This window comes from Paenibacillus tritici (genome assembly GCF_018207515.1).
Lineage (GTDB): Bacteria > Bacillota > Bacilli > Paenibacillales > Paenibacillaceae > Paenibacillus_AQ > Paenibacillus_AQ tritici.
Genome location: NZ_CP073365.1, coordinates 403379 through 461049 on the forward strand (window position 1 = coordinate 403379; position 57671 = coordinate 461049).

Genomic DNA, 57671 nt, shown 5'->3' on the forward strand with positions numbered 1-57671 from the left:
GGAACACCGTTCTGTCATGTGGGCCGTCTGCTATCCGGGATGGCCAGCGGCTGTCCGCTGCATAACCTCATTCCGGAATGGAATGACATGGTATACCGCGGCAACTGGCAGGTAGCGCTGAAGCGCCTGCATAAGACGAATAACTTCCCCGAATTCACGGGACGCGTCTGCCCTGCGCCCTGTGAAGGTGCTTGTACCGTGGGGAAGACTGGTGATCCGGTAACGATTAAGTCTATTGAGAAGGCGATTGTAGATAGAGGTTTTGCTGAAGGCTGGATCGTACCGGAGCCGCCGCTTACCCGTACGGGCAAAAAGGTGGCCGTCGTAGGCTCCGGCCCTGCCGGGCTTGCCTGCGCTGCCCAGTTGAACAAGGCAGGACACAGTGTAACAGTGTATGAGCGGGCTGACCGGATTGGCGGTCTGCTGACCTACGGTATCCCGAATATGAAGCTGGATAAGAAGAAGGTGCAGCGCCGGGTGGATCTGCTGGCGGCAGAAGGAATTACCTTCGTCACCCGGACCGAGATCGGAAGAGATATTTCTGCAGCCCGGCTTCAGGAGGAGCATGATGCGGTGGTGCTCTGTGGCGGATCTACCAAGGCGCGGGAGCTTCCGCTAGAAGGCCGGGAGCTGCGCGGCATCCATCAGGCGATGGAGTTCCTGACGCTGAACACGAAGAGTCTGCTGGATTCCGGGCTCTCTGACGGGGAATATCTGTCGGCGGCAGGCAAGGATGTTGTCGTGATCGGCGGCGGAGACACGGGGACGGACTGTGTAGCCACTTCTATCCGCCATGGCTGCCGCAGCGTCATTCAGCTTGAGATTATGCCGCGCTCTCCACTCACCCGTCAGCCGGGCAACCCTTGGCCGGAGTGGCCGAAGGTGCTGAAGGTGGACTACGGACAGCAGGAGGCGGCTTCTCTGTATGAAGAAGATCCGCGCCGCTATCTGGTCAATACCAAGCGCTTTGTCGGCGACGCCGGCGGACAGGTGCAGGAGCTGCATACCGTTCGCATTGAATGGAAGCGCACGGAAGACGGGCGGATGGTACCGGTAGAGGTGCAGGGCAGTGAAGAGGTTATCCGGGCCCAGCTGGTGCTGCTGGCCCTGGGCTTCACCGGACCGGAAGATACGGTGCCGGGGCAGCTCGGCGTAGAGCGCGATGAGCGCTCCAACGTCAAGGCTGAATTCGGTGCGCAGGCAACGAATGTGGAAGGTGTCTTCACCGCCGGTGACATGCGGCGCGGCCAGAGCCTTGTGGTCTGGGCGATTGACGAAGGCCGCCAGGCGGCCCGTGAAGTGGACCGCTTCCTGATGGGCTCGTCCAATCTGCCCTGAGCCTGCTGCGTAAGTGAGGATAACAGCCGGACGCCCGCCAGGGCGTCTTGCTTTGCGTTAAGCCTGCTGAGGCATTTACAATGGATGCAGGTCGGCAGCATTCGATTGCTGCATATAATGCAGCTTTGGTTCAACGACGCCCGGGAGGCTAGGGGAAAGTTGCACAGAATGCAGGAATTTGTCCCGTGAATCCGCTTGGAGGGGATGAGAAGCTGTCTTTTATGCAACAATTTTGGATTAGGGGCAGAATTATGAACGGAATGTTGTATTTCGGGCATGAAGCAGAGAGGAAGTATGAAGATGAAACTGATGTTTATTTCCGATATTCACGGGTCCTTATACTGGCTGGAACAGGCTCTGGCGAAGGCGGAGGAGGAACAGCCGCACACGCTGGTGATTCTGGGGGACTTCCTGTATCACGGGCCGAGAAACCCGCTGCCGGAGGGGTATAATCCTCAAGGAGTCGCCGACATGCTGAATGCTTACGGCAAATCCCTGGTTGCTGTGAGAGGGAATTGTGATGCCGAGGTAGATCAGATGCTGTTGCAGTTCCCGATGATGGGCGACTACGTGCTGATTCTGCATGAGGGCCGCAAGATCTATGCTACGCACGGGCATGGGTTCAGCATCGACCGCTTGCCGGCGTTATCCCCGCAGGATGTGTTCATCCAGGGGCATACGCATGTACCGGTGGCGGATCTGAAGGAGGGCATTTATGTGCTTAACCCCGGATCAATCGCCCTGCCCAAAGACAACCACCCGAACTCCTACGGCATTCTGGAGAACGGTGAGTTCCGCATCAAGGATTTCGGCGGCAACATCATCAAGCAGATCCGCCTGTAGAATTGCCGCCCAACTCAGTTCCTCTGATTGTAATCCCTCTGGATATTTCCAGAGGGATTATTGCTCTCTGCAATTGAGCACCCCGGCATATTATTGTATGATGGGTGAGGAGCTTGAGGGTGTCTGCCCGGCTTCAAATATAAACAGCAGAGGTAACCAACCAAATGATGTATCCACGAGATTTAAACTATACAATGCCGGCAGAGTGGGCGAAGCATGAACGGACCTTCATTTCCTGGCCGGTGCAGGACTCCATGGTACATCCGGACAATCATGCCGCAGTAAGTGCAGGTTATGCCGGGATTATCCGGGCGATTGCGGAATTCGAGCCGGTGACTGTTATCGTCAATCCTGATGATAAGGAAGCGGTTGAGAAGCTGGCGCTTGGAAGCAATGTGACGCTGCTCCCGATCCGGCATAACGATGCCTGGCTGCGAGATAATGGCCCCACCTTTGTTGCCGGTCCCGAAGGCAAGCTGGCCGGGGTGAACTGGAAATTCAATGCCTGGGGCGGCAAATACTCGCCTTGGGATCTTGATGATGAGGTAGCTCCGCAGATCCTGAAGCATATGGATGTCAGCGTCTTCGATGCTCCGCTGGTGATGGAGGGCGGCTCCATTCATACCGACGGTGAAGGCACGCTGCTGACCACCGAGGAATGTCTGCTGAATACGAACCGCAATCCTGGGCTGAACCGCGAAGAGATTGCCGGTTATGTCAAGCAATATACCGGGACCGAGTCGATCATCTGGCTGAAGCGCGGCCTCAGCGGTGACGAGACGGACGGGCATGTCGATAACATTGCCTGCTTTGCTGCTCCGGGGAAGGTGATTATCCAGGTCTGCGAGGACCCGCAGGATGAGAACTATGCGATTTCGGAAGAGAACCTGCGCATTCTGGAGCAGGCTGTCGATGCCAAGGGCCGGAAGCTGGAGATTATCCGCATTCAGCAGCCGCCCCGTGTAGATTATGAGGGCAACCGCCTGACCCTGAGTTATCTGAATTTCTATTTCGTGAACGGCGGTATTATCCTGCCCGTCTTCGGCGGTACGGCGGCTGAGACGGACAAGCTTGCCGAAGAGACTCTGGCCGGGCTGTTCCCGGATCGCAGAATCCGCACGGTAGACGGAATGGCCGTGATCGGTGAAGGCGGGAACGTCCACTGCACCACCCAGCAGATGCCAGCGGTGAATTAGAGCCGCAGCTTCAAGTTCAAATCTTGAGTTCATAAGGAGGAACAACCATGAGACAAGTAAAAGTAGCCGCAACGCAAATGAGCTGTTCCGGCGACATTGATGAGAATATCCGCAAGGCCGAGACACTGGTGAGAGAAGCGGCAGCCCAAGGCGCGCAGATTATTCTGTTGCAGGAGCTGTTCGAGACACCTTACTTCTGCCAGAAGGAGAAGTCTGATTATTACGCCTATGCCACCGAGCTGGAGCAGAACAAGGCGGTGAACCACTTCAAGGCGATAGCCAAGGAGCTTGCGGTAGTGCTGCCGATCAGCTTTTATGAGAAAAAGAATTATGCGCGCTACAACTCGCTGGCTGTAATTGATGCCGACGGAACCGTGATGGGCAAGTACCGCAAGAGTCATATTCCTGACGGTCCCGGCTACGAGGAGAAGTTCTACTTCAACCCGGGCGATACCGGCTTCAAGGTGTGGAATACCCGTTATGCCAAAATCGGAGTCGGCGTATGCTGGGACCAATGGTATCCGGAAGCTGCCCGGGTGATGAGCCTGATGGGTGCAGAAATTCTGTTCTATCCGACAGCCATTGGCTCGGAACCGCAGGATGGCTCGATTGATTCCAAGGATCACTGGCAGACCTGTATGCTGGGGCATGCAGCCGCTAACCTGATCCCTGTCGTAGCCTCCAACCGGATCGGCAAGGAGATTGACGAGGATTCCAGCATTAACTTCTACGGTTCTTCGTTCATTGCCGGACCGCAGGGCAACAAGATTGTGGAAGCCGGGCGTGAGGAGCAGACGGTGCTGGTTAGCGAATTTGACCTTGATGCCCTTGAGGTAGGGCGGATTGAATGGGGGATTTTCCGTGACCGCCGTCCAGAGCTGTACCGGATGATTGCTTCCTATGACGGCGATCTGACCTTCTAACGATTCACCAATTGCAATCACTAGCAGCCGGAATGCTGCCGGGAGAGATTTCCCGGGGCATTCCGGCTATTTTTTTGGGAAAATAATAGGCCCCGGCTACAGGCGATGCGCTTCATTATCCTGCCCCAGGCCATCAAGCGGATGGTTCCGGCGTTCGGGAATGAATTCATCGTTCTTGTGAAGGATTCCTCGCTGCTGGCGCTGATTGCCGCACCGTAGATTATGTACTGGAGCAACACCATGAAAGGCCAGTATCTGCGGATTTGGGAGCCATATCTGACCGCTGCGCTGATCTATTTCATCCTGACCTACTCCCTCAGCAAGCTGCTTAATTATATCGAACGGAAGGTGTAGCCCAATATGGAGCCTATGATCTCAGTGGTGCACATGAGACGGGCTTCGCCCGTGAAGTGGGGCCGCCTGGGCAATTGTTCGGAAGTCCGTCACATGAACGTATGCGGGAGCTCCTGTCCAAGGTGCTGCGAGATTCGGCCAAAGTAGAATATTGTTATTTAATCGGTTATATTAGAAGAGTAAGAATTAGACATTAGGACCATGAATGAATAGCTGCCAGAGATGGCGGGGAGGAGGCTCTGGGATATCTTTTTTTAAAGTATAAGGATTAGGGAAGGTTCTGCATAATGATTTATCCTTATATTTCCGGCAGACAAGGTTAGGGTGCTTAGTAGAATGGCATACTATTACTGCTGGTCATAATTCAGAATGATAGAAGGAGAATACGATGAGCACATTCAAAAATTGGCTGAATACGACAAAAGCCGGACTGACAGAACAGGTTAAGAAATTTAAAAATAAAGACTTCATGAATGCTGTAGTGGCAGGCTGCGCACTGGTTGCGGCGGCTGACGGTAAGATTGAGGAATCCGAGAAGAACAAGATGGCGGGATACATGAATCTCAGCAATGAACTGAAGGTATTTGATATGAGAGATGTCATCGCCCAGTTCAATTTCTATGTGAGCAACTTCGAATTCTCGCCCGAAATCGGCAAGCAGGAAGCGCTCAAAGCGATTGCAAAATTCAGCAGCAAACCGGAAATTGGCCGCGTTATTGTAGGCGTATGCTCCGCGATTGGTGCGGCTGATGGTGACTTCGATGAGCATGAGAAAGCGGTTGTGCGGAATATCTGCAACGTGCTGTCACTTAGCCCTAGCGAATTCAGCCTGTAACCACAGGCTGAATTCGGCTGCCAAATAGGTGAAACTTAGGCGAATGATCGCCGTATGACTGATGTAGCACCATACGCAAACTTCTATTTGGAAACGGAGGTACTTCAAGTTGGCTGGAATCAATCTGGTAAAAGGACAAAAGATCGACTTAACCAAAGGAAATGCCGGTCTGTCTAACGTAATCGTAGGACTGGGCTGGGACCCTGCCGAACCGGCAAGAGGATTCTTTGGCGTCAAGAAACAGGCGAACGTGGACTGCGATGCCTCAGCGCTGCTGCTGAATGAGAACGGCAAGCTGACCAATAAGCTGAACCTTGTCTGCTTTCACAACAAACAGAATACGAACAACTCCGTGGTTCACTCGGGAGATAATCTGACGGGTGAGGGAGACGGGGACGACGAGCAGATTAATGTGAATCTGAAGTCGATTCCTGCCGATGTCCATAAGGTTCTGGTTGTAGTCAACATCTACGACGCTGTGAACCGCAAGCAGGACTTCGGGATGATCAAATCTGCGTATATCCGGATTATTAATGCGGCAGGCAACGCTGAATTGGTTAAATTTAATCTGACAGACAATTATACCGGCTTCACGGCACTGATCTGCGGTGAGTTGTACCGTCATGGCGAAGAGTGGAAATTCGCCGCCATCGGTGAAGGCGCCCACGCAGCGCATATCAATCAGCTGGCAGAACGGTATCTCTAAATCCAATTTGAGAAAAGAGGGCTCTATTCATGGCTATTAACTTATCCAAGGGACAAAAAATTGATCTGACCAAAACCAACCCGGGCTTGTCCAAAATCACAGTCGGCCTCGGATGGGATACGAATAAATACGATGGCGGCAAGGACTTTGACCTTGACGTATCCGTGTTCCTGACCAATGCGAGCGGTAAAGTCGATAAAGAAACCAACTTCATCTTCTTCAACAACAAACAGAACGAGAACGCTTCGGTTGTTCACACCGGCGACAACCGTACCGGTGAAGGCGACGGAGACGATGAGCAGATTCAGGTGGACCTGCTGAATGTCCCTGCGGATGTTGACAAAATTGCATTCACTATTACGATTTATGAAGCTGAAGCCAGAAGCCAGAACTTCGGACAAGTCTCCCGCTCCTATGTGCGTATCGTCAATGATGCGAACAGTGAAGAGCTGATCCGCTTTGACCTGGGTGAAGATTTCTCCGTTGAAACCGGCGTAGTTGTCGGCGAATTGTACCGTAATGGCGCAGAGTGGAAATTCAATGCGATCGGCAGTGGCTACAAGGACGGTCTCTCCGGACTGACCCGCGATTACGGTCTGCAATAAGACCAGGTTGATCTATGAATTAAATTTTTCAGGAAAGAGGGTTTTTGAACGTGACGATCAGTCTTTCCAAAGGTCAGCGGATTGATCTTACCAAAACTAATCCGGGCCTGACGAAGGTAGTTGTAGGACTGGGCTGGGATACGAACAAGTACAGCGGCGGCAAGGATTTCGACCTCGATGCTTCTGCATTTCTGCTGCATGAGGACGGCAAAGCCAAAGGTGAAAACGACTTTGTATTCTATAACAACCCAAGCGGCGGTACAGGCTCTGTAACCCATACAGGCGACAACCGTACCGGTGAAGGCGACGGGGACGATGAGCAGATCCTCGTAGACTTCAGCCTGGTGCCGGCGAATATTCAGCGTATCGGGATTACAGTTACCATCTATGATTATGAGACGCGGGCGCAGAACTTCGGACAAGTCTCCAACGCCTTCGTCCGTGTGGTCGATGCTTCGAGTGACCGCGAGATTCTGCGGTTCGATCTTGGTGAAGACTTCTCCACCGAGACTGCCGTTGTCTTCTGTGAATTCTACCGCCACGGGGCGGACTGGAAGTTCCAGGCGATCGGCAGCGGGTTTGCCGGCGGGCTAAGCGCCTTATGCAAGAATTATGGACTGGATGCACAGTAAGAGCTTCAAAGGCGGGATCATCATTCGATCCTGCCCTTTTTATACACAAAATCTAGTAATTTGCGCTCTTATCCATTTATAAAGGTGGCGTAAGAATGAATACAGAAGTAGTCAAAGGGCAGAAAGCCGACCTGACCAAAGGGAACCCGGGAATCCGCAGTGTGACTGTAGAGATCGGGTGGAAGGCCCCGTCTTCCATGGATATTGATGCCTCTGCCTTCCTGCTTGGGGCGCAAGGCAAAGTAAATAGTGACGATGATCTGATCTTCTATAATAACCCGTCCACCCCTTATATCAGATATAAGGATGTGCCGGGTACGGCTTCTGGAGGACTGAAGCAGTTTGAAGTCTCGCTGGATAAGATTCCTGCCAATATCATGAAGATTGCCTTCACGCTTACCCTGTATGATGGCGAGAACCGCAAGCAAATGTTCGGACAAATGAGCGAGGCGGAATGCCGGGTCCTGGATCAGGCGACAGGGTCGCAAATTCTGCGGTGTAACCTCGGAAATCAGTTCTCTGTAGAAACGGCTGTTGTGGTTGGAGAATTATATAGATACGGTGAAGAATGGAAATTCAGTGCGATTGTTGCAGGCTTCTCAGGCGGACTTAAGGCGCTGTGCGGCAACTATGGCATAGAAGTGGAGGACGAGCCTGCCCCCTCTTCCGCAGCGAAGCAGCCTGAGAAGGCGGCTCCGCCGCCGGAACGTACGCCGCTTCAAGTGCCGCCGCCCCGGGTGGAGCCATCCAGGCCGGCGCTTGTGATTCCTCCCCCGCCAGCACCTGCGCCTAAGCAGGAGACGCCGCCGCCGGGACTGAATCTCAATCTGAAGAAGATTGAGCTGAAGAAGAAGGGCGATTCCATCAACCTGAAGAAATCCGCTTCCGGCCTTGGTGAGCTCTTGATTAACCTGAACTGGAACCAGAAGCAGGGCGGAGGGCTGTTCAGCCGGAACAAGGGCGGGGTGGACCTGGATCTTGCCTGTCTGTATGAACTGAAGGACGGCAGTAAGGGAGTGGTGCAGGCACTCGGCAATGCGTTCGGCAACCTGCAGCAGCAGCCTTACATCATGCTCGATGGAGATGACCGGACCGGCTCCGTAACATCCGGCGAGAATCTGCGTATAAACGGAAGTAAGGTTGCACAGATTGAGCGAATTTTGGTGTTTGCCTTTATTTACAAAGGAGTTACCCATTGGTCTGAGGCGGATGGAGTGGTTACCCTGAAGCAGGATGGAGGACCGGATATTATCGTTAATCTGGACGAGCATAACAACCGTAAGGGCATGTGCGCCATCGCGCTGATCCGGAATGTGGACAATGAGACCTTCAGTATTGAACGGCTCGTGCAATATTTCAGCGGTCATAGGGAGATGGATGAGGCTTATGGCTGGGGGCTCCGCTGGGTAGCGGGCAGTAAATAATCTTATTTTACCGGAGGCGCAAGTGGAATGGACTGGTTCAGTGATTTTTTTAGGAGTATCGGTGAGAATTACGGGCATTTCTTCTCATGGAGTGATATTGCAGGAACGCTCTCCGACCCTGTAAGCTGGGGGATTATCGGAAGCCTGATTCTGCTGGAGGGTCTGCTGTCCGCTGATAACGCGCTTGTACTGGCGGTAATGGTTAAGCACCTGCCGAAGGAGCAGCAGCGTAAGGCGTTGTTCTACGGTATTATCGGTGCTTACGTATTCAGATTCCTGGCCATTGGTCTGGGGACCTATCTCGTCAAGTTCACGCTGGTTAAGGTGCTTGGAGCCTTGTATCTCTTCTACATTGCCTACAAAGGGCTGTTCAAGGGCAGCGGAGAAGAGGGAGAGATTAAGAATAAAGGCGCCTCATTCTGGAAGACGGTACTCCTGGTTGAATTAATGGATATTGCCTTCAGTATTGACAGCGTGGTAGCTGCATTCGGTCTTAGCAGTGAAGTATGGGTGCTCTTCCTGGGCGGTATCCTCGGCGTATTGATGATGCGCGGAGTGGCACAGGTGTTCCTCAAGCTGATTGCCAGATATCCTGAACTGGAACAGACGGCATTTCTGCTTATTGCACTGATTGCCGGTAAAATGCTTGCCGGAGCCTTCGGCTATGAATTGCCGCATGTCATTTTCTTCGGGATTCTGATTGCGGTGTTTGCGGGTACTATTCTATACAGCGCAAGCAAACGCAAAAAAGAGGAAAACCGCAAAGCCTGAACCATCTAAAAACCTGATTCATAAGTTCATATGTATAGCTGTACAGGAAGGCGGGGAGTTCACGGGAAGGGTGGACTCCGGCGTGCTTCCGGGTAATCGTTATATGTTGTAGCATGGCCTTTGCCTGGGTCTTGAGCAAGCCGGATGCCGTCCCCGAGAGGACGGCATCGCTGGTTCTGCTTGCTTGCAAATGGCTATTCGTTAGGTGCTTGGCACATCATTAAGGGGGAAGGGCCTTGAGATATTTCGATTACCTCACGCAAGAACAGGAGTCTTCATTATTCCATGTTCCGCCGGTTTCATTTGATCATACTACCCGCAAGGATTTACTGGCTTATGCCGTCGGAGCTGCCCTTTATATGCCTGCCACCCGCTCCAGTGTCGCTGAAGATATCATTAAGCTGAGAGCTTCGGGGCTTGTTACGGTAATTATAGATTTGGAGGATGCCATAGGTGACGGTGAAGTGGATTATGCCGAAGAATCTGTCGTAAGACATCTGGCCTTTCTCTCCGCTTATACCGAGAATGAACCGGAGCCGCACGGCAGCCTTCCGCTGTTATTCATCCGTGTCCGTAACCCGGCGCAGCTGCGGGAGCTGATATTTCGGCTGGGCTCTTTAATAACCATGCTGACCGGCTTCGTATTCCCCAAGTTCTCCGTAGAGAATGGTACAGAATACTTCGAGGCCATTGCCGATTACAATCACACGCGGAGTTATTCGGCTCCGGTGCTATACGGGATGCCGATTCTGGAGAATGCTCCGATCATCTACCGGGAGAGCCGGATGGACAGTCTGCTGGCGATCCGGGATCTGCTCGGGCAATACCGCGAATATGTGCTTAATGTCCGGATCGGAGCGACGGATTTCTCCAGCCTGTTCGGACTGCGGCGCAGCCCGGATATCAGTATCTATGACCTGACGCCGATCCGTGACTGTATGTCGGATATCATTAATGTGTTTGGCCGCGTGGAGGAGGGTTATGTCATCTCGGGACCCGTGTGGGAATACTTCGCCAGCAAAGGGCACCGGGTACTCCGCCCGCAGCTTCGTGAGACCCCCTTCGAGGATACCTATGGCAAGCATGGCCGCGAGATGCGCAATAATTTTATCTCCAGCTCAATGGACGGGCTGATCCGGGAAGTGATTTTGGACAAGGAGAACGGGATTGTGGGTAAAACCATTATTCATCCCTCCCATCTCAGACCCGTCCAGGCGATGTATACCGTGATGCACGAGGAATATGTGGACGCCTTAAGTATTGTAGACAGCAACGATGGCAGCCGCGGAGTGTTCAAGAGCGAATATTACAACAAAATGAACGAGATCAAGCCTCATTTGAACTGGGCCAGACGAATCTTATTACGATCTCAAATATACGGGGTGTTACATGAACAACAGCATTTTGTCGGATTACTACCCGAGAACGAATATACACACGTTTAATATCGTCGAGAATCTGCAGGTTACGGTAACCGAGACCTCCAACCCCTTTCATATGCCCGTGGACTCCTTATTCTCCATGGCCGCACGTATTAACAAGAAACGCTCTTTTCTGTTCGTCAGCAAAGTGCTGGGGAAGCATATTCCCGTAGGGCCTTATACACCGCTGCTTGGCGGCGCGGCGCTTGCCCTGCTGCTGTATCTGGAGAAGTGTGCGGATACCGCTGACCGGCAAGTGATGGACCAGCTGATGAATCAGGCTGTCCATGGCCTGATTCATCCTGAATGTGCCGAAGAGGCCTATCATGCGCTGCTTGCTGCGCGTCTGGTTCTGCCTCAGCCGGCCCTATTCATCGGGTTCGCCGAAACCGCTACCGCCTTGGGCCACAGCATGTACCATGTGTTCGCCGGCGGAGCGTCCTATATTCATACTACGCGTGAGAATATTCCTGAACTGGAATCGGTGGTCACCTTTGAAGAGGAGCATTCCCATGCGGTAGATCATTTCTGTTACGCCTTGGATGCCAAGCTGTTATCGGGAACGGAGCCCATTGTACTGGTGGATGATGAGATTACGACCGGGAATACGGCGATTAATATCATCCGGGATATCCAGTCCAAATTCCCGCGCAGGGAATTTGTAGTGGCATCGCTGCTCGATTGGCGGAGTGCCCGCAATATTCAGGCTTACCATGATCTGGAGCAGGAGCTGGGTATAAGGATTACCGCACTATCCCTGCTGCAGGGAAGCATTCAGGTTGAGGGAACGCCGCTGCTGCAGGCGGCGGCCGGAAGCGCGGCTGAAGCCTCCGCTGGAGGTGCAGAGCTTGTAACCACTTATGTGCGGGATGGCCTGGAACGGCTGCCTGTAACCTCTGTGGATGCACAAGGCGTGATCAATCCGGCGACATATCTGAAGCTCAGCGGCCGCTTTGGCCTGAAATCAGAGGATAATGTGCAGCTTGATGCCGGTGTAAGCCGCGTGGCAGAGCAGCTCCGGAACTTGCGGGAAGGCTCCCGTGCCCTGGTGATGGGAGTAGGCGAGTTCATGTACCTGCCGATGCGGATTGCGGCGGAGATGGGTGAAGGCGTATCTCATCAGTCCTCTACCCGCAGCCCGATCCATCCGGAACGGCGGGCGGATTACGGTGTGCACAGCGCCGCCGCGTATCCGTCCGCAGGAGATACGGAGATTATGAATTTCATCTATAATGTTGAACCTGGCCAGTATGATGATATCTTCGTCCTGCTTGAGCGTGAGGTGCCCCGGCAGCGTATGGAGCCGATGACGGATATTTTACAGCGGCTGGCGGGCAACAAGGTACATCTTGTTATACTCACCCCAGAACCAGACACGGGAGGCTCACGGCTATGAAGGGAATAGAGACCGAAGCGATTAGGAATAGAAGAATAACCCCTCCGGTTCCGCTGGGCAGCTACCCTGCCTCCGATGTTACCTTCCTGCTGAAGGACCTCAGCGATGTGTCTCTGGAGCGGGGAACGGCCGAGCGGGAGGAAGCGATCCAGTCGGGAGTGCATTATTCGGAGATGCTTCCTGTGGAATACCAGCCGACAGAGCAGTATATCGAATTATTCCATGATACGCTGCAGCATACCGCCAGGAAGGTGGCGCTGGCTGTGGCGGTTGTATCGGAGATGATCGTAGCCCGGCGGGGGACCGCGAAGACCGTGCTGGTCTCCCTGGCGAGAGCAGGTACCCCTATTGGCGTACTGATCAAACGTTATATTCTTGAGCAATATGCAGCGGATCTGCCGCATTATAGCATCTCGATTATCCGCGGTAAGGGGATTGATGAGAATGCAGTGCTGTATATGCTGCAGCAGCACGGAAGGGATGCCGAGCTGCAATTCATTGACGGCTGGACCGGCAAGGGAGCTATCCGGCAGGTATTGATCGAGGCTTGTGAGAGCATGTACAACAAATATGGCATTACGCTGAATGATGATTTGGCCGTACTCGCTGATCCAGGATATTGCTCGGGAACCTTCGGTACCCGGGAGGATTATCTGATTCCAAGCGCTTGCCTGAACTCTACCGTATCCGGTCTGATGAGCCGCACCGTGCTGCGTGACGATCTGATCGGGCCGGAGGAATTCCACGGAGCCAAATTCTACAAGGAATGGCTGGACAGTGATCTGTCCAATGTATTCATTGATGCGATTGTCCCGTATTTCCCTGAAGTCGCGGCAGAGGCGCACCGGTTGGCTAAGGAGATGCGTGAGCATCCGCCGGAGATTACCTGGCAGGGCTTGGCGGATATCCGCAGTATTCAGGAAGCCTTCGGCATTGATAATATCAATCTGGTGAAGCCGGGCGTTGGCGAGACCACACGCGTGCTCCTGCGAAGAGTACCCTGGAAAATACTTGTCGATACGATAGACAATCCCAACCTGCGGCATATCCTGCTGCTGGCCGAAGACCGGGGCGTACCAGTAGAGGTCTATCCGGGCCTGACGTACTCCTGCTGCGGAATCATCAAGCCGCTGAAAGGGGAGAGTGAATGATCTACGCCAGCGATCTGGATCGGACCCTGATCTATTCTCTTAGCGCGATAGGAGTTCCGGAAGATACGCCCGGCCTGGTGCCCGCAGAGGTTGTAGACGGCAGAACGGTCTCCTATATTTCACAGCACGCTCTGGACAGGCTGAAGGAGCTTGCGGCGAAGATTGTGTTCATGCCGGTGACTACCCGCACCATTGCACAATACCGGCGGATCAACTTGTTCCAGGAGACGGTCATTCCGGATTACGCGATTACCAGCAACGGAGGGAATATTCTTGTGAACGGGGTGCTCGATCAGGACTGGCGGTCGGCGGTCGGCCGTCTGGTGGAGCGTGGTTCGGCTCCGGCTGAGGAGGCTGGAAGGATCGTCCGCTCCGTGGTCCGGGCAGAATGGATTATCAGCGAACGGTACTGTGATGAACTGTTCTACACCTTCCTCGTGCACCGTGATTCGTTGCCGCTGGATGAGATTAGCCGTATGGCGCAGCGGCTCGAGAATCTGGGCTGGAGGGTATCCCTGCAGGGGCGCAAGCTCTATATTGTGCCGGAGGCTGTGAACAAAAGCGATGCCATTCTTCATGTCCGCCGCACAGTTCATTCGGAGCCGATGGTGGCCTCGGGCGATTCCCTTCTGGATAAAAGCCTGCTGGCCGCCGCAGACTATGCCATTGCCCCCTGTCACGGAGAAATATTTGCCGAGCAGCAGGCAGGTCTAGTAAACTTAGAGTATCCATTTACGGAGCAATCGGGTGTTTTTGCCGGGGATGAGATTATGCAATATGTTCAAAGGATCTATAATAATTTGACAGCATTGGGAGTTGGCCCACCACCATGAAAAAAGTAAATATATATTTCAACCGCTGGTTCTCCGTGGCTTATCATTACATGAATCTCATCCGGAGCAATGAAGACGGCCTCCCGGTTCAAATCTTCGCCACCCATCCGGATATCCACCATATGTCGCTGCAAGGCGCAGATGTGGCCGGAACCGAGCCTGCGCTTGAAGGCATCGAATATGTGCAGTTCTGCGTGGATTTCTGCCGCCGGAATGAGATTGATCTCTTCATCCCCCGGCTGCATATGCTGGATATTGCCCTGCATGCTTCCCTGTTCGATGACATCGGGACGAAGGTGCTGGTCTGCCGTGATCTGGACCTGCTGGAGATGATCATGGACAAAGGCAAGTTCTATGAGAGTGTGAAGGCTACCGGGATTATGACGATTCCAGATTATCATGTGGTTAGTAATGCGGAACAATTCAGGGAAGCTTATGAGGATCTCGCTGCCAAAGGACATAAGGTCTGCTTCAAGCCTACCGAAACAGAAGGCGGCCTCGGCTTCCGGATTATAGATAATGACCGCAGTCCTCTGGAGGAGCTGTTCGGCCATGTGACACCGCTGATCTCCTTCGAGGAGGCCTACCGTATTCTTGCGGATGCCGGAAGCTTCCCTAACCTGATGGTGATGGAGCTTCTGGAGGGCTACGAATACAGCATTGACTGCCTGTCGGATGAGCACGGCAGCCTGCTGGCCGCAGTACCCCGCCGTAAGGCTGGCGGCCGTCTGCGGCTGATGGAGCATATTCCGGAGCTTGCGGAGGTGGCCCGCCGGGTGGCTGAGACCTACCGGATTCCCTTCAATTTCAATATCCAGATGAAATACAGCGGTGACGTTCCCAAGCTGCTGGAGATTAACCCGCGGATGTCCGGCGGTCTGCATGTCACTTGTCTGTCCGGGATCAACTTCCCTTATCTGGCGGTCAAAAGCGCGCTCGGCGGCGAGGTTCAGCCTGCCGGGTTCGAGCATAACGTCCTGGCAAGCCATGTCGAGCAGCCGCTGATTATGAAAATAAACGGAGAATCCGTAGTTGCGGATTCTGTGAATGGAGCGTGAAGCATTCACGCTCATAAGAGGTGAGAGGAATGCAAGCTAAATTCAAGGTACTGGCTTACGCCGGTGCCGGTTATGTCGTAGCCGTACTGACCGGCGGATTCCTGCCTGAGCTGGTCTCGCTGCTGTTTCCTGTGATCGGAGCCGCGCTTGCGGTGCCCGAGTTCAGGCGCAGCAGAGTGAATCTCCCGGTAGAGGTTATTCCTGCCGGGCAAGAGCCGGAGGCTATCCCTGCGGCTGCGCCAGCAGCACCTCAGGCACCGGCTGGTGCCGCAGCCGCAGCAGGTCTGCCCGCCGCAGCAGGACAGGCCCCTTTGGCCCAGGCGGGAGCCGGGCACAGGGAGGAAGTGCGGATCGGAGCAGAGTTCGCTCCGGTGGTGGAGTATCTGGGCATCCTGGAGGACATGATTATCTCCGAAGGGCAGAAGGATACACTGGACAATGAGATTGTCGAGAAGTCGCTGGCGCTGTTCGCCAGGCTGCAGCGCGTCATTCCGCTGCTGCAGGAGCTGGGCAACGGCGATATCAACCATACCGTGCGCAGGCTGGTGCTGAAGGATCTCAATGGTGTTATCAACCCGTTCCTGCGCCTGGGCGGTGAAGCCAAGACAAGAAACCGGAGAATGCTGCTGAACGGTCTGCGCGATGTCGATGCCAAGATATCCGATATTGCGTCTACGATCGAACATAAAGACCTGATGGAACTTCAGACCAAGGCGGAACTGATTCATCAGCGTTATAGCAGTTCCGAACTATAGGAGGAGGAGAACCATGTCCACGCAGTTGATCGAGCTGAGAAAAGAAGATGAACAGAAGGTCGTAGAGGAAGCTTCCCAGTTGATTGAGAAGGTAGCCAAGACAGACACCGTAGCCCTGGATTCCCTGATGGACGATATCGGCAAGCTTGGAGTGAAGACGCAGGAGAAGGCAGGGCAAACCCTGAAGCTGCTGGATCGTCCGGTCAATGACCTGATGAGCGGCAAGCGGGTGGAAGTGCCGAATATGATCATGAAGCTGCGTAATGAGTGCGAGACGCTCCAGCAGAGCAAGAATGTAAGCTTTTTCGGCAAAATGCTGCGCAAGAGTCCGCTCAAGAATTACGTCTACAAATATCAGTCTGTCCGCACCAACATTGATGCCATCATCACCGGTCTGCGGGACGGCCGCGATACGCTGGAAGAGAGCATCGTCAATATGCGCCAGCTGAAGCGGACCTCGATGGAGGAGATTTATAACCTGCAAACGAAGATTGCCTTCGGCAATAAGCTGAAGGAGCTGTTCGAGGCAGAGATCGCCAAGCCGGAGAACGAATTCCGCAAAGCGTACCTGGAACGGGGACTGCGCAAGGTGATGGTGCGGATTCAGTCCATGACCGAGATGATTCTGCTCTACAATCAGGCGATTGCCGCAACGGATATCATCAATGACAACAACGACAAGCTGATTGATTCCGTGAACAATGCCATTGATAAGACCTCTAACCTGATCACCGTCTCGGCGATGATTGCCATGTCCCTGGCCGATCAGGAGAATGTCATTAATGCGGTAGAAGCTACCAACAAGACCATCGAAGATCAGTTCAAGGAGAATGCACGGCTGCTGCGTACGACTACCGAGAAGACCACGGAGCTGCTCTCCAAGCCGTCCATGTCGCTCGAAGCCGTCAATCAGGCCATTGGCGATCTGCTCAGTGCTCTGGATACCTCGGAGCAATCCAACCGGCGGATTATCGAGAGCTGTCAGGACTATACGTCCAAAATGACGACCATCAACACTCAGCTCAACAACCGGCTGGGACTGAATGAGGGATCGCAGCCGCAGGCCTTGAAGCAGGCGGAGAACGGGCTGAGCAGCTTTTTGAACTGATGGTTTGATTCGTCCCCCATTCATATTGCTCCACTCTTCCACATAAGTTGTCACTAAGGCGACCTATGGAGAAAGAGGGGATAAGCGGATGATTCTGGGGTGTTTGATAGTGGTGCTCATCGTCGTAGCCAGCAGTGAGAAAGCGGAAGCTATCGCCAGGCTGAATGATCCGGATGAGAATAGCCTGTGATGCGGATGCGGGGAGTGCACGGATTCCATACATTTTTGACGCGCTGTGATTCAAGCAATTTCCAGTGGTTTATTGGGTATAATAACCTGGAGGCTGCCTGTCAGTCTCCGTATCACTGAAAATATGAAGCGAAGACGGAGGTCAAATGGAGAACGAGGCACTGCTGCAGGTGGAGAAGCTGGCACTTAAGAAACAGAAAATTTTCCGGCAAAGCGTATTCCGGTATATTGCCAGAGCCATGCTCGCCAGCATGTTTATCGGATTCGGCGTAATCGTAGCCTTTAAGACCGGCAACTTTTTCTACATGGAACAATCGCCGATGACTTATCCGATGGCTGCGATCACGTTCGGCGCAGCCATCATCCTGATTTCCTACGGCGGGGGAGATTTATTCACCGGGGATACCTTCTATTACACCTATGCGGCATTGCGGCGCAAGATGGCATGGACCGAGGTAGTGCGGATGTGGGTGGTAAGCTACCTGGGCAACATTCTTGGGGCAACGGCCTTCGCATTGCTTATTTTTTTGACCGGATTGTTCTATGACTCGTCGGTGAACGGGTTCCTCCTGAATGTGGTTGCCCACAAGATGGAAGCTCCGGCGATGCAGCTGTTCTTCCGGGCGATTCTTTGTAACTGGCTCGTGTGCCTGGCATTCTTCGTACCGATGTCGATGAAGAACGACGGGGCCAAAATGTTCGCCATGGTTCTATTCGTATTCTGCTTCTTCATCTCCGGGTATGAGCATAGTATTGCCAACATGTGTACCTTCGCGATTGCCCTCGTCCTGGATCACCCCGGCACTATCTCCTGGGGAGGCGTTGTGCATAATCTCGTCCCGGTTACGCTGGGCAATCTCATCGGCGGCGGTGTGCTGATGGGCGTGATGTATTACTATGTGAACAAGCCGTTCCTGGATGAGGAGTCCCACTAAGGAGGCGCAGGGTTGCTTGCGCCTGTGGCCGTCGTTATCCGGGTCGAGAGGGAAGAGAACGGACAGGGCGGCTCCGAACATAGCAGTTGGAAAAAAGGCATTTAATTCTGCCAAAATAGAGTGTTACGGATAAGCAGTTGGAAAAAATACACCTAATCGACCGAACCCTAGAAGTTTAGCGGGAATCGGACCGATGAAGTGTTGTTTTTCCAACTATTTTTTTGTAAGTGTCCCAGCACGCCAAATTAGATGTACAATTTCCACTTGAATAAACTTTCCGCGTCTACTTGAGTCTATTTAACTATACTGTCGTAATGCACTCCGGTAGCAGATTGCCTGCAAACTAGGACTTCCCGCCAGGCATCCGGCTACCACTTGGAGCCGCCCGAGCTGCGGCCGGACTTGCCGCCGCCCCAGGAAGAACCGTCTGATGAGCGCCCGCCACCGCCACCGCCACCGCCGCCCCAAGAGGAGCCGCCCGATGAGCGCCCGCCGCCGAACCCGCCCCCGGAGGAATTCCGGCGGCGGGCCTGCTCCCGGCGCTGCTGTTCCCGCATCATGGCCAGCCTGGCTGCGCGTTCAGCTTCCTCCTTCTGACGGACCAAGCGGTTCGCTTCTTCCACGAAGGAGGAAATCTGCGAAGCATAGGAGCGCCCGGTGCTCTCCAGTTCATCCAGATCGTATGGACTGGAGGATAGACGCTGCTCCAGCTCGCCGTACTCCGGCAGCAGGGATAGCTGGAAGCGGCTCTGCGAGGCAATACCTCTGCTATGCAGCAGATTGTGCGCGGCATCCACCCGGCTTTGCCCCTCGTTGAACAGCCTTCTTACGCTATCCAGACGTTCCTCCAGAGCGTCCAGACTTCCGCCGATACTATTGAAGCTGCCTTCCGTCTCGTCCTGCAGGGCAAGCAGCCCGTCGAGTCCGCTGCGGGCCTTGTCATACTCCCCGCGTGCGTCGCTGGTCCAGGTCTCAATCTGCGGCACCTCAGCCGCACCTTGCCGCAGTGCGCCGCCGGTCTGCTCCAGCAGCTGTTCCAGACTGTCCAGATGCTGCCGGGCGAACCGGTTCTTCGCCCCGGCAAGCCTGCTCTGAAGGTCATTGCGCTGCTGGGTCAGCGTTCCCCATTTACTGCGCACAGTCTCCAGGTCTCGAAGATTATTCTGCCGGATCATAGCCTGGCGCTCCGTCATAGCCACGGCTTCGGCGAGCAGCGCATCCAGTGCAGCGCCGGTCCGGCGCACTTCGTCCATATCGCCGCTGTGCAGCGGCGCTTCCATGGAACTCGCGGCAGCGGAAGCCTGCTCCAGGCTGTCATAAGGCTTGACCTTCATGTTGTGCAGGGAATGCTGGTCAATCAATCCGGCAATGCGGCTGCGGGTTGCAGCCAGAACACCCGGGAAAGCCTGCAGCTTATCGTGATAGGCATCCACATCCTGCAAGTCCTGCTCAATCTGCTCTTGCCGCTCCTGCGCTTCTTCAGTGATCTCCTGCGCGGCAATCGGGTCGAACAGCTCCAGCTGATCAGCTTTGGCTGTCTCCTCAGCCAGCTCCTGAAGATCTTCGGCGATCTCCTGTAGCGTATAGCCCGTCTCTTGGGCAGCTTGCTGCAATTGCCCCTCAAGCTCCGGCGCATCCTCTTTCAGCTCGGTGATCTGCTGTTTGACGTTCCGGTCAGCATCGCTAATGACCGCGATGTTCTTCTCTTCTTGTTCCAGGGAGACGCGGAATTCCCCCTCTGCCCTCTGAAGCTCCTCTGCCGCCGCCTTGAGTGCAGACAAACGGTAGAACGGCGGCAATGGTCCTTGCCCGGCTGTCTGCAGCGCTGAGATTTCCACCAGCCGGGAGGTGAGGCGCTTCGAGATGCCCTCCACCAGCTCTCCGGTCTTGCCTTGTACGATTCCCTGAAAAGGCTGAAGGGACTCCAAGGCACGGTTCGCCCGCACCAGCAGGTCTGCCAGCTGCTCCTGCTGCTTAACAAGCCCTTGGCGGCGGCGCATTCCGGTAATCAGTACATACAGCAGGAGCAGCAGCAAGGCAGCACCGGCAACGACAGCTGCGAGGGTTAAGAGAGGGAAGCCGCTGCGCGTTCCGTCGCTGCTGCCGCTAACCCCACCCGTTCCTGTCTGGACACCACCAGCCGTACCACCGCCAGTTGTGCCGTTCTGCGTGCTGTTGCCTATGGCCTGCAGCTCCTGAATTACGGAGCCGATGCCTCCGGCAATATCGCCGTCTCTGGCATAAGGATTGAAATAGGTCTCCAGCACCTTGCTGATTGCTGCGCTGCCCGTAGCACCGCCCTGTTTCTTCGACCAGGTATCGAGTGCATTCTGAAGATCCCGGTTAATGAAGCTAATCTCCGTCTGCTGATCTCCGTAAGCAATCAGAAGCAGAATGTCCCGGGTCTTCAGCCCCCAGGTATCATATACATCCGCCGCATAACTGGACGAATTGTTCCCATTCAGTGAATCAATCGTTAAGACATGGAAGGTATAACGGTCTGTAGTAGCCATCCGGGTAAGGTTATCGGCTTCTTTGGCTGTGAGCAGCCGGGCTTCATCTGTAATGGCTCCCTGCTGTGCGGGAATATCGGCAGCATAGACCCCGGGTATCCACAGTAAGGATAATATCAAGACTAAAGAGAGGATTTTTCTCAATCTGACACACTCCGATCTATAGGCTATTGTCGTTATAGTATGCTGATCATTATACTATATCATTACACATTCTGAGGGCTGCAGATGCAGGCGCCCGGGAATTAACCGGATAAAGGGCAGGTGGAAAAGATTTTGCCCATCAAAAAAACCGCACCCCATTAAGGGATGCGGCTCTGTATGTGCTCTCTATATAAGAGGCACTAAAGAATTAACGAAGCAAAAAGAAACGGAGGGGAAATTTGGAACTGTAGGAGCGGTAGCGACCGCCTCCCTCCTTATGATTCAGTTTTCTTACGCTAGCTCGCTAATTCGCAGGATTTCATTCGTTATGAATACAAATGCAGTAACGAAGCAGAGCGGGTGGGGGTTAAGGTGGCGGTACGGGCATAACCAAATAAGGGGACACAAGACAATTCCCATTAAATCCCTTTATTTGCATGCTCCATCTTTAACCTTGTGGTTTACCCTCCCATGTCTCAACGGGTCGATGCCCTTACATTCCTTCGTTACACCTATCAAGGAGATGGAGTCCGTCAGTGCTTTGTCCACGGGTCTGAGCCCTTTAGGCGGTCGTAACGGTACTCATGCTTCATGATGAATCCTGCGAATGAGCCAGTTGGCAAGTGGATACTTTCGGTCTTAGGCTGCAGAGTTTACCTTGCACACATCATAGTCGGAACCATTCTTGGACATCGCTACAAGCATGCGTGCGAGCTTCCCGCACAGCTTCATGATGGACTTCATGCCAGTCATGTGTTTCACTCGTTTGTTATACTGATGAAGTGCCCGAAATTCCGGATTGACGGAGACCATCTGAAATACGGCGATAAAGAGGATTTTTCGCAGTCCAGGTCGCCCTCGCTTCGTAATTTTCACTTGGCCTTTGTAGAGGCCTGAGCTGTTCTCCGACAGATGTAAACCGGCTAAACGAAGTAATTGGTTGCCGTGGGCAAAGCGGCTGAAGTCACCTGCTTCACTGTATAACGCCGCCAAGGTAATGTCATGGATCCCTTTAATCGATCGCAAGCTCTTCGTGGCGGGAATGGTTTGAAGGATGTGATGAATCTTCTCCTTCAGTAGCTCCATTTGGTCGTGAAATAACTGTAGTTGCTGTAAAAGCATCGATAGACTCAGTTTAGCTTCTTCGACGGACTCTGGGCTGCCTACCGTTCGTTGTGCCGCGTGGAGGAGAGCGACGGCGACTTTGTGGCTACCGGCACGTTTTAAACGCTTCTTCCACCCTACAATGACCTCTTGAACCGACAAGGTGCAAAGATCGGAAGGATGAGCAAATTCGGCTAACGTTGCCAGAGCGGTCTTCGAAGTGATGTCTTTAAAGACCTGCTGGAACTCAGGGAAGTAGATGTCAGTCCAGCGGTAGATTTGATTGACTATACTGGAAGCTTGTTTGGAAATGTAGTCTCTGGTGTTGACCAGTTGCCGAAGCGCCTGAAACGGTCCCGTGTGCAGGTATAGGTCGCTGTAGTAGCCATTCTTGACCATGTCGGCAATCACTAAGGCATCCTTGACGTCATTTTTCGTTGGGGAGTTGTCCCGGTTTTCTTTATTGCGTTTCACCTGAAAAGGGTTGACGAGAACGAGTTCGAGCTGCTTCTCTTGAAGCCAGAGCGCCAGATTGAACCAGTAGTGACCGGTGGGCTCCACACCGAAAATGACATCGGTTTTGTGAAATTGGATCTGGAGCGCCTGCATCCACTGAAACAGCTTTTTAAACCCCTCCTGATCATTGGAAAAGGAAAGATAGGCTCCACGTTCGATGCCTCGGTAGTCGGTGGCACGAGCGACATGAGTGAATTTGGCGATGTCGATCCCCACAATAAGATGATGAGGGGTAATACGTTCAATGCGTTGATTTTGTTGGGCCGATTGTTTAAACTTCATAGTAAGAGCACCTTCCTTATAGATGATTGGTTGTCGTCGTGGACACCATTTATCATAAGGAGGTGCTCGTTAAATTTCAAAGCCCAAATTTAAGGGGATACAGGAATGCTTTGTCACCGGATTTCACCCGCGAACAGCGGTTTGAATCAAGAAATCTGGTGACAACAGCGGCCGGAAGTCCAAATGTTCACCGCAGTGAAGACCCAGCTTCAAGTACAAATCTTAAGTGCCTCTTATCTATTCCTGTATGAAATGAACTATCGGGTTTGCAGGCAAAGGATATATTGAAGTCTGGATTTGATTTCTTTCTGCCATTTCATATCTCCAACTTTTACAGCAAGATTGAGCAGATCCAGGTAATCGTCAACCTGCAAGGCGGTCCGGGTAGTGGCTGCGTTCATGGGTGTTCAGTCTCCTTTTAACTCAAATATAAAAATATGAATGATATACATCCAATAATGATAATCATTATCAACCATTACTGCTATTATCCACATTTTAAGCGCAAAAAGCAATATAAATTCTAAAGATGGATGATAAATTTGATTCCATGTGTTTCTTTCGCTATTAAGTAAACGATTCTGCAGAATTTGCACATTTTATCAGAATTGAGTCGTTAGGAGCAGGAACCCTACCATTTTTTGTCGAATAAGCTTGGTATACATACGTTAAGCCGATTCAACTGCAAGTGTGCATATAAATTCTTATACTTGGATAAAGGAGAATTGCGATGAAGCGGTGTAAATTGTTGCTTCTAATTAGCATTGTGCTCGTGCTTGCACACCCCGCTGCCGCTTATGCCGAAAGACAGGAGATTAAGTACCAGGCAGAACTGGAGTATCCACCTTATAAGTACATACAGAATGGTTATCTGACGGGCTTCGATATGGATCTGACCAGTATGGTGTTCGAGAAGCAGGAATATCTTGTCCACTACAGCACAGGAGAATGGGAGCAGACGTACCGGCAGCTTACCGAGGGAGCAATTGATACAACCGGACTAATGGCTGTAAGCGAGGAGAGGAGGCAGAGCATCCTGTTCTCGAGGCCTGTGTTAAAGAGCTGCATCTCCGTCTATTCGCGTCAAGGGCTTCAGGAAGAAGTGAAGCTGAGTACACTCAGTAAGTACAGAATCGGTGTGGGCAAAGGGCAGTATGCAGCAATGGTTCTGCAGAATAAGGTGGGCATCCCGTCATCGGAATACATAGAATATGCGACCGTACCGGAGGCTGTAGCGGCTCTTGGACAAGGTCAGATTGACCTGTTGTTCGAGAATCAGGGGGTTGTTGATTATCTGATTGTAGAACAGGGGTTAGCCGGGAATATTATCCGTAAAATGAGCAATTTGTATCCCCAGGATGTCGCGTTCGGCATTAGCAAATCGAGGCCGGAGCTGGTGCCCTATGTGAATGCGCGGATCGAGCATCTGGAACGCTCGGGGGCTTTTGAGGAGCTGTACCAGAAGTATTTCTTCATTCATTCGGACCGTTATAATGAAATGATGCGCAGCCGGATTTTTGCCGGAGTTGCCTTCGGTGCCGTTCTTCTGGTATTCGGGGCGCTCCTGCTCCGGATCTATATCCGGCGTCTGCGCCGCACGATTCATTCTGAACAGGAATTCTTCAAGGATGTGATTGAGAATACCGGAGTAATTGTCTGGGCTGTTCACGGGGACAAACGGAGCGTGCGCTTCAATAAATATGCCGAGGCCATGACCGGCCTTGAGGAGAAGGAAGTACTTGGCGTGAGCATTGATGAGCTATCCGGGCTTGAAGGCGGAGCAGCCGTGCTAAGAGATCTCTTGATCAAAGCGGTATATAAGGATTATGTGACTAATGTCGAGCTGAGGCTTCCCGACCATTCTCCGGGTGCGCATTATTTCTCTGTACGCACTGCCTTAATTAAGGGGATGGACGAGCAGGCGGAGGATATCTTTGTGCTGGTAGGCATTGATATCGACGAACGCAAGCAGAATGAGCTTAAGCTGCAGCTTAGTTACGAGGAACTGGAAGCCACCTATGAGGAGCTGGCGGCAACTGAGGTTGAGCTGCAGGATCAGCTTAACAAGCTGGGGGTCAGCGAACGGCGGTTCCGTCTGGCCTCGGAAGGCTCAGGTGCATACATGTGGGAGCTGGACTGGAAGAGCGGCTTCTACAAGCTCTCGGACCGATGGTATGAGGTGATGGATTATACCGAAGCAGAGATCAACTCCTTCGAGGGAGGCGTTCTCAGCATCATTCATCCGGATGATCAGGAGTCTGCGAACCAAGCCAGACAGGCGCATCTTACCGGGCTAACCCCGATCTACGAAACCGAATACCGGATGAAGACCCGGCAGGGGGAATATGTGTGGTTCGAGGTACGGGGGAAGGCTATCGTGGACCCGCGGGACCAGATCGTCCTGTTCCTGGGCTCACTGATCGACATCAGCAAACGTAAGCAGGCTGAATTCAATCTGAACCATAGCTATCAGGAGCTTGAAGCAACCTATGAGCAGCTTACCGCGACGCAGGAGGAGCTTGTAGGGCAATATGATATGCTGCTGGAGAATCAGAAGAATATGCACCGTCTGGCTTATGTGGATTCCCTCAGCGGTCTTCCCAACCGGCTCTGTCTGCTGGAGACGATGGAGGGTTATTTCCGCCGGCCGGGAGGCAGAGCGGCGCTGCTTTTTGTAGATATGGATAATTTCAAGTACATTAATGATACGCTTGGACACAAATCCGGCGATATTCTGATCCGCAAAGCCAGCGAGCGTCTGCAATCGGTTGTGCGTGAGGGGGATATGCTGTCGAGGCTCGGCGGAGACGAGTATGTCGTGTTCCTCCAGGATATAGAGAGCCGGGTGGATGTTCTCAATCTGGCGGAGGATATTATGCGCGCCTTCCGCAAGTCGTTTCTTATCGGCGAGAGCAATCTGTATGTCTCCTCCAGTATCGGGATCTCCTTCTATCCGGAGGATGGCGAGACGACAGAAGAGATTCTGAAGAATGCCGATGTAGCGATGTACCGGGCCAAGGAAGAGGGGAAGAGCACTTATGTGGTGTATGACAAATCCATGCACACCGCCTTCAATGACCGGATGAACATTGAGAAGCATCTGCGCAGTGCCATGAACAATAATGAATTTGAGCTGCACTATCAGCCGCAGGTACAGATTGAGACAGGGCTGATCTCAGGCTTCGAAGCCCTGATTCGCTGGAACAGTCCGGTTCTCGGGTTCGTCTCTCCGCTCTCCTTCATCAAGATCGCCGAGGATTCCAGATTAATTATATATATCGGTGAATGGGTGCTGCGGGAAGCCTGCAAGTTCATGAACAGCATTCACCAGCTTACCGGAATCCCCTACAAAATATCGGTGAACATCTCCATCATTCAGCTATTACAGGATGATTTCGTTGAGATTGTGCTGGACAGCCTGGAGGAGAGCGGCCTTGCGGCATCCAGTCTGGAGCTGGAAATTACCGAGTCGATATTCATGGAATCGTTCGGGAGTACGGTCAGCAAGCTGGAATTCCTTAAGTCCCGGGGTATCCGGATTGCACTGGATGATTTCGGAACGGGGTATTCCTCCCTTAGCTATCTGCAGCAGCTGCCGATCTCCACGCTCAAAATGGACAAGATCTTCATTGATTCCCTGGCGGATAAAGCCTTCAGCGAATCCTTTGTCCAGACGATCATTATCCTGGGCCACAAGATGGGTCTGGATGTGGTAGCCGAGGGGGTTGAGGATGCCGGCCAGCTGGCTTTTCTTAAGGAATCAGGCTGTGACAAGGTGCAGGGTTATCTGATCAGCCGGCCGGTGCCGCAGCGCCAGGTAGTGGATCTGCTCGTTCCGCAGCGAAGATATGGAGCGGATGTCATACGATAACCATTTTATTTTTCCCTGTTTTTTTGGCCTCATAGAGCGCATCGTCCGCCTGCTGGAAGGTGGAGCTCTTGGAATCACCCTTGCTATAATCATGCATTCCGATGCTCACCGTAACGGCCTTGTTCTCCATTTCGCTGATGGGAAGCCCGGCAATCCCGGTGAGTATCTTCTCCATGATCCGCTCGGAATCAGCCACCTGCTTGGCTGTCAGGATAATTACGAACTCTTCACCCCCGTACCGCGCTGCGAAATCATCCGAACCGATATGCTGCAGCATTACGGCGGCCACCTGCTTAAGTACAATGTCCCCCACCCAGTGTCCATATTGATCGTTTACTTGTTTGAAATTGTCGATATCAATAACAGCCAGCTGCATGGGAAAAGGGTTGCTCTGCTGGTGCTCAATCAGCCAGCCCAGATATTCATGGAAGGTCTTGTGGTTGTACAGATCGGTCAGGGGGTCAATTTTGGACAGCCTGTCCATAATGATATTCTGGATGCGCAGCTCCTGCTCAGACTTCACCGAATTCTCGAGCGAACGCATAAGATCCTTGCCCCGGGCAATGACACCGAAGCCGGCCAGGGACGTTCCGGCTAAGATCAGGGTGATAATGATATTCTGGATGCGCAGCGTGTAATCGTAAACAGAGGTGTTCAGAAATAACATGATGATGTAGATCAGGCAGATCACAGAGGAAGCCCTCAGATAATTCTCCCTCAGATAGATCATGGATACCAGCAGGGGAAGCAGCATAATCAGCGGCTTCACATGATATTCGGAACTAAGATTCAGGATAAACACGATGCCGCACAGGTGGCTTCCAAGAATAATTGAGAATTCAGATAACAACGGCTTGTATTTATGAACGGCTTCCAGAATCAGCAGCAGGACGAACAGAATAGCATCTGGAATCCAGATATGCCTAATGAGATATGGCTTGTCGGACAACTCGGGCCGGTGGCCCCACATGGATAAGCAAACATATAGCTGGCTTGCCATATAAACAATAAACGCCATCCAAAAGGTATTGAGGATGACGCGGTTCCAATACATTTGGCGAGGAGTAGGGGGCGGGATCTGCATAAGATGTTCCTCTTTTCCAGTGTCAATGTACTTATATATTCGACAATGTTCTCGTTTTTCCTTCTGGGACTTATGTTGGGTATTAATGCCGGGATTCCAGAGAATCTTCAAGTTCAATCGTATAGGACGGGAATAACGTTCGTCTTTATTGATGTATTTATGATTTAATATAGGGATTAATCATCATTATATGTCCTAAACACGAATTATAAACAGGATTTATCATTGACACATTCGCATTATTTCTGTAGAATTCCAATTGGCCCGTAATAACGGGTGGAGCTGTTCGTATATCCTCAATGATAAGGTTTGGGGGTTTCTACAGGGGACCGTAAATTCCTGGCTACGAATAGGGTGCATTTTGCATACCTATGATGAGGCCGGGATTTTTTGTGCTGTCTTGCAATTGGATACTATATACCGCAGAAACGCTTCAAGCCTTGGTCAATGAAGGACGGAGCCGTTTCACCCTGGGAGGAACAGAGAAGATATGAGTAAATATGATGTGATTGTGGTTGGAGCCGGTCCGGCCGGAATCTTTGCCTGTTATGAATTAACGCTTAAGGCTCCTGAGATGAAGGTACTGCTGGTTGACAAGGGACATGATATCTACCGCCGCAGCTGCCCGATTCTGGAGGAGAAAATCAAGCTCTGCCCGCCGGCTTCAGGCCGCAAGGAATTCGCCGGTTGTCTGCCGGCCTGCTCCATTACTGCGGGCTTCGGCGGTGCAGGCGCGTACAGTGACGGCAAATTCAACATCACGACCGAATTCGGCGGCTGGATGACGGATTATCTGCCTCCTTCCAAGGTGATGGAGCTGATTGAATATGTGGACGGGATTAACCTTGTGCATGGCGCAACACCGGTGATTACCGATCCCACCACGGAGAGCATCCGCGGGATTGAACAGCGGGGATATGCCGCCGGACTGAAGCTGCTGCGGGCCCAGGTCCGCCATCTCGGAACGGAACAAAACCTGGAGATTCTGAAGTCGGTCTATGAATATTTGCGGACACGCATTGATATGCTGTACAAAACAGAGGTCGAGGATATAGTCACCGTCAAAGAGAACGGAACCCACCGCATTACAGGCATTACCCTGAAGAACGGGGAGAGTCATGAGGCCGATCAGGTGATGATTGCTCCCGGACGGGACGGCTCGGCCTGGCTGACTGCGGTGCTTAAGAAGCGCCGGCTCAAAATGTACAATAACCAGGTCGATGTCGGGGTGCGTGTTGAAACCTCAGATGTGGTGATGCGGGAGATTAACGAGCATCTGTATGAAGGCAAATTCATCTTCAACACCTCTGTGGGGACGCGGGTCCGTACCTTCTGCAGCAATCCTTCCGGTCATGTGGTTGTGGAGAATCACAGCGGAGTGATGGCGGCGAACGGCCACTCCTACAAGGACCCGGCGCTGGGCTCGAAGAATACCAACTTTGCGCTGCTGGTCTCCCATACCTTCACGGAGCCGTTCGACAAGCCGAATGAATATGCCCGGGAGATCTGCAAGCGGGCGAATGATTTGTCCAGCGGCGGTGTCATTGTGCAGAAATATGGAGATATCCTGCGCGGACGCCGGTCTACGGAGACCCGGATCAAGGAAGGATTCCTGGAGCCTACGCTGAAGGAAGCGGTGCCTGGCGATCTGGGACTGGTGCTGCCGTACATCACGATGAAGAGTCTGATTGAAATGGTTGAGGCCCTGGAAAAAGTAACCCCGGGGATAGCCTCCGAGCATACGCTGTTCTATGGCGTGGAAGCAAAGTTCTATTCCGCCCGCCCGAAGCTGACGGAGCAATTCGAGACGGAGATCTCCGGTCTCTACTGCGGCGGCGACGGGGCGGGCATTACCCGGGGACTGGCCCAGGCCGGGGCGGCTGGAGTCTGGATCGCGCGCGGGATGATGGCGAAGAAATAGTTCCCTTAATTTAACTCTGCTGATATAATGTTAGAATACATAACATGATAGAGTGGAGTGAATATGCAGGATGGGAATTCGCCGGAGTAAGGCCGCTGTCACTATTGTTCTGCTGCTGGTTGTTGGTCTATATAGCTTATGGATTGAGATGTACTGGGTTCATAAGGTTGTCTATCTGCTGCTGATGGCGGCACTTGCCGGGCTTGCGCTGGATATCCGCCGCAGCGGCGCGCACAGAGCAAGCCAATTGGCGGAATCCCGGGAGAGGGTAGAGCTGCTCGGCAATGAGATCGTGGTGACCTCAGACCGGCTGCATGGCGCTTTGGAGGAGATTACCCGTCATACCGGAGGGCTTCAGCAGACGGCAGACTATTCCCATGCCTATGAAGTGGAGCTGCAGACCCGCAGTAATGAAGCGAAAGCCAATATTGAAGGGGCTTTTGCCACAATGGGCGGAGTAGCAGCGGTTACCGGACATCTCGGAGAATTGAACGGAAGGCTGAACGCAGCGATGCAGGCGGCGCGCACGGGAGTGGCAGATATGCTGGATTCGCTGCAGAATACAGATGGGGTCATGAAGGAATTGCAGGAGCAGAGCGGAGATATGCTGGGCAAATTCACCGCATTAAGCGGACATATCGCCTTGGTCGAAGAGATGAACTCCCTGATTGTAGGCATCGGCAATGAAACCTCGCTGCTGGCTCTTAATGCCTCGATTGAGGCTGCACGGGCGGGTGAGGCTGGCAGGGGGTTCGCAGTGGTTGCGGGCCGGATCAGGCAACTGGCCGATCAGAGCCGTGATTCGGTTGAACGCTCCTCGGCTGTGCTGCTTGACATCAATAATGGCGTGCGGCAGGTGCTGGAATCCGTAACGAAAGAGCAGGCTGCGGTGGAGCATGGTGTGCAAGAAGTAGCTACCGTGAAGCAGCGCCTGGGGGATATCTCGGCAAGGGTGGAAGAGGTGGGAGCCGTTGTCGCGGAATCGGCTGCAGCGGCCCAGCGGCAGAGCAGGCTGATTGAAGAGGTAACCAGTGAACTGAGCGGCGCGGTGGGCATTGTTAATGAGACTATAGCAGGCGTAGATCTGACCCTGGAGCAGGTAACCCGGCAGCGGACGCAGATTGGACAGCTTAATGAGATTAGCGCGAGTCTGCTGCTGGAATCTCAGGCTCTGCAGCAGTCGGTGAATGGAATTGCCGGACGCGAAGTGATGGAGCAGAGCTACAATACGGTGCGGCTGCAGGATATGCAGCTGTTGCTTCAGGAGATAGCTGCCAAGCAGGAGATGGACACGCTGGATGCGGATATCCATGGCAGGGTCCTTACGGCCTGTATGCACAAGGTGCGGGATGTGCAGGCGATCTGGTCCAACCGGACGGATGGTACGTTCATCTATTCCGAGCCGGCGGCCGGACTGCTGAATGCGAAACGCCGGGACTGGTGGAACGGAGCGATGACTGAAGGGCAATACGTATCCCAGCCGTACGTGTCAGCTATTACGAAGCGCTCCTGCATTACCCTCTCCAGAGTGATTAAGGATGGCCGCGGGGAGATTGTCGGGGTGGTGGGGATTGATCTGGCGGTGTAGCACAAGAAGAGCAGCAGGTTGTTCCCGGCCGGGATGCCTGCTGCTTTTCTTGTGGGTGTGGCCTCTTCCGGCCGGACTAGGCATGTTCAGCCGGGAGAATGCGCAGCCCGCTCCAGAGGCTCTGCCAGTTCTTGCCGGCTATCCGCCTCTCGAATACAGGCAGCAGATGCGGATGGGCTGCGAAGTAAGGCGTGGGCCGTAATACCAGCTGAACCGCGTCTTGAACACCATGGGGAGCCGCGAGGATCAGCTGACCGTCTTCGGTGAGAGAGAGGCCCAACGCCGTTGCCGTCTCTGGGAATTTGGACATGCCGTCTGTGGAGGAGGAATACGGCGGCAGGTTATTGACAATATGCATTCTGGCCTGGTTCTTGACGGACCAGGGAATGCCGGGATACCGGCTTTTCAGCTGAGCTTCCCATGACTTCTCCACCTCTTCCCGCAGGTCGCCGGGGTCATAATAGATCACATCAATATCCGCGTGCGGCGTTCTATCGTGTAACCCGTGCTGCACATCCCAGATCTTGGACCGTACGAATCCGGCGCAGACCCACCAGTCCGGCAATTGCAGCGTGCTGGCGGCGTTCAGAATATCCATCATCCAGGTATCCTCCTCCACCAGCCGGAGAATATCGGATTCTGTATGGATCAGCATTTCTATGCACCTCCGTAGAATGTTAGTGAGTATCTATAAATCGACAAAATTATTGAAGTGAATATCACTAAGTTGCTCCGAGATTTCATCAATTGAAAGTGGTTCAGGATCGCTAATCCATAGGCAGATCACGCCCACCAGGCCTGAAATGATATATTCCAAGCCTAATACCTTTTTTTTATCATGAATAGGAAGGGCCGCGCCATTAAGAATGTGTTTTCTTAACACCTCTTTTAGGCGGGAGGAGAAGCTCAATTGACCGTTGTCGCCAAGCATGGTTCTATATAAACGGATATCGGATTTAATGCTCAAGAACATCTTTTTGAAAATCGCCGTAAATACTGACTTATTGATTTCTTGAAGATCCGTAATTTCTGAGGCGAGGCTGTCATTTAAGATCTCAAGGCATTCCTGGCTTAGCTTTTCCATCAGATCAGGCTTATCCATATAGTGCAAATAAAAGGTGTTCCGGTTAATCATGGCTTCATCGGCAATGTCCTGGACGGTTATCCGGTCGTAACCTTTGATCGGGATCAAAGTTAAGAGGGCTTCTTTGATTGCTTTTCTTGTTTTTATTATCCGTAAATCTACTTTTTCTGTTCTCATCCATGACTCCCTCTTAGATATAATAGTCAGATTATTAACATCTGTATTTTATTTATCATTACGCATCATATCGACCATTGAATGGTTTAATTCTACGTTTTACACTTATTATTGTCAAAAGACTTTAATAGGGAGTGTTAACATATGAAAACAATAGCAATTATCGGCGCAGGGAAAGGTCTGGGCTTGTCGATTGCCAAACGCTTCGGCAAAGAGGATTTTCAAGTTGCGCTCGTATCGCGTAATGAAGACAAGCTGCAAGAAATGGTGGATGAGCTGAGAGCAGACAGTATTGAAGCTTCGTTTTTCACGGCAGATATTTATAACAAAGAACAAATCGAACAAGCAATGAACGGGATAACTGACAAATACGGACATATTGATGTACTGGAATTCAGCCCAACACCGGGTAAGTTTCCCCCGACCTCCGTATTGGAATTAACCCCTGACAATGCCAGAGATCAGTTTGAAGGTTATGTTGCAAGTGCCATTAATACGGTCAATGCAGTATTGCCGGATATGCTGGCTAAGCAGGAAGGTGCTTTGCTGTTTACAACCGGTTTGTCGGCCATGTATCCAGTTCCTATGATGGGTAACGTAGGAATTGGATTAGCAGGACTGCGAAATTATATAACGAATCTTCATGCAGAGCTTGAATCCAAGGGCATATTTGTCGCACACAGGTCATTAGGGTTAATGATCAAACAAGGAACAGGCACTGTTAATGACCCGGATGTAATTGCCGACATGTGGTTCAAAGTATACGATGAGCAGAAAGTATGGGAAGAGGAATATCCGAAGGGCGTTACGCCTGCAACGATTTTATTCTAAAACTTTACAAAGAGGGCAATGAGAGTTTGTTGAATAAAGCGCTTTAAAAAAGGGTTGACACCACCTGACTAAAAACATACAATATGGCTATATTAAGGAGTGTCACTGATTCGATCAGGCACCACCATCGTCGATGATTCTACGAGAAATGCTTCATTTCTTGTATATCGGACTGTGGTGGTTTTTTGGTTTTCAGAGGGAGGAAACTCAAATGAAATTTAAGAAATCCCTAAATAATAACATTGCTTTGGCAGAGGACCCGGACGGTAATGAAGTGATTGTAATTGGAACGGGAGTGGGTTTCAAAAAAGCAAAGGGACAGGAAATCAGCCAAGCAGATATACAAAAAACATTCCGGATTGGCGCTGACGAACGGTACCAGCGGATGGAGCAGTTTTTTAATGAGATTCCTTTGCAGGTTATAGATATTACGGACCAGATTATACAACTTGGCAAACAGAATATTAGTACAAAGCTAAATGATTCCATTCTTTTGCCTTTGGCCGATCATATTCATTACGCCTTGGAGCGGCTGAAGAATGAGCTGGAGATTCAGAATCCGCTACAGTGGGAGATTAGAAATCTCTACCCCAAGGAGTTCATGACAGGTCAAAAGGCTGTAGGCATGATCAATGAAGCATTTCAGGTGAAGCTGCCGGATGCAGAAGCCAGTTTCATTGCACTACATTTGGTGAATTCGCAGATTGATCGTGGGACCATGAATCAGACGATGAAGATTACAACGATTATCAACCAGATTATTGAACTGATGAAGGAACACTTCAATATCAAGCTGGAGCAGGATTCGATTAATTACTCCAGATTCATCACGCATTTGCGATATTTTGTCGTCAGGCAAATGAACGAGGTCATGCTGTCCTTCAAGGATGAGCATTTTCTATATGACATATTATCGTCGAGATATCCCGACAGTTACGAGTGTGTCCAGAAGATTAAGCATTTTGTGGAAAAGGAATACGGTTTCTCGATTAACAAGGACGAAATGGTCTATCTGATTATTCATGTGGAGCGAATGACTTCGCGCTCCGGTACGGAGTGATCCCCGTTCTTGAAATATGGAGTGTTACTGACTCGATCAGGCACCACCAAATGTTCCCGAATCTGCTGTTCAACGCAGACTTGGATTACATTTGGTTTTTTTTATGCCTACATTCTTAGGAGGAATGACAAGTGAACAACAGAGAATTGTCCCAGGAGATTATCCGCCGAATCGGAGGAAGTGCGAACATCGTTCAAGCCTGGCACTGCATCACAAGATTACGCTTCAACGTTAAGGACGAGAAGCTGGTTCAGGTCGCTGAGATTACGAAGCTGCAAGGTGTGCTGGGGGCACAATTTCAGAATGACCAGTTCCAGGTGGTTATCGGAAATAACGTTGCCTCCGTCTATGCGGAGGTAGAGAATGTTATGAAGGAATCAGCGACGTCTGAGTTAAGCGGAGCAGAACGTTCAGGCACCGGGGCGAGAGGATTCAATGCCGTGCTTGATACGATTTCCGGAATATTCACGCCTATTCTGCCGGCGATTGTAGGTGCGGGGATGCTCAAGGGCGTACTTGCCCTCTTGGTCACACTGGGCTGGATCTCGGAGACCAGCGGAGAATACAGCGTATTCACGATGATCGCCAATGCCTCTTTTTATTTCCTTCCGTTTCTGCTCGCAGTCTCTGCCGCCAGAAAGTTCAAGGTGAATGAATATCTGGCTCTGACATTGGCGGGAACCCTGCTGTATCCGACGATCCTGGATGCGTATAATGCCGGGAAGCTGGAAGCAATCCCCTTCCTTGGCCTTCCGGTCTCTATTGTGAATTACACGCAATCCGTGATTCCGATCATTCTGGGCGTATGGCTGCTCAGTTATGTCTATCGCCTGATCGACCGGTTGATCCCGAATACGCTTAAAATCATATTCACGCCTATGCTGGTTCTCGCAATTACAGTGCCTATAATGCTTATTGCCATCGGTCCCTTGGGAAATTTCGGGGGGATCTATCTGGAGAAGGGCGTATCCTGGCTGTTTGCCCACTCCGGTCCGCTGACAGGGATTGTGCTTGGAGGCCTGATGCCGCTGATTGTTATGACAGGCATGCATTACGCGTTTTTCCCGGGAACCTTGCAGAACTTAAGCAAACTCGGTTATGACGTTCTGCTGCTGCCGATCAACTTAATTACCAATCTGAGTCAAGCCGGAGCTGTACTCGCCGTATTTCTTCGGACCAAAGATCCAAAGATGAAATCTGTGGCCCTGACCAGTGGGATTTCCGCCTTATTAGGAATTACGGAGCCTGCGCTGTATGGGGTCAGCCTTAAGCTCAAAAAACCTTTCTATGCCTCGATCATCGGGGGGGCTGCCGGAGGCGGGTTCATCACTGCCGTTGGACTGAAATGTTACGGGTTTGCCGTCCCGGGCCTGTTATCACTCCCGCTCTATATCCAGCCGGGTGGGGGGATGAAGAATTTCAGCTATGCAGTGATCGGAATTGCCATCAGCTTTGTCGTCTCCTTCGTCATGACGCTGATACTCTGGAAAAAGACTGACAGCGCAAAGGCCCGCAGCGAGCGGCCTATGGGGAGTACTGCTGCCGACCGGAGCGAAGCAGGCACCCCTGAACCGGAGGCAGTCCAATCTGTACAGGATAAGAAAAATGAAATCTTCAGTCCCTTCCAAGGCGAGCTTGTTGCGCTTCAGCTTTTGCCGGACAAGACCTTTGCAGACGAGCTGACAGGTAAAGGCATTGCGGTTAAGCCCGCCGAAGGACGGATGACAGCTCCATTTGACGGAATCGTTACGATGGTTGCCAAATCGAAGCATGCAGTGATGCTCCGTTCCATAGAAGGAGTGGAGGTGCTGGTTCATATTGGATTAAATACCGTATCGCTCAAGGGCCAGCATTTCGATGTGAAGGTTGTACCGGAGCAAAAGGTGGAAAAAGGCGATCTGCTTGTCGAATTCGACTTGGAGGCGATTGAAGCCAAAGGAATTAATATAGTCTCGCCCGTCATTGTAACCAATACACCGGATTATCTGGATGTTATTCCCGTCCAGGTGAAGGGGGTGATTCCAATGAATGGAATACTTCTTTTCACGATTAAATAATCGCAATCCTAAAAAATATCATTCTGGAAGGAGTTAGATGAATCATGTTAAAACATACAGAGGGATTATCTTTTCCGCAAGGATTCTTATGGGGGGGAGCTACAGCGGCCAACCAGTTGGAGGGGGCTTACGACGCGGATGGCAAAGGACTATCCACTTCAGATATGGCACCGTTTATCCCGCATGAATTGCGGGACGGCAAGGATTTTACGTTCGATGTGGATTCTGTACAGCTGGAGGAGTATCTGGACGGGGATACCGGAGTTTATTTTCCGAAGCGCAAGGGTGTGGACTTCTACAATCATTATAAAGAGGATATTGCACTTTTTGCCGAGATGGGATTCAAGGTCTTTCGTCTTTCGATTGCCTGGACGCGCATTTTCCCTACGGGAGAAGAAACGGTACCTAATGAAGCCGGACTTGCTTTCTATGATAAAGTGTTTGATGAGCTGCTGAAGTATGGAATTGAGCCACTGGTTACCATCTCCCATTATGAAATGCCTGTGGAGCTGTCAAGAAAATATAACGGCTGGGAAAACCGGAAAATGATTGAGTTGTATCTGAAGTTTGCCAATACTCTATTCGACAGATACAAAAATAAAGTCAAGTACTGGATTACCTTCAACGAAATGAACATGATTCTGACCAGCCTGTATACAGGAGGCGGTATTCTCGAAGACCGCATTCAGGGAACCAAGGAGCAAGTGGCTTATCAGGCTACCCACCATCAGTTTGTGGCCAGTGCGTTGGCAGTCAAGAGCTGCAAGGAGAAGATCCCGGGTGCCCAAATCGGCTGCATGATCTGCCGTCTCGAGACCTATGCGGCATCCAGCAAGCCTGAAGATGCGCTGCAGACGCTCAAGGAAGATCAGATGAATCTGTTCTATCCGGAGGTTCAGGCGCGCGGAGAATATCCGGCCTACATGCAGCGTTACTTCAAAGAGAATCAGATCGAGCTGGTGAAAGAACCTGGTGACGATCAGATTCTCAAGGACAATACGGTGGATTACATCGCGTTCAGCTATTACATGACCTATATTGGCAAATACGACCCGAATGACAACAGCAACTCGGGGATGCTCGTAAGCCAGATCAAAAATCCGCATCTTCAGGTTTCGGAATGGGGCTGGCCTATTGATCCGATCGGCTTAAGAATTGCCCTTAACCGGCTGTATGACCGTTACCGGATGCCTCTGTTCATTGTTGAGAATGGATTGGGTGCGAAGGATGTTGTGGAAGAAGACGGCTCTGTCCATGATTCCTACCGGATCGATTATCTGCAGAAGCACATTGAACAGATGAGAGAAGCTGTACAGGACGGAGTAGAACTGATGGGCTTCACCAGTTGGGGACCTATTGATATCATCAGCTGTTCGACCTCGGAGATGGAGAAACGTTATGGCTTTATCTATGTGGATCAGGACAACTCCGGCAACGGGACGCTGGAAAGATCACGCAAGGATTCCTTCTACTGGTATAAAAAGGTCATTGAAAGCAATGGCTCGGAGTTGTAAATCATAGCCGTAAATAAATTTCCTAAAACCAGCCGATAAGAGGTGTACCTTCTTATCGGCTGGTTTTTTTGCGAAAAATATTAGTATATTGTGGGGGGGATTTCCATTCGTTCACTTCGCGGGGATCAATGTCGCATAAATGGCTGATTAGAAGCGCCAGTGTAACGTTTGGGATCACGCTGGCATGAAATTATAGAATTTTTAATTCAAACGTGCCGCAGGCACTTTTTGCGGGAGTCAGGTGTTATAGAAGTATTACGAGTAAGGAGGTGAGGGCAACGTCACAGGGACATATGCCGGATGGGCAGCAGGTAGAGGCGATTATCATCAGAGTGCAGCAAGGGGAGAGGGAATGTTACTCCCGGATTGTAGATGTGTATCAACAGCCGATCTACCGGTACTGCTGCCGGATGCTGGGGAACAAGCACGATGCCGAGGATGCGGTGCAGGATGTACTGGTCAAGGCCTATCAATCCATTGGGAGGTACAAGCCCACCGTCAGCTTCTCAGCCTGGCTGTACCGGATTGCCGGCAATCATTGCCTGAATCTGCTGCGTCAGCAGAGAAGACAAGGTTATTTCCTGCGATTGTTCCGCCCCGACACGGCGGTAGCCGGCCCTGAGGAAGAGCTGGTAGAGCGGCTATACAGCCCGGCACTGGAAGCGGCGCTTGGACGGCTGTCACTGGAGGAGCGGAATCTGCTGGTTCTGCGGGTGTTCGAAGAGCAGAGTTTTCCCGAGATCAGCGCTATTCTGAACATCAGTTCCAATGCGCTGCACAAAAGGATGGAGCGGATCAAACGTAAAGTGCGGGAAATCATGCAGGCGGAGGAGGGGATATCATGGACCGGACAGGAATCAGTGATGAGTACCAAGATATAAAAGCCGCAGCAGTCGGCGGGGAGCAGTTCCCTCTAATCGAGGTGACGGACAGGGTGATGGCCCGGGTCAGAGATTCGGGACAGCAGCGCAGTCCGCGCGGGATCAGGCTTGCGGGCAGAACGGCAGCGTTCTCCGGGATGCTGGTCATGCTGCTGCTGGTTGCCGTGACAGCTTACGCCGCCACGGAGTATATTCAGATCCGAAATCACGCGGGTGAAGTGAAGGTGCAGCATGTTGCGGAGAATTCTAATCCGGGAGAATCGGCGCCTTATTCCCAATATGCCTCGAAGCTGATGGATTCGGCCAAGCCGGGGGAGCTTATTGCTTATTTCGTCAGAGGAGAGAAGCTGCCGGAAGACGCGAAGTCTGCACTTCAGTACGCGGGGAAGGAGCTGCGTCTGACTGATTATTCGGCTTTTCTTGGAGAGATGAACAAACGGAAGACCCCTGTACTGCCTAAGGAAGCCGGGGGATATGTCTTCAAGTCCGGCACTATAGTTCCCGGTTCACCCTCGGACAAGGAGTATGATACTAATCCGCTGTACCGTCAGACTCTTGACGAGTTGACTGCCGAGGCGAGACAGAACACCGGCCGGAATCTGTTCATGAAGGCCATCCCGTGGACCGAGGTATCGTCCGTTGGCGCTAAATATACCAGGCAGGGGGCGGTTATTGAATTAAGTGCCACCTTAATGCATGGAGGCCCTATGCAGGTTATGCAGCCGCCGGGGGCAACCGCAGAGAAGCTGACGGTAGAGGGCCGTGAGATGGTCTACAATCTGGTAAGCAGCCCGGAGGTGCAGCCCGGGTTCAGCTACCATTATCTGAACTGGTACAACGAGCAGCAGGATACCTATTACACAGCGACTACCTTTGGGGACCGGGAATTGACCAAGGATCAGCTGCTGGACCTGGCAGGGGAATTAATCCGGGGCGGATTATAGAGAGGGCATTCATTCGGCTGCTGGTCTGTACAGGCAGAAATGTTGTACATTTTGCAGCTCCGGTCCCTGTATACCTGGATGTTTGGGAGGAATGCTGCATGGAATGCAGGAATTTCTGTGCCAAGCTGCTTGGGAGTAAGGGAGATGCTGCTTTTTATACAACAATTTCGGGTTTGGGTCATTTGGATGAGGCGGATGTTGTATTCTCTGCAAGAATTACATGGTGCGAATGAGAAGTTGGAGAATGTTTGTTTTAGACTGAAGACTGAAGTCTGAAGACTGAGGAATGAAGGCCGAAGTTAGTTTAGTTATACAAAACAAAAGGCATCCGGAGAGCGTAGCCTGTACGCTCGATCGGATGCCTTTTAATTGTAAAAGTGTGATTTGAGAAGCGACGAGGCCGCAGCCTTAGCCCTCCAGCAGCAGGGATTCAGGGTCTTCCAGCAGTTCTTTGACTTTGACCAGGAAGCTTACTGCCTCTGAGCCGTCTACGATCCGGTGATCGTAAGATAAGGCAATGTACATCATCGGACGGTTAGCCGTCCGCTCCTCATCCAGAGCGATCGGGCGCAGCTGGATCTTGTGCATGCCGAGAATACCGACCTGCGGAGTATTGAGGATTGGTGTGGACAGCAGGGAGCCGAAGACTCCGCCGTTCGTGATTGTGAAGGTTCCGCCCTGAAGCTCAGGCAGGCTCAGGGTGTTGGCCCGCGCCTTGGAGGCGAGCTCGCCAATCCGCCGCTCGATCTCGGGGAAGCTTAACCGGTCGGCATCGCGGACGACGGGCACCACCAGGCCTTCCTTGGCGGCAACGGCAATGCCGATATCATAATATTTCTTCAGCAGGAGATCCTCTCCGTCGATCTCGGCATTCAGCATCGGGTAGGCCTTGAGCGCGCCGATGACGGCTTTGGTGAAGAAGGACATGAAGCCTAGTCCGACCTCATGCTTCTCCTTGAAGGCATCCTTGCGGCGTTTGCGGATGTCGAGAATTGCAGTCATGTCCACCTCGTTGAAGGTGGTCAGCATCGCTGCCGTCTGCTGCGCTTCGACCAGGCGGCTGGCAATCGTCAGCCGTCTGCGCGACATGCGCTTGCGCTCGGTCGCTTTGCCGTCCTCGGCGTGCGGCGCCTTGCCCGCCGGCACGGGCGGCTTCGCCGGCTCCGGCCGGGCGGCCGCCGCCGGAGCTGCCTGCGCAGCGGCCTGCGGCACGGCTGCGCCATGGCCATTCACATCGGCCTGGCCAATCCGGCCGATAGGGTCGCGGGCACTGACCTCGCCGAGGTCGATGCCCCGCTCCCGTGCCAGCTTGCGCGCCCCCGGCGAAGCCAGGGCCGCAGTGCCAGCCGCCGCACCTTCGGCGGCGGCCGGAGCCGTTACAGCAGCGGCGGGTTCAGCCGCTGCGGCTCCTGCGGCAGCAGCAGGAGTGCTGCCGCTCTGCGGTGAGGCGGCAGCTGCCGGCTTGCTGCCGCTGGCAGCACCCGCGCCGCTGCCGGCGCCGATAATGCCGATGGCTTCGCCAACGGCAACGTTCTCGCCCGCCTGGCGCAGGATGGAGGAGATGACTCCGTCCTCCTCCGCACTGATCTCAAGGTTGACCTTGTCAGTCTCAAGCTCTGCAAGCACATCCCCCTGGCCGACAGTGTCGCCCTCTTTAACCAGCCATTTGTAGATCGTTCCTTCGGAAATCGATTCGCCCAAATCAGGTACTTTTATCTCGGACACAGGCCGTTACCTCCCCAAATATAGTGGATTGCGTTATCGTATGACCGCCTGCTGCGTTCAGGAAGACGGTACAGGTGCTTGCACTTGAGTATTCAGTTTCAGGGCTTCTCTGACAATGCGCCGCTGTTCGAAGCTGTGGACATCCGCATAACCGCTGGCCGGGCTGGAACGGTCCGGACGGCCGATATACTGGACTGTCACCTTCTGCGGGGCAATCGCCCGCAGCCGGGAGTCGGCATACGTCCAGCCGCCCATATTCTTCGGTTCCTCCTGCACCCAGACGATCTCCTCCAGAGAGCTGAAGGTGCTGAGATGTGCGCCAAGCTCACGTTCCGGGAACGGATAGAGCTGCTCCAGTCGGAGGATGTGCAGCCAGGAGAAGTCCTGTCCGCGTCCAGCTTCAAGCTCGGTCTGGAGGTCGATGGCAACCTTCCCGCTGCACACCACCAGTCGCTTCACCTTTTCCGGATTGCTGCCCAGCAGCGGTTCGGGAAGAACCGGCTGGAAGGCGCCCGAAGCAAGGTCAACTCCCGCTGAAGTACTGCGCGGGTTGCGGATCAGGCTCTTCGGAGCCATGATGACCAGCGGCCGGGCATCTGCCTGCCCGCAGAGCGCGGCCTGACGGCGGAGCAGATGGAAATACTGCGCTGCACAGGTCAGATTGGCTACGGTCCAGTTCTCCTCGGCGGAGAGCTGGAGGAAGCGTTCCAGCCTGCCGCTGGAGTGCTCCGGCCCCTGGCCTTCATAGCCATGGGGCAGCATGATGGTCAGATTGCTGCGCTGGGTCCATTTGGCACGGCCGGCGGAAATGAACTGGTCAATAATGACCTGGGCGGCATTGGCGAAATCGCCATATTGGGCTTCCCAGATGACGAAGGTCTCCGGGGCAAATACATTATACCCATACTCAAAGCCAAGGACAGAAGCCTCTGACAGCGGGCTGTTATAGACCCCGAAGGAAGCCCGGGAATCACTCAGCTGATGCAGCGGGGAATACAGTCCGCCGCTCTCGCTGTCATGCAGGACCAGATGGCGGTGGGCGAAGGTGCCGCGCTGGGAATCCTGACCGCTGAGGCGGATAGGAGTGCCGTCCTTGAGAATGGTAGCGAAGGCAAGGGTCTCAGCCAGAGCCCAGTCGACCCGCTCCCCGTCATTCAGCGCATCCTTGCGGCGCTTCAGAATCCGGTCCAGCTTCGGATAGACCGTGAAGCCATCCGGTACACGCAGCAGTTCGCGGTTAATCTCCTGCAGACCGGCCAGAGGGTAGGCTGTCGGACGCTGAGTAGGCTGATCGGGCTCCAGAGCGACAGCGGTTTTGGACTCCGCATTCTTCTGTTTGCCTTCCTTCATCTGATCGAACGCCTGCTGCAATACACTCTCGGCCTCGGTAATCATGTTCTTCACATCATCCTCGGTGATCACCTTCTCACGCTCAAGGCGTTCTGCATATACCCGGTAGACAGTAGGGTGGTTGCGCACCTTGCTGTAGACAATAGGCTGCGTAGTGTCAGGATCATCCATTTCGTTATGTCCGTGGCGGCGGTAGCCGATCAGGTCAATCAGGAAGTCCTTCTTGAACTGGTGGCGGTAAGCACTGGCCAGACGGACGGCGGCAATGCAAGCTTCCGGATCATCGGCATTGACATGCACGATCGGAATCTCATACCCTTTGGCCAGGTCGCTGGCGTAATGGGTGGAACGGGAATCCTCGCTCTCCGTTGTGAAGCCGATACGGTTATTGACGATAATATGCACGGTACCGCCATTCTGATAACCCTGCAATTTGCCGATATTAAGAGTCTCTGCAACGATACCTTCACCCGGGAAGGCAGCATCGCCGTGCATCAGCACAGCCATCGCCTTGCTCGTATTCAGCTTCGGCAGGCCCGGTGCATTCCGTTCTTCCTGGGCGGCACGCGTGAAGCCTTCTACTACCGGATTGACGAATTCGAGATGGCTCGGGTTATTGGCAAGCGTGATCCGGGTGCGTACGGTTTCGCCTTCGCGGACAGCACGGTCAGCCCCGAGGTGATACTTCACATCGCCGCTCCAGCCGTAGGTGACACCCATTGAGCCTTCGGAAGGGAACAGCTCCTTGTTCGGCGAATGATGGAACTCCGAGAAAATAATATCATAAGGCTTGCCCAGAATATGGGCCAGTACGTTGAGTCTTCCGCGGTGCGCCATGCCCATCAGAATATGCTCCGCGCCGTCATGCGCGGCTGCCCGCACAATCTCGTCCAGCATAGGCACGAGGGCGTCATTGCCCTCCAGACTGAACCGCTTCTGGCCGACAAAAGTCTTATGCAGGAAGGTCTCGAAATGCTCTACCTGAACCAGGCGCTTCAGCAGCTCCTTACGCTCCGTATTGTTGAGCGGGGCCGGGGAAGTCATGGATTCCGCCTGGCTGTTGAGCCAGCGCAGCTCACTCTCATCGTGGACATGCCCGAATTCATAGGCAATGGTCTGTGTGTAGGCCTGCCGCATTCTGTGGACAGCATCCATAGCGGTATGCACATCCGCAGGGGCATTATCCCAGATTAGCGAAGCGGGCAGGGCATTCAGATCCTCGCGGGTGAGCTCATAAGTCTCCAGCTCCAGCCATTTGGCCATCGGATTACTGCTGCGCTCCAGCGGGTCGATGTTAGCGGCCATATGGCCATATATACGAATATTAGCGATCAGCTTCGAGGCCTTGACAGCCTTCTTGAGCCAGTCGGCATCCGCTGAAACTGCAGGCCCTGGAACCCTCTCGGCGTCTGGAGCCAGAGGAGGGGGGCCGGATACAGTGAAGAGATCGCGGTAATGTTGTTCAACAGAAGAGGGGTCCTTGACAAACTGCTCATACTGCTCTTGGATGTAGCCCAGATTGGGGCCGTAATATTTGTTCCATACAGTTGCGTTATAGGGCTCTTTGACTGCCATGAATAGGTCCTCCTAACGGATAAACTCAGCGCGTGGCATACAGGTGTGCCACTTGGCGGAGCTGCAAATGTTTGCGGTTTCATTCTCATCTTATTGTGCTACTTTCCAGCGGGGTAATCAATTCATACTTTCGTGCAATCCGTTCGCAAAACGGCATGATTCATTACAGTATTCATACAGAACAATCATAATTTAGAGGTTTGTATATTTTGGAAATGGGTAATTGTTTCTATATTTCTATATTATGATTACGGAACGGATCTAGTGCCCTCTAGTATATTAAACCTAATATGGATCGTTTGAACTTGGAAATGGAAATATTTATACAAGCCACTGGCAATTTCAGCTAAGGTTCCTCACTATTTAACATAAAAAAATTCCAGAAAACGACACACTATTCGCATAAGATCTTGTATAATGTTATTGCGGAGAACGCTTTCAACGATTCTTGCCAGATCCTTTCACGGAAAGGGTCCAGTAAAGGGTAAACCTGCCGAAAGACAGGGGCACAAAGTCTCGGATCTAAAGTAGAAATACTATGATGGCCGGACTGCCTGGGGACGCGAAAATTCTAGGAGGAGATTTCTTGGATATGTCCAACCAGGGGAATGACGAGCTGCAGGCAGTTGATCTGGATTTAGAATGGGTGTACTTGCTGATGTCTGCCAAGCAGGCGGGTATTCAGGCGGAGGAAATCCGCCGGTTTTTCAGCGAGAAGGCGCTCCAGGCGATGTAGGACGGTCACTTATTGTACGGATACATACAGAAAAGGGCACAGCGAACCGGTCGCTGTGTCCTTTTCTGTGTCCCGGCAGGGCTGGAGACCTGCTCCGCCAGCTTCAACGTCTTTAATTGTCCTTTTGATCCATACGCCATTTCTGGTAATCGAGAAATTCCTTGAATTCACGTTTGCTTATTCCTGAGGCCATCGCTTCCTGTACCAACCGGAACCATTCTCCATCCAGCGCCGGTTCTTCAGTCTCCGCATGTCCGCCATACAGTAATGCGTGAACGGATACCTGAAGCGCATCGGCAATTTTTTCGATAAATTGAATGGAGGGGTTGGATTGGATATTCCGTTCCACATTACTGAGGTATGATTTCGCCACATCAGCCTTATCCGCAAGCTCGGACAAAGAATACCCCTTCTCCAGCCGGAGCCTGTGGATGCGGCTTCCCATAGTATCTGACACGATTACAACGCCCTCCGTACTTTTGTTAAAAGATAAGAATTTATATGCTTCGCGCTATACATTATCCTTATCTTTCTCGCTGTAACGGTACCGCCCCTTAGAAGGACGGCAAAGCCGTTTTCACTTGTCAGTATAACAAAAATCTGTAAAACGAACAAAAGTCATTGAACAGAGAAGGGAGCGCGACAAAACGGCATACCCCGCCCGGATGAGGGAGGATATGCCGTTTGGATATAGAAGGCTCCGGGTTACTTGGTTTCTCCCAGACCCTGCAGCGCATCGAATGTCCAGTTCAGGGATAAGCTGTCGCCCTGGAAGATGTTCTGATCCTGGCTGTTGTCCACGAATTCAAAGGCTACCTTGAAGGTTTTGGACTGGGCGGCGGCAATGCCCCCGGGTACTGCCCCCATGGCTACGAGGTCGTAGCTGGCGATATTCTTCAGATTCTTCAGGGAGACTTCGGAGAGGACATATCCGCTGGTGGAGCCGCCGGTATAAGTATCCTTGAGGAGCTTAACCTTGAAGTGGTCTCCGAGATCCTGTCCGGCGTTATCCCCCAGCGAATCGGTCACGGTGTAACTGGTGGCAAGCTTGAGGAATTTGATATCCAGTGTGCCGTCATTCGATAAGGTGAAGGTGCGGACGGTGTAGTCTCCCGGCTTCAGATTCGTCAGGGCTACCGGTGTATTGAAGGAAGAGCCGAGCTTCAGCGTGCCTGCGGCGAAGGTTGCCGTGCTGGTTGTAGTGGAGCTGAAGTAAGCGAAGGTCCCCCCTCCGATTAAAGACAACCCCAGTGCTGCCGATGCTACGCCAAGACCCAACGTTTTTTTGATACCCATTATTCATTTCCTCCTCGGTTATATTATTGATATTGGTCATTAGGAATTCACTGGCTGTGTCTTACTTCAGGGAGCCTGCTTCCTGGTTAGCTTCGAAATTCAAGGTCAAGGCCAGCGTATCGCCCTGATAGTAGTTCTGCGGCTGCAGGGTTTCCTTGAAGGCGAATTGGATGGTCAGGTTATCCGAGGTGCCCGCCTTAATGCCGGACTTCTCACCGCCCAGGATAGCACCGACAATTCCCCGGGCTACCAGATCGGGACTCTGATTCTCCAGATCAGCCAGGGAGATGACTAGAAGCGGCGATTCTTTTTTATCCTTGTTGACGAGGAAGGTCACAATAATATCATCCTTGAAATTATGCGAGCCGTTGTCTCCCTGGGCATCTGTAATAAGAGAGGAGGTGCGCAGGATCACCTTGGGAATATTGAGCGTCCCGTCATTTTTCAATTTGAAATCTCTTAGAATGGAGTCTCCCGGCTTGAGGTTGCTGAGATTAACAATGACGGAGGGGTCTGATTTCAGTGATAAAGTTCCGTTGTTAAAAGAAGCTGAGGTGGTGGATGTGCTGCTGAAGTAAGCGAAGGTACCCCCGCCGACCAGGGTTAATCCTAAGGCTGCCGATACAACGCCGAGACCTAATGTTTTTTTGACGTTCATTTGTTCATCCCTCTCTTATGGTTCTGTGTGGTGCATAGCCTGTGCTTCCGGGAGACTATATTGTGGCTCCGCGTTTCGTAAACGGGAGAGGACAATCGGTTCAGGGTATAAGGTCGGACAGGGGGTCAGGCCCGCTGGTCCCGCCCGGTTGCGCATTCTTGTTCTCCAGTGCCGCCACGGCCTTCCAGGAAGAATACAGGGCATAGAGGAGCAGGAGCAATCCAGGGATGATCATCAGCACTACACTGCCGGCTTTGGACACAGCGAAGTTCATGGCATAGCCGACATAGGGGATAGTTACGCCCGCATATTGGCCCACTACATTCGTAGAGCTGACTGCTGCGGAATCGGCTGCATCGTTATTGTCGCCCTTGGTGGTATAGCTGGCTTCCCCCAGAGCACTGTTCAGTTCTGCTTCGACAACGCGGTGGGTAATCAGAATGTTATCCGGATTCGTAAAAGTAATGACATCGCCCTTCTGGAACCGGGTCATATCTCCTCCCGGCTTAATGGCTATAACGGAGCCGGTCTGGATTCCAGGCTCCATGGAGCCGGATAATACCGTCTTGATCTGATAGCCGAAGAATGAGGGTTCACCGCCGGAGGCTTTGGAGATCACCACGGCTGTGATCAGTACCAGAAAAACCATCAATATTAGTGTGGAAGCTATTGTGCTGGCTATTTTTTGGATGCGCATATTATTCGCCGCCTTTGCTGGTATCGGATTCGGGAGACGGGGTAGCTGTGGCTGCAGCTGCAACTGCTGTTGCAGGCTGCCCGCTGTCTGGGACACTGCCGTTGAGTTCCTTATCGGGCTGATCCGCCGGATTGGCTTCCGGGAGAAGGGTCTCAGGCGCCGAAGTGGTTGATGGATTAACCGCCGGAGTAACAGCCGGAACGATCGTCGGAGCGGTAAACTCTGCTTCCGGCGACGCCGCTGGAAGTGGAGGTTCTCCTACTGATGGGTTCCCATCTGGCGCAGCAGATACACGCGGGGTATTCTTAGCCTGCTCCTCTGCGAGCCTCCGGGCTTCGGCGGCAGCTTCCTCCGCTTTGGCTTTTTCAAGTGCCAGCCGCTCATCTTCCTCCTTCACTGCCTTGGCTTTGTCCAGAAGGGCCGTCTTGGCTTCAGCAATCTCAGCCAGCCGTTCCTGTAGGGTGCTGACGGTGGAAGAGAGGTTATCCTTGGCGGCTGTCAATTCTGTGCCGAACTGCCCGTAAGTTGCCTGTAGCTCGGGAGATAACGCCGTACCTGCATTGTAGGCTTGGGTGATTAATGAGAGAACAGGCTCTTCCGCAGGGAATCCGTAGGTTGCTTCCCGGAGAAGTACGCGATCCGGATTGCCGGTTGGCAATGATCCGCCGATATCATGAATGGTACTGAGATAATTCACGATTCCGGTTAATGTATCTGTCAGCGACTCCGACAAAATCCCGCTTAAATGCAGGTTCTCCTGCATCTGCTCGAAGAACTGGGCGTCACGGATTTCCAGGCAGTTGGGTTCAAGGTTCACTATATATCCTCCGAGTTGTTGCAGAATGGCCGCTGCGCTGCCAATTTCCTGCAGAATTTGCTGCCAGACCGTCCCGTTGAAGCTGAGCTTTGTCCCCAGTGCGGCAATTTCGCTGCTGGCCTGAAGAAGTTGCGCCGAGATTTCACCGGTAGCCTGATCCAGCTCATCCAGTGACAGTCCGCTGGCAGTGAGGGAAGTATTGTACACTCCGCTGATGCTGTAACTGCCAAGGGTTGCCTTCAGTTCAGTAATTGTTCGGAGATGTCCGCTGAATTCGGACAACAGCTGTTCAATCTGACCCGGGAATACCGAGCAGAGCCCGATGGAGCTGATCTGCTCCTGGGTGGTATGGAACTCCCCGTAAGTACTGCCGATCTGATTCGAGGTATACATTAGAAGTACAGATACGGCCACACCGGATTGCAGAATCCGCAGGCCGAGTTTCGTAGTGTTCCGTTTGCGCCGTTTGGCAGATCTGGGGTACATAGCTAAGCCCCCTCTCAACATGCTGATTGATTGTTCGGTAGTTGTTATGCGTTGTTCATTGTTCATTGTTCATTGTTCGATGTTCGGTATTCGACATTCAGGATTCAAGAATTAACATTCAAGATTCAACATTCGTTATAATCGTTCTTAATAAAGAACATTCCCGTAATCAAATCATACACTGCCCGGCTAGAAAAAGAAAGATGTTAAATACAGCGATTTGTTCGCAATAAAGCACGAATAATTCTGATTATCTTGATGTAACTACGTATATCGCTGTTTTTCATAAATGTTCTTAATAAAGAACGGGTGATTCGGATGGAGGGTCCGGGATTTTGGCTATACCCCTCTGAGTAGCCGAAAGTGGCTAGGGGTGTGAATGAAGAGTAATAGTGCACCTGAATTGGCTGGAAGTGACTAGGGAGTGAGAATGAAGAGTAATAGTGCACTTGAATTGGCCAGAAGTGGGTGGGAGGCGTAAATGAGGAGCAGAAGTGCGCCTGAATCGGCGGAAAGTAGCTAGGGAGCGTGAATGAAGAGTAATAGTGCACTTGAATTGGCTGGAAGCGGCTAGGAGGTGGGGATGAAGAGTAATAGTGCACCTGAATTGGCTGGAAGTGGCTAGGATGCATGAATGAGGAGCAGAAGTGCACCTGAATCGGCGGAAAGTAGCTAGGAGTGAGAATGAGAGTAATAGTGCACTTGAATTGGCTGGAAGTAGGCAATACGCCGGAGCGAGAGGGGAAAATCCCTCTGAATATGGCCGAAGTAGGCGATACGCCTGAAGGAGAGGGATAAATCCCTCTGAATTGGCTGGAAGTAGGTGATACTCCGGAGGGAGAGGGAAAAATCCCTCTGAATTGGCTAGTAGTAGGCGATACGCCCAAAGGAGAGGGATAAATCCCTCAGAATCAGCCAGAAGTAGGCAATACGCCAGAATGAGAGGGAAAGATCCCTCTCATATCTACCCAGCCTATTAGACAATCCCTATATGTTAGCTTCTAGTTGGTAGTTACTGTGTATGAGCTTCTGTTCGGCACACTAGTTTATAGTGTAGTCTCACGGAAGCTTTTCCCCGCGTGAGCTGACATACAGCTCATACCATTCCTTGCGGGACAGCTCAAGCTGTTCCGCCCCTGCGCAGGCTACGATCCGCAGCGGATTCACGGTGCCGATGACAGGCATGATGGCGGCAGGGTGCGTCATCAGCCAGGCCAGCACGATGGCTTCGGCTGTCGTGCCTTTCTCGTCAGCAAGCGCCCGCACTCTGGCCGCTGTATGCACGACACTCTCCGGCTGGCCTTCCAGCGGCCGTCCGCTGAAGAGGCCCTGGGCCAGCGGCCCCCAGGCCTGGAGCTGAATGTTCTCGGCGCGGCAATACTCCATCGTGCCCTCCGGGAACGTGATGTCCTTCCACTCCTCGCGGTTGACGCTGAGTACCGCATCGACCCAACTGATTTTGGACAGGCTCATATGCAGCTGATTGACGATGAATGGCTCGTCACAATACGCTTGGAGCAGCTTGATCTGGGCAGCGCTCATGTTGGAGACGCCGAAGTGGCGTACCTTGCCTGCGGCCTTGAGCTGATGCAGGGCTTCGGCGACCTCCTCGGGATCCATCAGCGGATCGGGGCGGTGAAGCAGCAGAATATCAATATACTCTGTACCCAGCCGCGCGAGAGTTCCATCCACACTGGCTAGAATATGCTCCTTAGAGAGGTCGAAGCTATTGGAGATATCGCCTGGCTCCATCAGCTTAATGCCACATTTTGACTGCAGGATGATGTCTTCGCGCAGTCCTGGACGCTCTTGTAGGAGTTGCCCGAACACTTTCTCCGCTTTGCCCCGGGTGTAGATATCTGCATGGTCAAAAAAATTAATCCCGACCGACAACGCCGCATCCAGCGCCTCATGTCCCTGCTTCCTATTCGCGGCCGTAACCGGTTCATGATCCCAGCCGCCGCCAAGACCCATACACCCTAGGGCGATACGGCTGGCAGGGATGCCACGACGGTTAAGTGGTAACGCTCTCAACAATAGTATTCCTCCATTCTCTATCGCTCACAACTTCTGAGTACCCCGGAATTCGGTACGTGACGTTGAAATTCTGCATTTCGTCAGAATCCGGTATGGTACTTCTTGTCGCTGGAGGAGCGGTGCTTCGTGCTCTCTTTATCCTTCTCCTCTTGCTGCTCTAATGTCAGGTCCTCTACGGGGATCGGATCTACATTCTGCTCACTTTCGTCCAAATCGAACAAGCTGGGGTTGTCCGTAGGATATTGCTCCGGGTGATCGCGGTTGTCTCTAATCGGCTTTTTGTCATCGCTCATCTTGGACTCACTTCCCTTTCTTTCCAGAATATCCGCCGGTAAAGAGGCCCGGAATTTACGATGATTCCCGAATCCTCTACCTGCGGTTTGCTCCCTTTTAAACAGAATGCGCCCTCCTTAAACAGCTTCAACGCTGGAAGCTGCGATACTGGGGCAACAAGCGGCAGGAACAAGCTGACCCAACAAACCAAGTAAACAAAAAGAAACAAACAAACAAATAAAGCCAACAAGCGAACCTAATTAAACGTACCAACAAAGGAAATAAACAAGTGGAGGACCGTCCCGGCCACCGGTAAAGGCTGCGGGACAATCCTCCTGAGGGAGGTTTATGGATCAATTATAGGGCTGCCCTTGTCACTCATCTTCCCGGCCACAACATCGTCATACAGGCGCTTCAGCCACTTCAGCTCTGTCAGGCAGTGCTCGTATCTGCCGTACATCAGATGCAGTGACGAGCGGGGCACAAGGGAGATATGCTCCTCATACACCTGATAGGCGAAGTTCACCTGATGCTCTGCCTCGCGGATGCGTTCCTCCAGCAGCTTCGCCACCTTCTCCTGATCAATATAACGGGATAAGGCCAAGGCCATGTATAGCGGATGATAGGGCGGATCACTTTTTTTAATCTGCTGCAAAATAAGCTGTTCCATTAATTCCTTGCCTTTATCGGTAATGCGGTAGATGGTCTTGTCAGGCCGGTCCGGGCTGCGGATGACCTCCACCGTCTCAATATGTCCGCCCTCCGCCAGTTTATCTACAGCGTAGTAGAGGGAACCCATCTGCAGCTTGATGATTTGATCCATCGAGCGTTCCTTCATAACGAGAGTGATCTCGTACGGATGCATATCCCGTTCCAGCAGCAGTCCCAGGATCAGCAGCTTCATGGACATAGCGTTAGCTCTGCCCGGAAGCCGGCTGGTTGGCCTTCTTCGACGGGCTTATCAGACGATCCTTAGGCATCATTAGAACAAAAACTACGGTAAGCACGGCAGGAACGATGGCCCACATGAAGGTTTGTGAGATCGAAGAAGATAATGAATTCGTGATTTTCTCCAGTATGGGCGGCGGAATCTGCGCTCTCGCTTCGGGAGTCAGCGCGGAACGCGGATCGCCGAAGGAAGAGGCCTGAGCGCCGTCTCCGAAGGCCGTGCTAAGCTCCGAGGTGAAGCTGTTGCGCTGGATAATGCCGAAGATCGTAATTCCCAGCGTCATCCCGAGTGAGCGCATGAAGGTGCTGGTTGAGGTGGCCGAACCGCGCTGGCGCATATCGAAATGGTGAATGGAAGACAAGCTGAGTACGGAGAAGGAGAAGCCGACTCCGAAGCCGGTCAGGGCCATGAATGCATTAAGCGATAAACGGGAAGTCTCAGGTGTCAGTGTGCTGAGCGAGTAGATTCCGGCCACGAAGCAGACTGCCGACAGCAGCATAATATTGCGGAAGCTCGTCTTCGTGGTCAGCAGGCCGCCGGACTGGCTGCCGATGACTGTACCGATCATCATCGGCATCAGGATCAGACCGGAGTTAGTGGCGGAGCCGCCGTATACCCCCTGGACGTATATTGGAATATACACCGTCGCTACGATAAACGCAGAGCCGTAGAATAATCCGAGTATACTGCTGGTCGCGAACAGGCGCTGGCGGAACATGTCGAACGAGATGACCGGCTCAGCTGCACGCTGCTCGATGAAGATGAAGGCAAGCAGGAGGACGGCGAAGGCGGCAAATAATCCGAGAATGGCCGCTGAATCCCAGGCATACTGGTTGCCGCCAAGCTCCAGGGCAAACATCAGGCAGATAATCCCTGCCACCAGAGTGAAGGCACCGCCCCAGTCAATGCGCTGCTTGGAATGAGAGATGGATTCCTTGTAGGAAGACATAATGAACACGAACGAGACAATACCGATCGGCAGGTTGATATAGAAAATCCAGTGCCAGCTCACATATTCGGTGATATAGGCGCCAAGCAGAGGACCGATCACGCTGGAAATTCCGAAGACTGCACCGAATAGTCCGGTGAGCTTGCCTCTTTTCTCAGGCGGGAAGATATCGAATACAATCGTGAAGGCAATCGGCATCAGGGCACCGCCGCCAATCCCTTGAATCGCACGGTAAATACTGAGCTGGGTGATACTGGCCGCCGTTCCGCACAGCGCAGAGCCGATCAGGAACACGATAAGCCCGAAGATGAAAAACCGCTTGCGCCCGTACATATCGGACAATTTACCGAAGATCGGGGTACCGGCCATAACCATGACCATATACGCAGAGGTGACCCAGACGATTTTGTCCAGTCCCCCCAGATCGGAGACAATCGTACCCATGGCCGAGGCTACAATGGTATTGTCCATCGCAGACATCAGGATGCCGAGCAGGAGTCCGGCGATGACGAGCTTGAGGTTGCTTTCTTTGGTGTGCATGTTGTAGCTCCTTTATATTTAGAATTCATGATGAGTCCTTATTATATTCAAATTTGAATAGGGTGGCAATCATTTTTTTGCAGGGATTGATTCGTACTTAACATCATAGAGGCAACACCTCTTCTACTTGGTATTCCTTATCGGCCAGTCCTTTATTCCTTCTCTATGGAGTGGACCGGGTGATGGATGGGAAATATAGAGGAGTATGCAATGATGTCTTGACATACCCATGGGGGGTATATTATATTGGTGTAGAGGAGGCTGATTCCTGTGTCGACAAAAGAGAAGGAACCTGCTGGACATGATTGCGGCGGTGATGATTGTCATTCTTCCGCTTCCGGTGTGCGCAAGAGCCATCATTCCCCGGAATTCAAGAATGGATTGACTACCCGGCTGAACCGGATTGAAGGGCAGATCCGCGGGGTTAAAGGTATGATTGAACGCGACACCTACTGCGATGATGTGCTGAATCAGCTTGCGGCGGTGCAGGCGGCTCTGAATAGTGTCGGCAGGCTGCTGCTTGAAGGCCATATGAAGAGCTGTATTATTGAACGGATCGAGGCCGGTGAGCATGAGGTGATCGACGAGCTGCTGGTTACAGTGAATAAGCTGATGAAATAAAGGTGGGGCCTGGAGATATGGAACTCTGAAAATATTGAATAGTTCAAGTTCTCCAGGCGTAGTGCGGTAGGAAGAAGGAAGAAACAAAGAAACAAACAAACATGAGTCTGATTGTACTTAGTGCAATAGAATCCGTGCTGATTTATCCGGCATCTGTTGTACAAATTACAATCAAGCACAGCCATCCCTTCCTCGCGTATCAATCTATATAGCTGTCGAATAGGAACACCAATTAAGCGTATACCAACAACAATTAGGAGGGTAATCAAATGTCGAATGTAACATTGAAGGTTGAAGGAATGTCTTGCGGTCATTGTGTAAGTTCTGTGGAGAAGGCTGTGAGTGGCGTGGGTGCAGCTGCGAAGGTAGATCTGCCGGCGAAGACGGTAGCAGTTGAATTTGACGAGAATACAGTAAGCCTGGATACCATCAAGGCCGCGATCGAAGATCAGGGCTACGATGTAGTGTAAGCACGGCTAAACTTAGCTAAGCTAGCTGTAATGCAAGGGCTTGGTGCCGGGAATCCTGGAGAAGGGGGACTGGCGCCAATGCCTTTTATTTTAAAGATAAACATACCCCTTAGGGGTATTAGGAGGTGCGTGAGATGGAAAAGAGTGCAGATTCTGCCCAGAAGCAGGCCACGCTGCAGATTACAGGAATGACCTGCTCTGCTTGTGCGACGCGGATAGAGAAGGGATTGTCCCGTATGGAGGGGGTATCCCGGGCGAATGTTAATCTGGCGCTGGAGCAGGCTACGGTCGGGTATGATCCGGCGGTTGCGGATATGCCGCAGATTGAAGAGAAGATCCGTTCTCTTGGCTACGATACGCTGAAGGAGTCGGCGGATTTCGATATTACCGGAATGACCTGTGCGGCTTGCTCGTCACGGATTGAAAAGGTGCTGGGACGGATGCCGGGGATTGCCGCTGTCAATGTGAACCTGGCGCTGGAGACCGCACATGTGGAGTACTCGCCGGGTAATATCAGTACTGCCGAGATTATGGATAAGGTGAGCAGCATCGGTTACAAGGCGGCCCTCAAGCAGGACCGCAAGGATATCGCCGGACAACGCAGAGAGGAGATTACGCGCAAGCGCAATAATTGGATGATCTCCGCCCTGCTGTCTTTGCCGCTGCTCTGGGCTATGGCTGGCCATTTCTCCTTCACTACCTGGATCTGGACGCCGGAGCTATTCATGAATCCCTGGTTCCAGCTGGTGCTGGCGACCCCGGTACAGTTCATAATCGGCTGGCAGTTCTATGTCGGCGCTTATAAGGCACTTAAGAACGGCAGCGCCAATATGGATGTGCTGGTGGTACTAGGCACCTCAGCCGCTTATTTCTACAGTCTGTACCTGACGGTGGATTCCTTGAGCATGAGTGGTATGCACCATACGGTGGAGCTGTACTTCGAGACCAGCGCGGTTCTGATTACATTGATCCTCGTAGGCAAGTGGTTCGAGGCGCTGGCCAAAGGGCGTTCATCGGATGCAATCCGCAGCCTGATGGGGCTTCAGGCCAAGACTGCGCTGGTGCTGCGTGACGGTGCGGAGCTGAACATCCCCGTAGAGGATGTAGTCATCGGAGACATCGTGCTGGTGAAGCCCGGCACGAAGGTTCCTGTAGACGGTGAAGTGGTAGAGGGACTGTCCTCAGTCGATGAATCCATGCTCACCGGTGAGAGCATCCCGGTGGAGAAGAAGCCGGGTGACTCCGTGATCGGAGCGACGCTGAACAAGAACGGCATGCTGCGGGTCAAAGCCCGCAAGGTCGGCCGTGATACGGCACTGGCACAGATCATTAGAGTAGTGGAAGAAGCCCAGGGCTCCAAGGCGCCGATTCAGCGGGTCGCCGATGTCATCTCCGGCATCTTCGTGCCGATTGTTGTCGGCATTGCCGCTGTAACCTTCGTGATCTGGTATCTCTGGGCGGCACCCGGACAGTTCGCCGAGGCCCTGGAGAAAGCTATCGCAGTGCTAGTTATTGCCTGTCCGTGTGCACTTGGGCTGGCAACCCCGACCTCTATTATGGCCGGGTCCGGCCGGGCCGCTGAGTTCGGTATCCTGTTCAAGGGTGGACATCATCTGGAGGCTGCACAGGGCGTCAAGGTAGTTGTAGTGGATAAGACGGGAACGGTGACCAACGGTAAGCCGGTGCTGACCGATATTATAGCGACTGCAGGAAATGAGACACAGGGCAGAGTGCTTGCTGAGAACCGTCTGCTGTCGATTACAGCGGCTGCGGAGAAGCTCTCGGAGCATCCGCTGGCAGATGCCATTGTGGCGGGTGCACAGGGCAGAGGCATTGATCTTCCGCCTGCCGAGCAGTTCGAGGCTGTGCCGGGCCGCGGCGTGTCGGCTGTCGTAGACGGCCGGAAGGTAAGCGTAGGCACGCGGCGGATGATGATAGAGAACGGGCTGGATATTGAAGCCTGGACCGGGATCATGACCCGGCTTGAGCATGAGGGCAAAACAGCGATGCTGATCTCTGTGGAGGATGCGGTAGCGGGAGTAGTGGCAGTGGCGGACACGATCAAGGAAACCTCGCGCGCAGCCGTAGCCAGATTGCAGGACATGGGCATCGAAGTCATAATGATTACCGGAGACAACAAAATTACGGCTCAGGCTATTGCGGAACAGGCGGGCATCCGCACGGTGCTGGCAGAGGTGCTGCCGGAGGGCAAGGCAGCCGAGATCCGCAGACTGCAGGAAGGCGGAGTCAAGGTCGCCATGGTCGGCGACGGCATCAACGATGCACCGGCACTGGCGACAGCAGATACGGGGATGGCTATCGGCACGGGTACGGATGTGGCGATGGAGGCGGCGGATATTACGCTGATGCGCGGCGACCTGATGAGTATCCCTGATGCCATTCTGATGAGCCGCAAAACCATGCGCAACATCAAGCAGAATCTGTTCT

The 57671-nt window shown here is 52.6% G+C and carries 48 protein-coding genes, 1 pseudogene and 2 riboswitches (2 of these 51 running past the window's edge); of the genes and pseudogenes, 32 read left to right on the top strand and 17 right to left on the bottom strand.

Annotated features, from left to right (window positions below):
- The 19 genes and pseudogenes from KDC22_RS01835 to KDC22_RS01925 form a co-directional block, all read left to right on the top strand.
- On the top strand, positions 1 to 1338 hold the 3' portion of the coding sequence (locus KDC22_RS01835) for a glutamate synthase subunit beta (protein ID WP_211721893.1). 147 nt of this gene lie to the left of the window's left edge; the window shows 1338 of its 1485 coding nt (coding positions 148-1485); its start codon lies off the left edge, out of view; the stop codon is at positions 1336 to 1338.
- Positions 1339 to 1638: 300 nt separating this feature from the next.
- Positions 1639 to 2181, top strand: a complete 543-nt coding sequence (gene yfcE, locus KDC22_RS01840) for a phosphodiesterase (protein WP_211721894.1) — start codon at positions 1639 to 1641, stop codon at positions 2179 to 2181.
- Positions 2182 to 2348: 167 nt separating this feature from the next.
- A complete protein-coding gene (locus tag KDC22_RS01845; RefSeq protein ID WP_211723859.1) occupies positions 2349 to 3377 on the top strand; it encodes an agmatine deiminase family protein in 1029 nt (342 codons plus the stop codon).
- Between the two features lie 47 nt (positions 3378 to 3424).
- Positions 3425 to 4300 carry an N-carbamoylputrescine amidase gene (gene aguB, locus KDC22_RS01850; protein WP_173135099.1) on the top strand — a complete coding sequence of 292 codons (876 nt, stop codon included), beginning with the start codon at positions 3425 to 3427 and terminating at the stop codon, positions 4298 to 4300.
- Positions 4301 to 4396: 96 nt separating this feature from the next.
- Positions 4397 to 4654 (top strand): annotated as a pseudogene (locus tag KDC22_RS01855) (ABC transporter permease subunit); the annotation flags it as partial.
- A 388-nt stretch (positions 4655 to 5042) separates the two neighbouring features.
- The gene (locus KDC22_RS01860) at positions 5043 to 5489 is read left to right on the top strand and encodes a tellurite resistance TerB family protein (protein ID WP_173135096.1); all 447 of its coding nucleotides are present in this window, start codon (positions 5043 to 5045) and stop codon (positions 5487 to 5489) included.
- A 109-nt stretch (positions 5490 to 5598) separates the two neighbouring features.
- Positions 5599 to 6195: a TerD family protein gene (locus KDC22_RS01865; RefSeq protein WP_173135093.1), complete on the top strand. Its 597-nt coding sequence runs from the start codon at positions 5599 to 5601 to the stop codon at positions 6193 to 6195.
- 29 nt (positions 6196 to 6224) lie between these two features.
- Entirely contained in the window at positions 6225 to 6800 is a 576-nt protein-coding gene (locus KDC22_RS01870) for a TerD family protein (protein WP_173135090.1), read from the top strand.
- 50 nt (positions 6801 to 6850) lie between these two features.
- Positions 6851 to 7432: a TerD family protein gene (locus KDC22_RS01875; protein WP_173135087.1), complete on the top strand. Its 582-nt coding sequence runs from the start codon at positions 6851 to 6853 to the stop codon at positions 7430 to 7432.
- A gap of 95 nt (positions 7433 to 7527) precedes the next feature.
- Positions 7528 to 8856 (top strand): TerD family protein, encoded by a 1329-nt coding sequence (locus tag KDC22_RS01880; RefSeq protein WP_173135084.1) that lies wholly within the window; start codon positions 7528 to 7530, stop codon positions 8854 to 8856.
- 27 nt (positions 8857 to 8883) lie between these two features.
- A complete protein-coding gene (locus KDC22_RS01885; protein ID WP_211721895.1) occupies positions 8884 to 9627 on the top strand; it encodes a TerC family protein in 744 nt (247 codons plus the stop codon).
- A 236-nt stretch (positions 9628 to 9863) separates the two neighbouring features.
- Positions 9864 to 11072, top strand: a complete 1209-nt coding sequence (locus KDC22_RS01890; protein WP_173135078.1) for an HpcH/HpaI aldolase/citrate lyase family protein — start codon at positions 9864 to 9866, stop codon at positions 11070 to 11072.
- Positions 11073 to 11148: 76 nt separating this feature from the next.
- Positions 11149 to 12444 carry a phosphoribosyltransferase family protein gene (locus KDC22_RS01895; protein WP_211723860.1) on the top strand — a complete coding sequence of 432 codons (1296 nt, stop codon included), beginning with the start codon at positions 11149 to 11151 and terminating at the stop codon, positions 12442 to 12444.
- Positions 12441 to 13595 carry a cysteine protease StiP family protein gene (locus KDC22_RS01900; protein ID WP_173135075.1) on the top strand — a complete coding sequence of 385 codons (1155 nt, stop codon included), beginning with the start codon at positions 12441 to 12443 and terminating at the stop codon, positions 13593 to 13595. Before KDC22_RS01895 ends, KDC22_RS01900 begins: the two co-directional genes overlap by 4 nt.
- The gene (locus KDC22_RS01905) at positions 13592 to 14428 is read left to right on the top strand and encodes an HAD family hydrolase (RefSeq protein WP_211721896.1); all 837 of its coding nucleotides are present in this window, start codon (positions 13592 to 13594) and stop codon (positions 14426 to 14428) included. Before KDC22_RS01900 ends, KDC22_RS01905 begins: the two co-directional genes overlap by 4 nt.
- A complete protein-coding gene (locus KDC22_RS01910; RefSeq protein ID WP_173135069.1) occupies positions 14425 to 15486 on the top strand; it encodes an ATP-grasp domain-containing protein in 1062 nt (353 codons plus the stop codon). Before KDC22_RS01905 ends, KDC22_RS01910 begins: the two co-directional genes overlap by 4 nt.
- A 29-nt stretch (positions 15487 to 15515) precedes the next feature.
- Positions 15516 to 16241, top strand: a complete 726-nt coding sequence (locus KDC22_RS01915) for a hypothetical protein (protein ID WP_211721897.1) — start codon at positions 15516 to 15518, stop codon at positions 16239 to 16241.
- Positions 16242 to 16254: 13 nt separating this feature from the next.
- Positions 16255 to 17349 (top strand): toxic anion resistance protein, encoded by a 1095-nt coding sequence (locus tag KDC22_RS01920; protein ID WP_173135063.1) that lies wholly within the window; start codon positions 16255 to 16257, stop codon positions 17347 to 17349.
- Positions 17350 to 17684: 335 nt separating this feature from the next.
- On the top strand, positions 17685 to 18473 hold the full coding sequence (locus tag KDC22_RS01925; protein WP_173135060.1) for a formate/nitrite transporter family protein: 789 nt from the start codon (positions 17685 to 17687) through the stop codon (positions 18471 to 18473).
- A gap of 368 nt (positions 18474 to 18841) precedes the next feature.
- Here KDC22_RS01925 and KDC22_RS01930 read toward each other — a convergent pair whose 3' ends face one another.
- The 3 genes from KDC22_RS01930 to KDC22_RS01940 form a co-directional block, all read right to left on the bottom strand.
- Complete coding sequence (locus KDC22_RS01930) at positions 18842 to 21106, bottom strand: TPM domain-containing protein (protein WP_211721898.1); 2265 nt, start codon at positions 21104 to 21106, stop codon at positions 18842 to 18844.
- A gap of 663 nt (positions 21107 to 21769) precedes the next feature.
- On the bottom strand, positions 21770 to 23032 hold the full coding sequence (locus tag KDC22_RS01935; RefSeq protein WP_211721899.1) for an IS110 family RNA-guided transposase: 1263 nt from the start codon (positions 23030 to 23032) through the stop codon (positions 21770 to 21772).
- A 257-nt stretch (positions 23033 to 23289) separates the two neighbouring features.
- Positions 23290 to 23433 carry a hypothetical protein gene (locus KDC22_RS01940; RefSeq protein ID WP_171720322.1) on the bottom strand — a complete coding sequence of 48 codons (144 nt, stop codon included), beginning with the start codon at positions 23431 to 23433 and terminating at the stop codon, positions 23290 to 23292.
- A 329-nt stretch (positions 23434 to 23762) separates the two neighbouring features.
- Between KDC22_RS01940 and KDC22_RS01945 the strand changes: the two genes are divergently transcribed.
- Positions 23763 to 26903 carry an EAL domain-containing protein gene (locus tag KDC22_RS01945; RefSeq protein ID WP_211721900.1) on the top strand — a complete coding sequence of 1047 codons (3141 nt, stop codon included), beginning with the start codon at positions 23763 to 23765 and terminating at the stop codon, positions 26901 to 26903.
- Here the strand turns inward: KDC22_RS01945 and KDC22_RS01950 are convergent.
- Positions 26893 to 27957: a GGDEF domain-containing protein gene (locus KDC22_RS01950; protein WP_211721901.1), complete on the bottom strand. Its 1065-nt coding sequence runs from the start codon at positions 27955 to 27957 to the stop codon at positions 26893 to 26895. The genes KDC22_RS01945 and KDC22_RS01950 overlap by 11 nt on opposite strands.
- Before the next feature lie 296 nt (positions 27958 to 28253).
- Positions 28254 to 28353, top strand: a riboswitch (purine riboswitch).
- 124 nt (positions 28354 to 28477) lie between these two features.
- Here KDC22_RS01950 and KDC22_RS01955 point away from each other — a divergent pair.
- Both KDC22_RS01955 and KDC22_RS01960 read left to right on the top strand, forming a co-directional pair.
- A complete protein-coding gene (locus tag KDC22_RS01955) occupies positions 28478 to 29908 on the top strand; it encodes an NAD(P)/FAD-dependent oxidoreductase (RefSeq protein ID WP_211721902.1) in 1431 nt (476 codons plus the stop codon).
- A 70-nt stretch (positions 29909 to 29978) separates the two neighbouring features.
- A complete protein-coding gene (locus tag KDC22_RS01960) occupies positions 29979 to 31496 on the top strand; it encodes a methyl-accepting chemotaxis protein (protein ID WP_211721903.1) in 1518 nt (505 codons plus the stop codon).
- A 76-nt stretch (positions 31497 to 31572) separates the two neighbouring features.
- On the opposite strand, the gene KDC22_RS01965 is transcribed toward KDC22_RS01960, so the two are convergent.
- Both KDC22_RS01965 and KDC22_RS01970 read right to left on the bottom strand, forming a co-directional pair.
- Positions 31573 to 32151, bottom strand: coding sequence for a nucleotidyltransferase family protein (locus KDC22_RS01965; protein ID WP_211721904.1), 579 nt, complete (start codon positions 32149 to 32151; stop codon positions 31573 to 31575).
- A gap of 33 nt (positions 32152 to 32184) precedes the next feature.
- A complete protein-coding gene (locus KDC22_RS01970; RefSeq protein ID WP_211721905.1) occupies positions 32185 to 32757 on the bottom strand; it encodes a TetR/AcrR family transcriptional regulator in 573 nt (190 codons plus the stop codon).
- A 144-nt stretch (positions 32758 to 32901) separates the two neighbouring features.
- Here KDC22_RS01970 and KDC22_RS01975 point away from each other — a divergent pair, with 144 nt between their 5' ends.
- From KDC22_RS01975 to KDC22_RS02000, 6 genes are all read left to right on the top strand, one after another.
- Positions 32902 to 33588, top strand: coding sequence for an SDR family NAD(P)-dependent oxidoreductase (locus tag KDC22_RS01975; RefSeq protein WP_211721906.1), 687 nt, complete (start codon positions 32902 to 32904; stop codon positions 33586 to 33588).
- 211 nt (positions 33589 to 33799) lie between these two features.
- Entirely contained in the window at positions 33800 to 34648 is an 849-nt protein-coding gene (gene licT / locus KDC22_RS01980) for a BglG family transcription antiterminator LicT (protein ID WP_211721907.1), read from the top strand.
- A 131-nt stretch (positions 34649 to 34779) separates the two neighbouring features.
- Positions 34780 to 36705, top strand: a complete 1926-nt coding sequence (locus KDC22_RS01985) for a beta-glucoside-specific PTS transporter subunit IIABC (protein ID WP_211721908.1) — start codon at positions 34780 to 34782, stop codon at positions 36703 to 36705.
- A gap of 44 nt (positions 36706 to 36749) precedes the next feature.
- Complete coding sequence (locus tag KDC22_RS01990) at positions 36750 to 38219, top strand: glycoside hydrolase family 1 protein (RefSeq protein ID WP_211721909.1); 1470 nt, start codon at positions 36750 to 36752, stop codon at positions 38217 to 38219.
- A gap of 293 nt (positions 38220 to 38512) precedes the next feature.
- The gene (locus tag KDC22_RS01995) at positions 38513 to 39100 is read left to right on the top strand and encodes an RNA polymerase sigma factor (RefSeq protein ID WP_246553242.1); all 588 of its coding nucleotides are present in this window, start codon (positions 38513 to 38515) and stop codon (positions 39098 to 39100) included.
- Positions 39061 to 40044, top strand: coding sequence for a hypothetical protein (locus tag KDC22_RS02000; RefSeq protein ID WP_211721911.1), 984 nt, complete (start codon positions 39061 to 39063; stop codon positions 40042 to 40044). Before KDC22_RS01995 ends, KDC22_RS02000 begins: the two co-directional genes overlap by 40 nt.
- 408 nt (positions 40045 to 40452) lie before the next feature.
- Here KDC22_RS02000 and odhB read toward each other — a convergent pair whose 3' ends face one another.
- Positions 40453 to 41769: a 2-oxoglutarate dehydrogenase complex dihydrolipoyllysine-residue succinyltransferase gene (gene odhB, locus KDC22_RS02005; RefSeq protein WP_211721912.1), complete on the bottom strand. Its 1317-nt coding sequence runs from the start codon at positions 41767 to 41769 to the stop codon at positions 40453 to 40455.
- 57 nt (positions 41770 to 41826) lie between these two features.
- On the bottom strand, positions 41827 to 44694 hold the full coding sequence (locus KDC22_RS02010; RefSeq protein WP_211721913.1) for a 2-oxoglutarate dehydrogenase E1 component: 2868 nt from the start codon (positions 44692 to 44694) through the stop codon (positions 41827 to 41829).
- 473 nt (positions 44695 to 45167) lie between these two features.
- Positions 45168 to 45252: riboswitch (cyclic di-GMP riboswitch) on the top strand.
- A 28-nt stretch (positions 45253 to 45280) separates the two neighbouring features.
- On the opposite strand from KDC22_RS02010, the gene KDC22_RS02015 reads away from it, so the two are divergent.
- The gene (locus KDC22_RS02015) at positions 45281 to 45430 is read left to right on the top strand and encodes an anti-repressor SinI family protein (protein WP_425516986.1); all 150 of its coding nucleotides are present in this window, start codon (positions 45281 to 45283) and stop codon (positions 45428 to 45430) included.
- Positions 45431 to 45542: 112 nt separating this feature from the next.
- Here KDC22_RS02015 and KDC22_RS02020 read toward each other — a convergent pair whose 3' ends face one another.
- The 9 genes from KDC22_RS02020 to KDC22_RS02060 all read right to left on the bottom strand — a co-directional run bounded on the left by KDC22_RS02020 (position 45543) and on the right by KDC22_RS02060 (position 54132).
- Positions 45543 to 45875, bottom strand: a complete 333-nt coding sequence (locus KDC22_RS02020; protein ID WP_173135748.1) for a helix-turn-helix domain-containing protein — start codon at positions 45873 to 45875, stop codon at positions 45543 to 45545.
- Between the two features lie 260 nt (positions 45876 to 46135).
- The gene (locus tag KDC22_RS02025; RefSeq protein WP_211721914.1) at positions 46136 to 46726 is read right to left on the bottom strand and encodes a TasA family protein; all 591 of its coding nucleotides are present in this window, start codon (positions 46724 to 46726) and stop codon (positions 46136 to 46138) included.
- A 61-nt stretch (positions 46727 to 46787) separates the two neighbouring features.
- The gene (locus KDC22_RS02030) at positions 46788 to 47384 is read right to left on the bottom strand and encodes a TasA family protein (protein ID WP_173134994.1); all 597 of its coding nucleotides are present in this window, start codon (positions 47382 to 47384) and stop codon (positions 46788 to 46790) included.
- 100 nt (positions 47385 to 47484) lie between these two features.
- On the bottom strand, positions 47485 to 48081 hold the full coding sequence (gene sipW, locus KDC22_RS02035; RefSeq protein WP_211721915.1) for a signal peptidase I SipW: 597 nt from the start codon (positions 48079 to 48081) through the stop codon (positions 47485 to 47487).
- 1 nt (position 48082) lies between these two features.
- Positions 48083 to 49384: a hypothetical protein gene (locus KDC22_RS02040; protein WP_211721916.1), complete on the bottom strand. Its 1302-nt coding sequence runs from the start codon at positions 49382 to 49384 to the stop codon at positions 48083 to 48085.
- 1059 nt (positions 49385 to 50443) lie between these two features.
- Positions 50444 to 51421: an aldo/keto reductase gene (locus tag KDC22_RS02045; protein ID WP_425516987.1), complete on the bottom strand. Its 978-nt coding sequence runs from the start codon at positions 51419 to 51421 to the stop codon at positions 50444 to 50446.
- A gap of 80 nt (positions 51422 to 51501) precedes the next feature.
- Positions 51502 to 51714, bottom strand: a complete 213-nt coding sequence (locus KDC22_RS02050; protein WP_173134985.1) for a hypothetical protein — start codon at positions 51712 to 51714, stop codon at positions 51502 to 51504.
- Between the two features lie 326 nt (positions 51715 to 52040).
- A complete protein-coding gene (locus KDC22_RS02055; RefSeq protein ID WP_173134984.1) occupies positions 52041 to 52604 on the bottom strand; it encodes a PadR family transcriptional regulator in 564 nt (187 codons plus the stop codon).
- A gap of 4 nt (positions 52605 to 52608) precedes the next feature.
- Positions 52609 to 54132, bottom strand: coding sequence for an MDR family MFS transporter (locus tag KDC22_RS02060; protein ID WP_211721918.1), 1524 nt, complete (start codon positions 54130 to 54132; stop codon positions 52609 to 52611).
- A 270-nt stretch (positions 54133 to 54402) separates the two neighbouring features.
- Here KDC22_RS02060 and KDC22_RS02065 point away from each other — a divergent pair, with 270 nt between their 5' ends.
- From KDC22_RS02065 to KDC22_RS02075, 3 genes are all read left to right on the top strand, one after another.
- Entirely contained in the window at positions 54403 to 54753 is a 351-nt protein-coding gene (locus KDC22_RS02065; protein WP_173134982.1) for a metal-sensitive transcriptional regulator, read from the top strand.
- Positions 54754 to 55022: 269 nt separating this feature from the next.
- Positions 55023 to 55223: a copper ion binding protein gene (locus tag KDC22_RS02070; RefSeq protein WP_173134969.1), complete on the top strand. Its 201-nt coding sequence runs from the start codon at positions 55023 to 55025 to the stop codon at positions 55221 to 55223.
- A gap of 134 nt (positions 55224 to 55357) precedes the next feature.
- On the top strand, positions 55358 to 57671 hold the 5' portion of the coding sequence (locus KDC22_RS02075; RefSeq protein WP_173134966.1) for a heavy metal translocating P-type ATPase. The gene runs 140 nt beyond the window's last position; 2314 of the gene's 2454 nt are visible here — the first part of the coding sequence; its start codon is at positions 55358 to 55360; the stop codon falls past the right edge of the window.

What these genes read in the sequence shown, in the direction of transcription:
- yfcE (WP_211721894.1), top strand. Translation starts at nt 1,639, where the DNA reads ATGAAACTGATGTTTATTTCCGATATTCACGGGTCCTTATACTGGCTG.
- KDC22_RS01845 (WP_211723859.1), top strand. Translation starts at nt 2,349, where the DNA reads ATGTATCCACGAGATTTAAACTATACAATGCCGGCAGAGTGGGCGAAG.
- aguB (WP_173135099.1), top strand. Translation starts at nt 3,425, where the DNA reads ATGAGACAAGTAAAAGTAGCCGCAACGCAAATGAGCTGTTCCGGCGAC.
- KDC22_RS01860 (WP_173135096.1), top strand. Translation starts at nt 5,043, where the DNA reads ATGAGCACATTCAAAAATTGGCTGAATACGACAAAAGCCGGACTGACA.
- KDC22_RS01870 (WP_173135090.1), top strand. Translation starts at nt 6,225, where the DNA reads ATGGCTATTAACTTATCCAAGGGACAAAAAATTGATCTGACCAAAACC.
- KDC22_RS01880 (WP_173135084.1), top strand. Translation starts at nt 7,528, where the DNA reads ATGAATACAGAAGTAGTCAAAGGGCAGAAAGCCGACCTGACCAAAGGG.
- KDC22_RS01885 (WP_211721895.1), top strand. Translation starts at nt 8,884, where the DNA reads ATGGACTGGTTCAGTGATTTTTTTAGGAGTATCGGTGAGAATTACGGG.
- KDC22_RS01895 (WP_211723860.1), top strand. Translation starts at nt 11,149, where the DNA reads ATGGCCGCACGTATTAACAAGAAACGCTCTTTTCTGTTCGTCAGCAAA.
- KDC22_RS01900 (WP_173135075.1), top strand. Translation starts at nt 12,441, where the DNA reads ATGAAGGGAATAGAGACCGAAGCGATTAGGAATAGAAGAATAACCCCT.
- KDC22_RS01905 (WP_211721896.1), top strand. Translation starts at nt 13,592, where the DNA reads ATGATCTACGCCAGCGATCTGGATCGGACCCTGATCTATTCTCTTAGC.
- KDC22_RS01910 (WP_173135069.1), top strand. Translation starts at nt 14,425, where the DNA reads ATGAAAAAAGTAAATATATATTTCAACCGCTGGTTCTCCGTGGCTTAT.
- KDC22_RS01915 (WP_211721897.1), top strand. Translation starts at nt 15,516, where the DNA reads ATGCAAGCTAAATTCAAGGTACTGGCTTACGCCGGTGCCGGTTATGTC.
- KDC22_RS01920 (WP_173135063.1), top strand. Translation starts at nt 16,255, where the DNA reads ATGTCCACGCAGTTGATCGAGCTGAGAAAAGAAGATGAACAGAAGGTC.
- KDC22_RS01925 (WP_173135060.1), top strand. Translation starts at nt 17,685, where the DNA reads ATGGAGAACGAGGCACTGCTGCAGGTGGAGAAGCTGGCACTTAAGAAA.
- KDC22_RS01935 (WP_211721899.1), bottom strand. Translation starts at nt 23,032, where the DNA reads ATGAAGTTTAAACAATCGGCCCAACAAAATCAACGCATTGAACGTATT.
- KDC22_RS01940 (WP_171720322.1), bottom strand. Translation starts at nt 23,433, where the DNA reads ATGAACGCAGCCACTACCCGGACCGCCTTGCAGGTTGACGATTACCTG.
- KDC22_RS01945 (WP_211721900.1), top strand. Translation starts at nt 23,763, where the DNA reads ATGAAGCGGTGTAAATTGTTGCTTCTAATTAGCATTGTGCTCGTGCTT.
- KDC22_RS01950 (WP_211721901.1), bottom strand. Translation starts at nt 27,957, where the DNA reads ATGTATTGGAACCGCGTCATCCTCAATACCTTTTGGATGGCGTTTATT.
- KDC22_RS01955 (WP_211721902.1), top strand. Translation starts at nt 28,478, where the DNA reads ATGAGTAAATATGATGTGATTGTGGTTGGAGCCGGTCCGGCCGGAATC.
- KDC22_RS01960 (WP_211721903.1), top strand. Translation starts at nt 29,979, where the DNA reads ATGGGAATTCGCCGGAGTAAGGCCGCTGTCACTATTGTTCTGCTGCTG.
- KDC22_RS01965 (WP_211721904.1), bottom strand. Translation starts at nt 32,151, where the DNA reads ATGCTGATCCATACAGAATCCGATATTCTCCGGCTGGTGGAGGAGGAT.
- KDC22_RS01970 (WP_211721905.1), bottom strand. Translation starts at nt 32,757, where the DNA reads ATGAGAACAGAAAAAGTAGATTTACGGATAATAAAAACAAGAAAAGCA.
- KDC22_RS01975 (WP_211721906.1), top strand. Translation starts at nt 32,902, where the DNA reads ATGAAAACAATAGCAATTATCGGCGCAGGGAAAGGTCTGGGCTTGTCG.
- licT (WP_211721907.1), top strand. Translation starts at nt 33,800, where the DNA reads ATGAAATTTAAGAAATCCCTAAATAATAACATTGCTTTGGCAGAGGAC.
- KDC22_RS01990 (WP_211721909.1), top strand. Translation starts at nt 36,750, where the DNA reads ATGTTAAAACATACAGAGGGATTATCTTTTCCGCAAGGATTCTTATGG.
- KDC22_RS01995 (WP_246553242.1), top strand. Translation starts at nt 38,513, where the DNA reads ATGCCGGATGGGCAGCAGGTAGAGGCGATTATCATCAGAGTGCAGCAA.
- KDC22_RS02000 (WP_211721911.1), top strand. Translation starts at nt 39,061, where the DNA reads ATGGACCGGACAGGAATCAGTGATGAGTACCAAGATATAAAAGCCGCA.
- KDC22_RS02010 (WP_211721913.1), bottom strand. Translation starts at nt 44,694, where the DNA reads ATGGCAGTCAAAGAGCCCTATAACGCAACTGTATGGAACAAATATTAC.
- KDC22_RS02020 (WP_173135748.1), bottom strand. Translation starts at nt 45,875, where the DNA reads ATGGGAAGCCGCATCCACAGGCTCCGGCTGGAGAAGGGGTATTCTTTG.
- KDC22_RS02025 (WP_211721914.1), bottom strand. Translation starts at nt 46,726, where the DNA reads ATGGGTATCAAAAAAACGTTGGGTCTTGGCGTAGCATCGGCAGCACTG.
- KDC22_RS02030 (WP_173134994.1), bottom strand. Translation starts at nt 47,384, where the DNA reads ATGAACGTCAAAAAAACATTAGGTCTCGGCGTTGTATCGGCAGCCTTA.
- sipW (WP_211721915.1), bottom strand. Translation starts at nt 48,081, where the DNA reads ATGCGCATCCAAAAAATAGCCAGCACAATAGCTTCCACACTAATATTG.
- KDC22_RS02040 (WP_211721916.1), bottom strand. Translation starts at nt 49,384, where the DNA reads ATGTACCCCAGATCTGCCAAACGGCGCAAACGGAACACTACGAAACTC.
- KDC22_RS02050 (WP_173134985.1), bottom strand. Translation starts at nt 51,714, where the DNA reads ATGAGCGATGACAAAAAGCCGATTAGAGACAACCGCGATCACCCGGAG.
- KDC22_RS02055 (WP_173134984.1), bottom strand. Translation starts at nt 52,604, where the DNA reads ATGTCCATGAAGCTGCTGATCCTGGGACTGCTGCTGGAACGGGATATG.
- KDC22_RS02060 (WP_211721918.1), bottom strand. Translation starts at nt 54,132, where the DNA reads ATGCACACCAAAGAAAGCAACCTCAAGCTCGTCATCGCCGGACTCCTG.
- KDC22_RS02070 (WP_173134969.1), top strand. Translation starts at nt 55,023, where the DNA reads ATGTCGAATGTAACATTGAAGGTTGAAGGAATGTCTTGCGGTCATTGT.